We start from the raw sequence: 57,671 nt of genomic DNA, 5'->3' as shown, positions 1-57,671 counted from the left end.
TTGGTGACCTTGATATTTCACTGCTTGGTATGTCGTTACTTGAGCGTTTCAAAGGTTTCAGGATTGATAAGGATTTATTGATCTTGAATTATTAGACTTCCTGCATAACTTGCTTCTAAGGGCAATTTGTACGTCGATCCTAATCCCTCATCCCTCACGTATGTCTATGGCGGCAAGTGCTTCCGTGTATCCTTTAAATTCCTCTCTATAAACTGCTTTGGGAAGATGTCTATTTTTTACAAATTTCTCTTTATTAAGAAATAGTTAAATTATTAACTATTTCTTGACTTTTATATCAAAAAGTGCTAACATGCCTTTTTTAAATAAAAGGGGTTTATGTATAAATCTAAATATGACGAAAACGATTTCAAAATCAATTTGTTTAATGCTATTTACAATGAAGATATTAAGAAAGTCAAAGAACTTGTCAATAATAAGATGGCTGTTTCTAATGAGTTTGCAGCAATACCACTAAATGAACACGATGATACACCTCTGCATATAGCTTCTATTCTAGGTAAGGAAAATATAGTTAAAATGCTACTTAAGGCAGGAGCTAATCCTAATTGTATGGATGATATAGGCTATACTCCTCTACGTATAGCTTGTAGTTTGGGCAATAAAAATATAGTTAACATACTTCTTAAGGCAGGGGCTAATCCTGATGACGTAAATTGTGAAGATGATTCTCATAAATTGGCAGAAGATGATTTTTATAAATTAGCAAAAGAATGTAGAAACGGAAAGTTTAGTAGTATTGATAAATTTTCATTTGAAAAATTAATAGAATTTATAGATTGGAAAGCATCAATAAAACTTTTGGATACTAATTATAATATTGATGTTGTTAAACTTCATCTACAAGATGCTCGTAATTTGAAAAGTTTTTTAGAAACCGGTAAAAAAGAGCTAACAGAAGAGCAAAAAGAAAAATTAGAGCAAAAGTTAGATAAACTAAATGATATGATTATCCCTTCTCTTAGGGATAAAACGCTATTGAAATATAAAGAAATATACAATGATGATAACAATGAAGAATATCAAATATTAAAAGAGAAACTTAAAGTTTTGCCTGAGATAGTACAAACAGAGCTTAATGAGATGTTGGGGATAGATACATCTTATTGTGATGATATTTTGTGAATAAATATGGATACCAAATCGTCATGAGCTAAGCAACTAAAGACGTTGTTGCGTGGAGCAGTTTCACCTCTGTCACCCCGTGGCTTGACCACGGGATGACACAGTGGATTTTCCCGATCTATGCAACAATACCATGCGGGAATGACATAAGAGCCGTGTTAAAACGGCATTTTAAAGCCTGGTGGTAAGCTCATACCGTTTAAAGCTCCTGAAAAGAATTTTGAGAATCTTCATCACATTTTTGTTTAATATCGTTAAAGGCAACTTTAATTAAGTCCTCAAGCATTTCTTTTTCTTCTGCTTTTAATAAAGATTCATCAATTGAAATCTTTTCAACTTCGCCTTTACCGGTTGCAATAACCTCAACAAGTCCACCGCCGGCTTTACCGGTATATCTTGCATTTGCCATTTGCTCTTGAGCTTCTTGCATTTTCTTTTGCATTGATTGGGCTTGCTTTAAAAACTGATTAAAATTTACCATAATTCTATCCTATATATTTTTTAGCTTTTAAGTAAAATATCCGAAATTGTTATATTTGGGAAATGTTTTTTAATTAAACCAAAATCGTTACTTTCTTCAATCTTACCGATTAACTGATTCTTTAAGGTTTGCTTGTTCTGCTCTTTTATTATTACTATCTCAAACTTTTCACTAGTAAAAGCAGCTAACAAATCTTCTATTTGTTTTTTTATTTTGCTTGTAACTTCAAGACTTACGAACTCTAATCTATTATTACTGAGATTTTTAAGTTCCGTATGATTGAGCAGGAAATAATATATATCTATCTCATTATTTTTATATAGATATTCAAGAAAATCTACAATTTCAAATTTTTTTTTTATTTCCGGATTAATTGATTGATTTAAATTTTGATTATTATCGTCGAAATCTGCAAGTAAGGGTAGCGACGTCGAATATATAGATTTTATAACTAACATTTCCGTTTCTGTTAGTTGGTTATAGGAAATTTTTATTTCCCCTACTCCCTTATTATATATTTGCCATAAGATTGATAAGTGCGGCAAGCTGGTTTTATCTAATATGCTTTTAGTTTTATCATTAAATGATTCATATATAGGCAAACTATAATTAGGTAACATTTTTACTTTATTAAGATAAGCAATAAAATCTGCTACCGATTCTATAAAAATCTCAAGATTAACCGAGGAACCATAAAGTTTATTTATTAAATTTATAGCTTTTTCCGTCTCTCTGTGGATAATACATTCGACAAATTCTATTATAAACGAACTATCGACAAGCCCAAGCATTTGATTAATTACTTGAGGACTAATTATATTGTCAGATTTCGCCGACATACTAGCTGCTTGATCTAAAATAGATACTGCATCACGTGCTGACCCTTCCGATTTGTAAGCTATAATTCTTAGTGCTTCTATATCGGTTTTTAAATTTTCTTTCTTAGTTATATATTCAAGTAGCTTAAAAATCTCTTCAAAACTCAACCGCCTTAAATCATAACGTTGACATCTTGAGATAATAGTTGCAGGTATCTTTTGTACTTCCGTCGTTGCAAAAATAAATATTATATGAGGCGGCGGTTCTTCCAAAGTCTTAAGAAGTGCATTAAATGCCCCTTTAGAGAGCATATGCACCTCATCAATGATGAAGATTTTATGTTTACCTTGTAGAGGTTTATACTCGGCGGATTCTATAATTCTACGTATGTCATCTACGCTAGTTTTACTTGCCGCATCAATTTCGATTATATCAGGGTGATTATGATTATTAAAGCTGATACAATTTGTACATTCTTCACATGTTTTAATAGTCGTATTTTCAGTAATTAAAGCAGAACAATTTACGGTTTTGGCAATAATTCGGGCGGAGGTAGTTTTACCGACTCCTCTAATACCTGTTAAAAGATAGCCTCCGGCGAGCCTATCGTTTAAAATAGTATAGCTTAAAACTTTGACTAATACCTCTTGGCCCTGAAGCTCGGCAAAGTTATTAGGACGATATTTCCTTGCAAAAGGAATATACTGATTAGATGAATTTATATCGGTCACGATTGTTATAAGACTTTTTATGTCATACCTCGTCAGGTATCGTTGCGTGGATCAATTTTACCGTTGTCATCCCGCGACTTGATCGCGGGATCCAAAAAAATAACTTATAATAGTAGTAATTTTAGTATTTTTACTGGATACCGTGGTCAAGCCACGGTATGACAGTGAATCGAAGTAAATGCTAGTAATGACCCACCGAATCCCACTCCGGCTGCTTCCTTTCAGACCTGACCGACTAAACAGGTACAATGCCCACTACTAGCGTAATTAACATAACCTGTTTATTTTCAAGAAACAATATATTTTTTTTCTATTTCCGATTTTGTTAATCTTTCAGGCGGACCGAATATTTCAGGGTTTTTTAATTTAAACAAATCATCGGAAAATTTTTGTACTTTAGCTATTTTATCAAAAGTAATAGTGACTATATTGTTATCTTCAAATATTTTTAATGCTTCAATTTGTTTAGTAGCTTTATTAAAAGTAATTTCACTACGTTTTTCTGTTAGAGTATGATAGATAGTAATTTTAGAAATATTCCCTTCATTAACTACCGATTCAAAAACAAAATCCTTGTCAAAATGCTCATTATCTTCTAATAAAAAATTAAATGTATTTTTGCTTCTATTAATACGGCTTACTTGTTCCATATCATAATCATACATCGATACGAAATTTTTAGTACCTATTATGACTAAAGGGAAAGGTGGATAATAATTACATCTAAAATTATAAGGTTTGTGGATTAGTAATTTTCCTTTAACTATTTTACCGTACAAATCTTCTTGAGTAAAATCTATCACAACCGACTTTATAGTACGTAGATAGGTTTTTAGCTCCGAAATAGCTGTTTTATCACCTGCCCCAAATGCTAAGTTTGAATTCACAAAAAGATAAGTAATGATTAGAAAAAATATTTTTTTCATTTTCGTTGTTTTATATTAAATTATGTTTAAAATACCTTATGTATTCAGTTAATGCAAAATATAATTAGTATTTATGAAAATCGTTGCTTTAAAAGAAAAAGCCAAGCATGAGACACGAGCCGCTATAACGCCTGAAGTAGCAGGATTGCTAGTCAAAAAAGGCTATGCGGTTACGGTAGAAAAAGATATAGGGCTTCATGCCGGTTTTCTTGATGAAGAATATGTCGCTCTAGGTGCTAAAATATCTTCGGTACCACTCGAAATTATTTCTGATGCAGATATTATATTAAAGGTGCAACCTTCATCCGTTACGGATAAATATAGCGAGCTTGAATTTGCAAAAAAAGGAGCAATTATTGTAGGATTATTGTCGCCTTATTTAAATCATGAATATATAAAAGCAGCAGCTAAAAAAAATCTTACGACTTTTGCTATGGAGTTTGTGCCGAGAATTACTAAAGCTCAAAATATGGACGCTTTATCTTCTCAAAGTAATTTAGTTGGTTATAGAGCGGTAATTGAAGCAAGCTATCATTACACAAGGGCTTTTCCTATGATGATGACGGCAGCAGGGACGATTTCACCATGTAAAACTTTGGTACTTGGTATCGGTGTTGCCGGTCTTCAAGCTATTGCAACGGCAAAAAGACTTGGTAGCATTGTTGCAGGATATGATGTAAGAGCTGCTACCAAAGAGCAGGTGGAAAGCTTAGGAGCTAAATTTGTATCACCGGAACTACAGGAAGATTTACAAGATAAATCAGGCTATGCTCAAGAGAGTTCAGAAGATTACAAAGCTAAACAAGAAGAGTTTTTAGCAAAAATTATTAAAGGATATGATATAGTTATTACTACTGCACAAATTCCCAGAAAAAAAGCACCTCTGCTTGTTACGGAAAAAATGCTAGAATTTATGAAGCATGGCTCAGTGATTGTTGATATAGCAACCTCTACAGGAGGAAATGTGGAAGGGTCAGAACCGGATAAGATCGTTACTAAGCATGGAGTTACCATAATAGGCTTCTCAAATCTTGCTACTAAAATTGCTACCGACAGCTCAAAATTATATGCTAAGAATTTGTATAATTTTCTAACCTATGCATTGCAAGACGGTAAGTTTAGTATGGATGATGAATTAGTACGTGATATGTTGATTACTAAAGACGGAAAAATTGTGAGTGAGAAAATTAATGTCATTCCCGCATAGGTATTGTTGCGTGGATATTGAAGGTCGTCATTGCGAGGAAATTGCATAGCAATTGACGAAGCAATCCAGTAAAAAATTCTGTAAATCAGAATTTTTTTAATTATTTTACTGGATTGCCACGCAGTCTACGACGACCTTCAATATCCACGCAACAATACCTATGCGGGAATGACATCGATCCTTAAGTTGACACTCATGTGCGAAAGCAGGAATGACATAATAAGAGAGAAATATGAATCAATTACCAATAATGGCTAAACAGGCAGCTGAAATTGCCCATAATGCCCAAGAATTATCAGACAAATTAAAAGATTTGGTAATAGATACTAGTTGGCAAACAAACACAAGTACTATAGACCCGCTAGTATTTGCTATAACTATTTTTGTATTAGCTTCTTTTGTGGGCTATTATGTTGTGTGGAAAGTAACGCCTGCACTCCATACTCCGCTTATGTCTATTACTAACGCTATTTCAGGTATTATAGTTCTTAGTTCTATGATTGCCGCAAGTAGCTCTGCTTTTGGGTTTTCCGGTCTACTGGGGTATTTTGCAACGCTGCTGGCTTCTATAAATATCTTTGGCGGATTTATAGTAACAAAAAGAATGCTCGAGATGTTTAAAAAGAAATAACTATTGTTATACTCACGTCGTCATTGCAAGTGGGAGTTGTTGCGTGGATCAATTTCACCTCTGTCACCCCCGTGGCTTAACCACGGGGGTGACAGAGGTGAAATTGATCCACGCAACAATGCTTTGCGAGGAGCGAAGCGACGTGTCAACCTTGTTAAGCCTCCCGAGATTGCTTCGTCAAAATTTTCAATATCTATAGTTATTAGGCAAAAAAATCAAATTAAAGTTCTAGTTCTTTATATTCAACTGTAACTACTTCGTATGATTTCGACCCTTTCGGTGTTGTAACTTCTACAAAATCACCTACCGATTTTCCAATCAAAGCTTTTGCTATAGGAGAAGCGATTGAAACTCTTTTTCTAGTTATATCGGCTTCATATTCTCCTACAATAATATATGTTACTTCTTCTTCAGTATCGTCGTCGATCAAAGTAACCGTAGCCCCGAATTTTATGTTATCTCCCGATAATTTGCCAATATCAATAATTTCCGCTCTTGCCGTCATATCTTCAAGCTCTTTAATACGCCCTTCTATAAATGCTTGTTTCTCACGTGCTGCTTCATATTCCGCATTCTCGGATAAATCGCCGTGTTCTCGTGCTTCGGCTATATCTTCACTAATTTTTTTACGCTCTACATGTTTTAAATGTTTAAGCTCGTGTTCTAATTTTTCAAAACCTTTAGCGGTGATAGGAAATTTTGTATTCATAATTATATTGTATAGATTTAGTAATTTTAGTATACTATTTTCAATAATATAGATTTCAGTAAGTATATTTGTAATAGTTAAATTTGTCAAATAAGCCTTTTTAATTATTTGGCATTGCCTAAATATCGTCATTGCGAGTGGGCATTGTTGTGTGGATTGGTGAAACCCACTGTGTCACCCCGTGACTTAATCACGGGGTCCAGAAATATAATTTAAAACTAAATAATTTTAGTATTTTTTACTGGATCCCGCGATCAAGTCGCGGGATGACAGCGAGAACTAGGTCCACGCAACAATACTTTCTCGCAATGACGTAGGCATTGTTTTTCACATATCTAAAAACATATTAATGATTCTATGGAAATTAAAGATTTTGACTTTGAGAAAAAGCGTAAAATTTTCCACCTATCGGCTATAATATTTCCGCTGCTTTATTTATTTATTCCAAGAACCGCTATTACGTTATTATTATTTATAATAACGGCTATTACATTATATTTAGATGTGTCACGTCATAATAATGCAAAAATTAGCGAATTTGTAACTAGATTTTTTTCAAAAGTTATAAGGCTCGAAGAAAATAACAGTTCTTTTGCTTTAAGTGGCATTAGCTTTATGATGCTCGGTTTTTTCTTAACTGCTCTTCTTTTCCCTAAAAATTTAGTGATTTGTTCGTGGTTGATTTTAATTATTTCAGATTGTTTAGCGGCTCTTGTCGGCGTTAAAATAGGAAATAGCTTAAGTAACGGTAAATCGTTATCAGGTTCTGTTACTTTCTTAGCTTCTGCAATTTTTATAAGTATATTAGTGTATTTCTATTTAGGGTACAATACGAGTTTTATTATTATCATTATAAGTTGTATAGGGGCTACAGCAGCTGAATTTTATTCAAAAGATTTAAGAATTAACGATAATTTATCTATACCGCTTTCTTATTGTCTTTCTACAGCTATTCTTTCTTATATACTATAAAATATGAGAGTTACACCGGAATTTTATGAGTTCTTAAGAAACCGTATTAACATATCTGATGTAGTGCGGCAAAAAGTAGCTTTAACTAGAAAATCCGGTAACTATGTAGGTTTATGTCCTTTCCATCAAGAAAAGACCCCATCTTTTACAGTTAGTGATAGTAAGAGATTTTTCTATTGTTTTGGTTGTAAAGCAGCCGGTGACGTTATAAAATTTACTTCTAATATTAGCGGTTTATCTTATAATGAGTCTGCTATAAAGCTTGCAACCGATTACGGTATAGAGATACCGAAATTAACTGCGAAACAGAAAGAATTTTATGAAGAATCCGATGAAATTCTAAATATTTTAGAACTCGCCAATAAATTTTTTAGAACGCAGTTAACGCCTGAAATATTAAATTATTTACACCGAAGAAATATTACCGAGACAACAATAAAAGAATTTTCCATAGGCTTTGCACCGAAGAATAATAAATTTGAAAAGTTTTTTCACGATAAAAATATAGATATTATAAAGCTTGGTAAAGCAGGGCTAATCGGCAAGCGAGAAAACGGTGAAATATATAATTTATTTTCTAACCGTATTACCATTCCAATTAGAAATATTTACAATAAAATCGTAGGCTTTGGCGGTAGAGTGCTAGGGGAGGGGCTGCCTAAATACTTAAATTCACCTGAAACTACAGTATTTCAAAAAAGTGAAACTCTATACGGTGAGCATAAAGCGATAAGCAGTAGCTATAAAAAAAATCACTCGATTTTAGTAGAAGGTTATTTTGATGTTATAGCACTACATCAAGCAGGTTTTAGCGAAGCAGTTGCGAGTCTCGGTACTAGCGTTACCGAGAATCACTTACATAAATTATGGCGTGCCGGCGATGAAATTATATTATGTCTTGACGGAGATAATGCAGGCATAAAAGCTAGCATAAGAACTATTAACCTAGCATTACCGCTTATTAATAGTGAAAAGAAAATTTCTTTCATTAGGTTACTAAGCGGGCTTGATCCCGATGATGCAGTAAATAAAAACGGTGCTGATTTTTTTGCAAAGCTTATAGATAAAAGAATAAGTCTATCAGAAATGATTTGGCATATTGAGTATAGCGGTAAGAGTTTTAAAACTGCGGAAGAAAAAGCTAATTTAGAGAAAAATTTAAAAGATTACTGCAATAAAATATCGGATAGTAATTTAAGAGCGAGCTATTACAGGTTTTTTAAAGATCAAATATGGCAAAATTTAGTCACAAAACAGAAGAAGGTTATAACTAAAAGCTCAAATTTGGCTCCTATAGTTTCAAGTCACAGCTATTCAGAGCTTGAGATGTTAGAACATGCTTTTTGTGCTTTGTTGGTTAAATTTCCTATAATACTTGAAGAAAAAGATATTAAAGATTTCATCTTAAATTTAAATTTTAATAATAAATCGCTTGAAGAATTCCGTAATTGGTATTTAAACGAGATTATAGATAATAACGTAGAAGCAAGTGAAATTACTGCAATTGTGGAAAAAACTAGCTTTTTTGATATTTTTTTATTATTATCAAAAACGGATAATTTGTTTTTAGATATCTCATTTAATAAAAATAATATCAGACTGGATTTATTATGGCAGTGGCTACATAAGAAATATTATCTAATAAATTTACAACAAGAATACGCTATTACCATAAACAGTACAGACAATCACGACTTTGAAAAAATTTTATTATATAAAAAAGAAATTCTGAAGATTGCAAATGAACTTCAAGTTTTAAACGAATCTTTTATTAATCACACGATAACTTAATTATTTCAAACTTCTTTTAAAAGAAAAAAGCATATAGGTATTTAATGAGCAATAGCAATATAGACAATGATCTAGATAAAATAGATAGTTTACTTAAAAAAGCTAAATCTAAAAAGATACCGGTCACTTATGATGATATAAACAAAGCTCTTCCTCTTAATAAAAATCCTTCAATAAGACAATTAGAGGAAGCTATATTAAAATTTTCCGATGCGGGAGTAGATATTTTAGAATCTAACGAAGATGATGAAATTAAGCTTGATATCGGAATGGATGAAGAATTTAAGCTATCTATCAATGTTGATAATGAACCTGAGGATGAGGTAGAAGAAGAAAATATAGGTACTACCGATGATCCTGTAAGATTATATCTTAAGGATATGGGGGGAGTCGATCTTTTAACTCGTGAAAACGAAGTAGAAATAGCAAAAAGGATTGAGGAAGGACGTAAAACAATGACTGCTTCCTTATGTAAAAGCCCTATTGCTATGCGTTGTTTTATAGTATGGTATGAAGATTTAGTTAATGAAAAAATGTTACTACGTGATCTGATAGATTTAGAAGCTAACATGTTACATGACGAAACACCCGAAAATGATGAAGAACATAGTAGTGATACCGAAGGAGAAGAGCATGAGGATAATCACTTATCTATGTCTAGAGTAGAAACGCAGATATTACCTAATATCATAGAGCGTATGAATAAGATTTCTTTTATCTGCGAAGAACTACTCATTGAAGCTAAAAAATGTTATGAGAAATCTTTTGAGCCGAAAGTTTTACAAAATAGCAAAAAATATAATAATAATTTGGAATTATTAATAAATGAAGTTTCGGAAATACATTTTAATTCTAAAAGAACAGAAGAAATTTTAGGTAAGATGTATGGAATAAATCGTGATTTAATTAATAAAGAAACAACCTTTTTAAAACTTGCTGAAAAATACGGAGTAACTCGCCAAAATTTCCTCGATGAATATATAGGATCGGTTATCAATGCAGCATGGAAAGAAAAAATGCTGAAAAATAAAAAAGTCGTTTGGAAAGAGTTAATTACTAAAGAATCAGATTATATAGATCAAATGATTGCCGAATTATCGGTTATAGAATCTAATACCGGTCTTTTAGTTAATGATTTTAAAAAACTAGTGAATACTATACAAAAAAGTGAGAGACAAACGCTACAAGCAAAAAAAGATATGATAGAGGCGAATTTACGTTTAGTTATATCTATCGCTAAAAAATACGCTAATAGGGGATTGCAGTTTTTAGATTTAATTCAAGAAGGTAATATAGGACTTATGAAAGCGGTGGATAAATTTGAATATCGCCGTGGTTATAAATTCTCTACCTATGCTACTTGGTGGATTAGACAAGCTATAACAAGAGCTATTGCAGATCAAGCAAGGACTATACGTATTCCTGTGCATATGATTGAAACAATTAATAAGATACTGCGTATTTCAAGACAAATGCTTAATGAACTCGGATACGAACCAACGGCAACGGAAATTGCTAACCGTCTTTCAATGCCGCTTGATAAAGTGCGTAAAGTCATGAAAATAGCTAAAGAACCTATAAGTCTTGAGAATCCCGTAGGTGATGATAGTGATGGAGGTCAATTAGGCGATTTTATCGAAGATAAGAATGCAGTAGCACCGATTGATGCGGCAATTCAGTCAAATTTACGAGAAGTTACCACTAGAGTACTTGCAACCCTTACACCTCGTGAAGAAAGAGTGCTTAGAATGCGTTTCGGTATAGGTATGAATACTGACCATACATTAGAAGAAGTAGGGCAGCAATTTAAAGTAACTAGAGAACGTATAAGACAAATCGAGTCAAAAGCTTTAAGAAAGTTACAACATCCTATTAGATCCAAAAAGCTTAATAGCTTTAGAAGCGGAGGAAAGCGTGGTGACGGTAATCCATCGGATTTACTAGAAGCGTGATAACACTTATATTGTCATACCGCGACTTGATCGCGGTATCTCAGGATACGGTCTGTTATACAAGATCCTGTGGTCAAGCCACGGGATGACAATTGTAAAATCCAATCCCCTTTTATGTATCGATATAAGATCACCATTGAATATTTAGGTACGAATCTTGCAGGTTGGCAAAGGCAAGCAGGAGTAATGTCGGTACAGCAGATATTAGAAGAAGCGATTTATAAATTTTCCGGTGAACAGGTAATATTGTTTGGGTCAGGAAGAACGGATGCCGGTGTTCATGCTATAGGTCAAGTAGCACATTTTGATCTTTCAAAATATTTAGAACCTCACAAAATTATTACGGCTATCAACTATTTTGCAAGACCGTATGCTGTAGGAGTATGGAATTGTGAATTAGCCCCCAATAATTTTCATGCTAGGTTTTCAGCTACCTCTCGTCATTATATATATAGAATTATTAATAGACCTTATCCATCCGTAATTGATTTAAATAGAGCATGGTGGATTAGTTCACCTTTAGATATTCTAGCTATGCAAAAAGCTGCCGCTTATCTATTAGGCAAACATGATTTTACTTCATTTAGAGCTAGCTCATGTCAATCAAAATCACCGATTAAAACTTTAACTGAACTTAATATTATTAAAGAAGACGAAGAAATAAAATTATATCTTTCAGCCCCGTCATTTTTGCATCATATGGTACGTAATATTGTCGGTAGTTTAGTGCTTGTCGGTAAGAATGTTTGGCAGGCAGAGCAAATTAAAGATGTTCTAGAAGCCAAAGATAGAAAAGCCGCCGGTCCTACTGCTCCCGCCTCCGGTCTTTATTTTGTGAAAGCAGAGTATTAACAATCATAAATTTCGTCATACAATGCTTCCCTGCATAGGCATTATTACGTGGATACCACCTCGTCATTGCGAGGAAATTACGAAGTAATTGACGAAGCAATATCAGGATACTTGACGAGATTGCCACGCAGTCTACGACTGCTCGCAATGACAATCGGGTATCCCCACGTACAAAGTCCGCTCGTAATGACGTCCTAAATTAGTACACTACGACACTGTTAATAAACTATATAATTTTTCATGGATGTTAGTTAGCTTACCTATATCATTCCCACCGGCTTGAGCAAGGCTTGCTTGTCCACCTCCGCCGCTGCCGCCTAAGAATAAAGAAAGTTCTTTTGCAATTATACCTGCATTGTATTTGTCTGTTATAGCTTTACTCACCGCAACCGTAATAGATAATTTACCAATCCCCTCAGCAATATATACCACTATTAAATCTTCTAATTTTTTTGTTAAATTTTCGGCAGCCTGGCGTAATATTTTATTGTCTATATTTCCTACTTTTTTGTGTAATAGTTTTATTCCTGTTATTTGTTCAGCTTGTTTTTCAATTTGTTCTATACTTAAATCTAAACTAGCTAAATGAGTTTTTTCTAACTCTTTCTCAAGTTCTCTGTTACGCTCTAAAATATTATTAACTTTGGTAATAAGCTCATTTTTATTAGTCTTTAAACTGCTTTCTACCGATTTAAGTAAATTATCTTTTTCTCTCATTAATTTAATTACGAATTCACCGCAAACTGCTTCAATTCTGCGAACCCCTGCCGCTATAGCACTTTCGCTTGTGATTTTAAAGCAACCGATGTCACCGGTACGTCTGACATGTGTACCGCCGCATAATTCTAAAGAAGTCTCGCCCATCTTAACTACTCTTACTTCAGAGTCGTATTTCTCGCCAAACAGTGCCATAGCTCCTTGTTTGACTGCATCTTTAGTTGCCATTAATATAGTATTTACTTCATGATTATCTCTAATAATCTCATTTACTTTATTTTCGATTAAAGTGATTTCTTCATTAGTCACAGCTTTAGAATGGCTAATATCAAAGCGTAAATAAGTCGGAGCGACTAACGAACCTTTTTGTGTAACATGTTTACCAAGTACCTCGTGCAGTACTGCATGTAATATATGCGTTGCTGAGTGATGAATTCTTAAATTCTGCCTATATCTTATGTCTATACTAAAATTAGCATTCTCGCCTACGTTAATCTGCCCCTTTTTCAAAATACATTTGTGGACTATAATAGAGCCTAAATATTTTAAAGTATCTATTACTTCTACTTCAGAATCTTTTGCAAATATTGTCCCAATGTCACCCATCTGACCGCCGGACTCACCGTAAAAAGGTGTTTGGTTGCTGATTAGCAGAAATTGCGTATCTATCTCTTTTATATCATTAACTAAATTATTATCTTTAATTAATGCAATTATTTTACATTCTGCTTCATTAAGCGTATATCCTAAAAACTCCGTACTACCATGCTGCTCTTTGATATCAAACCATAGTTGATCGGTTTTGGACTCACCGGAGCCAAGCCAAGATTTTCTAGCACGTTCTTTTTGCATAAGCATTTGCTCTTCAAACCCTTTGTGATCAACGGAAATATCACGGTTTTTTAGAATATCTTCGGTTAAATCAAGCGGAAATCCGTAAGTATCGTATAGTTTAAACGCTACTTCTCCTGATAATTCATTACCTTTTGTTAGCGTTTCTGTTTCTTCGGTAAGAAGCTTTAGACCACGTTCTAATGTGGCTTTAAATCTAATTTCTTCTTGTTCTAAGATACTGCTTATAAAGCTTTCTGCTCTTTTAAGTTCAGGATAAACATTCCCCATTAAATCAACAAGTTTTGGCAGTAATTTATACATTAACGGCTCTTTGCTACCTAGCATATGAGCATGCCTCATGGATCTTCGCATAATGCGGCGAAGTACGTAACTACGCCCCTCATTTGAAGGGATAACGCCGTCAGCTATTAAAAAGCTACTTGCTCGTAAGTGGTCGGCAATAACTCGGTAAGAAAATTTAGCTTCTCCCTCTACTTTCACTTTTACTATATTTTCGGTAAAATTAATTATTTCCTGAAATAAATCTATGTCATAATTATTGTTAACATGCTGTAATACTGCCGTCATACGCTCAAGACCCATACCGGTATCGATAGATTTTTGCGGTAACTCTATTCTAGTATCTTTATCGATTTGTTCATATTGCATAAATACCATATTCCAAATCTCGATAAATCTGTCACCGTCTTCGTCCTTAGTGCCAGGTAGCCCGCCGTATATTTGTTCTCCGTGGTCATAAAAAATTTCAGAGCAAGGACCGCAAGGACCAGTATCGCCCATAGACCAAAAATTATCGTTTGTTTTAATCCTTATTATGCGATCATCCCCAAATCCTGCTATTTTTTTCCAGTAAGAAGCTGCTTCGTCATCGGTATGATAAATTGTTGCATAAAGCTTGTCTTTTGGGAGTTCAAATTCTTTAGTCAATAAATTCCAAGCGTAATATATGGCTTGTTCTTTAAAATAGTCACCGAATGAAAAATTACCTAGCATTTCAAAAAATGTGTGATGTCTTGCAGTATAACCGACATTCTCAAGGTCGTTATGTTTACCGCCGGCTCTAAGAGATTTCTGACTAGTTACCGCTTTGTTATAAGGTCTTTTTTCTTGTCCGGTAAAAACATTTTTAAATTGTACCATTCCGGAATTAACAAACATTAAGCTAGGGTCATTGTGTGGAATTAACGAGCTAGCCGGTACATGTGTATGATTATTTGCTTTAAAGTAAGTTATAAATTTACTTCTAACTTCTTCGGTGGTAAATTTAGTCATGGTAAAATATATTATTTAATGTTATGTCATTCCGGGGTGGATCATTTTTCGTCATTGCGAGGAAAATTACGCAGTAATTAACGAAGTAATCTCGTGCCAAAGTCCTGAGATTGCCACGCTCCTTATCAGTCGCTCGCAATGACGGTTCGGTATCCATGCAGAAATGACGTCCAGTATAGTAAAATACACTGAATTATGATTAAAATAAATTTATTTATGAAAAATATTTTTGATTCGATCAAATTATATTTTGTTCAATTTGCTACAAAATTAAAAATATTTTCTTTCAAAAGAAAAAAGATTGTGGTGTTACTAGGTAATAAAGGTGTATTTCTTAGTACTTTTCTCGATAATAAATTATTAGATAAATTATTTATCCCTACTCAGGAACAGATAGACTTAAATCCTTATAAAAACTTTTTTAGTAAATTTCCAAAAAGCGATATTTATTTTTTACTTGACGGCAGCGAATGTAAAACACGGCACGATCAAATACCTATATTACAGTCAATAGTTAAACTTGATCCTATTGAACAATTTATTGAAGGTTATTTTGATAAAGAAGACATTATAGCACATTGTGTTTACGAAATTACTACTATCCCAAGTGAAATTTGGTCGACTTTAATTATGTCGTGTCCATTTGAAACACCTTTAAGTGATATAATTTCATGCATTATAGATAAAAGATCGCTTGATTTAAAAGGAATTTACTTTTTAACGTTAGAGCTAAAAGTTATTATAAATAAAATAGTGCAGAATATAGAAAATGATAAATATAACGATTATTTTCAAATTTGTGTATATGCATCACAAGCTAGCGGTATAAAATTTATTATCAAACATAAAAATAATATAATAACAATTAGAAATCTTGAGTATCCATTTGATAAAACAACCGGCTATGTTCAAGGTATTATAGAACAAGAAATTAATGATTGTTTGATATTATTTAAAAACTATATAAGTAATCTTGACCAAAGAGCCTGTATAATTCTTATAGTAGATGAAGAGTTAAAATCTTTATTAGAATCAACAAATTTTGAAGATCGCCCTGTAATCTTTATACCGGTTGATAATATACTAAATAAGCAAACTCTAGAAAAAGAAAGATTTATAGATACGAATATTAGTAGGCTGTTTCTAGAATATAAGAGTTTTCCCGCTTATAATAATAATTTAAAATCAATAAAAAAACTAGTTACTATAAAGGATCTGACATTTAAATTATATAGTGCATTACTTATAATATTAATATTAGTGGTCGGTATTATCAAATATAATACAAAACAGAATTACAAAGACATAAACTCTATTAATGAAAAATATTATGCAACAAATCAAGAATATGATAGTATAAAATATAAATATCCTTATATTAAAAATACTACTAGCCTAGCTGATTTATATGTAATAGAAAAATTACTAGAAGCACCGGTGCCACTGCCGTTTGATTTACTTAAAAGGCTAATAATTACTTTAAATCCGGCTTTTAAATTAGAAGAAATTAAATGGGAATTAACAAATATAGATGATATTTTGTTAGTTTCTAAGAGGCAATTAATAATCAAATTAATACTTAAATATCATACTAATAATCTATCGGTAGATGAATCTCTAAAGATGCTAGATGATCATATGCAAAACGTAAAAAATAAATTATCTAATTTGCAGATAGATTATGTTATATATAAGGATAAAATACTTGATATATTCGGTAAGATAGTAATTCCTTTATCGGTTAATATAGTTGATGATAAGACATAACAACTGTGTCATTACTGCAAGGATACCAAGTCGTCATTGCGAGGAAATTACGTAAGTAATTGACGAAGCAATCTCAGGATATTTGATGAGATTGCCACGCTCCTTTCAGTCGCTCGCAATGACGAAAAAACTGCTCTACACTAATAAAGTAAGGTAAGCACAAAATGTTTGAAAAATATATTATGTATTTAAAGAATCTTATATTCTTTCAATTTATTATATATTTCTTCTTTATTTCCTTAACTATCTGGATAATAAAAAATTTCCAGCAAGAATACAGTAAATCTATTCTTGATAAACAAGTTTCACAAGAAAATCTAACAGAGGAAGTTTTAAAGCTTTATTCTGTCATTAACTCTAAAGAAAAAATATTAGAATCTTACAAAAAATATGTAGATTTAAGCGTGCCAAGTAGTGTGAGTTGCTTAAATTATCAAGAACTAATTCCTAAAATAAAAAGCTTAAGCAATAAATATGATTTAGTAGAACCTATAGATGTATCTATAAATTCAGTATTTTTTAAAAATAATGTTCAGGTGATTGAAGGAGAAGGTGAATCGATTCATGTAAATAATTATAGCATAAATATAAAATATGCATGTGCAGATTTTTTGACTTTTCTAAAAATATTCTCTGAAATTTATTCTTATATGCCTCCTAATACTCTTATATCTTTTGTACGAGTACGTAATGAAGAAGTGTTAACGCCTAAGAATATCTATAAACTTTCAGTAAATCACGCTCCTAATCTTATTTATGCTAAATTGATATTATATATCAGAGAATTAGCCTCAAAATAAATTACTAAAATGAATAATGCAATAGTACTTAATAACGTAAATACTAATTTATTTAAAAAAGATATTGTTAATAATTTTGTCAATAATCTTACAAAATCTACTTGCTCTACTATTGCAAATATGCTTGCTATAGATTATACGCTAAGGCTTAATTCTAAACCGGAAGCTGAAAAATATATTAATAAATGTATTTCTAGACTCAAAAATTATTTAGGTATGTGGGTTATTAACGATGATAATTTTTCCGTAGCATTAGAGTTATTTGTAATAATGATTACTTCTGAAGACGAAAATGAGCAAAATAAGAATAATATTTTAGAGCAATCACAAGATATAATAGCAGAAAATCTTGTAGAAGTTTATTTTGGAGATGAAAAAATAAATAGTACCGAAAAAGAAAAAATTAAAAATATATTTAAAACTCTTTTAAAAGAGAAGAATTTTGACAAAATAATAAATTATGCGGAATCTCACAAAAAATTATTTAAGGCTTCTATAATGTATGCAATGAAGAAATATAATAATATTGATGAAGCAACCATCTATATAAAGAAAGAATTTAATAAAATATTAGAGATGTCTTTAGCATTTACACAAAAAAGTAATATATTTAAACAAGCAACCGGAAAAATCGCCGGTGCTGTTTGTGCTTTATTAGTCGGAGCAATTAGTGTTGCGACTGCGGGAGCGGCTTTTTCTATCATAGTTGTACCGGCATCAATTTTTGCCGTCAGATATGCACCTGAACTTGGTGAAAAAATTGGAGGATTAATTTTAAATAATGATAATGCAATAAAATTAGAACAAAGCAATATAGATAAGTTTATGAAAACATTACAAAATGATAAAGAAAGTCTTCTATCTCAAGAAAAAACAAAAAACATCAAAAAAAATATTAAAGTTTCTCCTTCTCAAATAAATGCTAAATTAACTAAGAAAGTGGTTAATGAAAAACATAGATAGGGTTTTGTTGTATAAATCGATTTTTCCACTGTCACCCCGTGACTTAATCACGGGGTCCAGCTTAAAATACTAATAATTATTAGTATTTTAAATTGCTTTTCTGGATACCGTGGACAAGCCACGGTATGATAGCGAGTGCATTTTCTGAGCCATGCAACAAAGCCATAAAGCTATTTTTTACTTGAGAATATAAAATATTACTCTTATTATTATCTTTTTTAAAATCAATAAAATAACTTAATGAGAAAAGTAATAATATCCGGCATGATCGGCAACGCTTTAGAATGGTATGATTATGCATTATATGCTCAATTTGCTTATATTATAGGGCAGCATTTTTTTCCGGATTCAGAAATGCGAGAGACTTTAACTTTTGTGGTATTTGCTGCAGGCTTTGTAGTACGACCGCTCGGCGGTATTATTTTCGGTAATATCGGTGATAGATTCGGTAGACGTACTGCTTTGGTGATGGGTATTATAACTATGGCAATACCGACTGCCGGAATAGGTCTCTTACCAAGTTATAAAACTATTGGAATTGCCGCTCCTATTATTTTAACTATTATCAGACTCATACAAGGTTTTTCTTTAGGAGGGGAATTTAGCGGTTGTATTTCGTATATTGTAGAACATGCTTCGTTCGAGCAGCGAGGACTTGCGGGGAGTAGCTCATTCGTTAGTATGTGCGGCGGTATGCTGCTTGGACTTGGTACAGCAGCCGGTTTTTCTTATTTTATGCCTGCCGATATGCTATTTGAATGGGGTTGGAGGATACCTTTTATTGCCGGTTTATTTATTAGCTCCGTAGGTTTATATATTAGAAAAAACCTAGCAGAAAGTCCTATTTATAAAAAAGCTAACGAAACAGGACGTTTAGCACGTTTTCCTTTACGAGAAACATTAACAAAATACCCAAAAGAACTAGTTATCGCACTTGGTCTTTATATTACCGTAACTGCTCCTTTTTATACTTCTACGGTTTTTATCGGTAATTTTATGCAAACACTCGGTTATACTAATCAGCAAAGCACAATTGTTAGTAGTATAATATTAATCGTAATGATGATAGTATTTCCTATATCTGCGTATGTTTCGGATAAGGTGGGGCGGCGTCCTGTACTAATATGGGGGATTATCTTGTTAATTTTATCAGTCTATCCTATTTTTGTAGCCTTAGGATCGATGAATTTTACTTTAGCTATAATATCTCAAGTAATATTTGCCGGAGTTATTAGCATTTATATGGGACCTATCCCAACGGTTTTAGTAGAGATATTTCCGACTAGCATAAGATTTACCGGTGTTGCACTTTCATACAACCTTGCAGCTGCTATATTTGGCGGTACTGCTCCAATGTTAGCAATGATATTAACGAAAGTTACCGGAGACAATTATGCTATTGCATATTATTTAATTGCACTTGCCTTGTTATCTTCTATAATCCTAAAATTCTATAAAGAAACTTATAAAAAGAATTTGGTAAACTAGGTTCTGTGTATAAAATTTAAAATATTTTTGTGCGAAAATTAATAAGATTTTTGCAGGAATAGCAGTTCCTATTTCAAAAAAATCTTATAATTTGCAGTTAAAAAGAGCTAAAATAGATTAATTTAAATTTAATATACAGAACCTTATATGAGCGAAGTTTTTGAAGTACCAAACGGTGAAAGCAAGGTTTTACTCCATTGTTGTTGTGCTCCTTGTGTTGGCCCTTTAATGGAAAAAATGATCGATACCGGCATTAAGTTTACACTTTTTTTCTACAATCCTAATATTCATCCTAAAAAAGAATATGAGCTTCGTAAAAACGAAAATATTAAGTTTGCCGAGAAACATAATATAGAATTTATCGATGCGGATTACGATCCACAAAATTGGTTTAGAAGAGCTAAAGGGATGGAGTTTGAGCCTGAACGAGGTAAACGCTGCACAATGTGTTTTGATATGCGTTTCGAGCGTACGGCTTTATATGCTTATGAAAACGGCTTTAAGGTTATAACTAGCTCGCTTGGTATTTCTAGATGGAAAGATATGAACCAAATTAATGAATCAGGAACTAGGGCTGCGTCTCATTATGAAGGGGTGACCTATTGGACTTATAATTGGCGTAAAGACGGCGGTGCTAGCAGAATGTACGAAATTGCCAAAGAAGAGAACTTTTATAAACAAGAATTTTGCGGCTGTGTTTATTCTTTCCGTGATACTAACGATTGGCGAGTAGCAAACAATCGCCCTAAGATCGAGATCGGCAAGGAGTATTATTAAGATTTCTGTGTTATGTGTCATACCGCGACTTGATCGCGGTATCCATTTAAATATACAAATAATTTATATTGATTTTATTAGATACTGCGATCAAGTCGCGGTATGACAATGCATTTTTTATGAAAAAACTATCATTTCAGCAAATTATACTAGCTTTGCAAAATTACTGGCAGGATTACGGTTGTGCAATATTGCAGCCTTACGATGCCCATGTCGGAGCCGGTACGTTTCACCCTGCAACTGTGCTTCGCTGCCTTGGTACCAAACCTTGGTCTGTTACATATGTTCAGCCATCAAGAAGACCAGGGGATAGCAGGTATGGCATGCATCCTAATAGAATGCAACATTATTATCAATTTCAGGTTATCTTAAAACCCTCGCCGGATAATATTCAAGAGCTATATCTTAAAAGTTTAGAATGTTTAGGCATAGATTTAAAAATTCATGATATCAGATTTGTTGAAGATGATTGGGAGTCGCCAACCTTAGGTGCTGCCGGGCTTGGCTGGGAAGTATGGTGTAACGGTATGGAAGTATCGCAATTTACTTATATGCAGCAAATCGGCGGTATTGAATGCCGTCCCGTTGCCGGTGAAATCACTTATGGACTCGAGAGGCTTGCTTTATATATTCAAGGTGTTGATGAAGTAAAAGAGCTTGATTGGAACGGGCAAGTAGGCGAAAAAGCTTTAAAATACGGTGAAGTGGATTTCGAAGCTGAACGGCAATTTTCAAAATATAATTTAGAGCTTGCCGATAGTGAAATGTTACTGCGACATTTCAAGGATAGCGAAGAACAGTGTGAGAGATTAATTAAAGCTAATTTACCTATGCCGGCTTATGATGAATGCCTTAAGGCAAGTCATGCATTTAATCAACTAAATGCATTAGGTGTGATTAGTGTAACTGAGCGTGCTTCTTATGTTTTAAGAGTACGTCATTTAGCTAGAATTTGTTGTATAAAATGGTTGGAGTTAAGTGGTGAGTGAATTATTATTAGAGTTATTTAGTGAAGAAATACCTGCATTAATGCAAAAAAATGCTGAAGAGGGTTATTTAAACATATTCACGAAAATTTTTGAAGAAAACGAAATATTTGCAAAAGTACAAGTATTTGCAGGGCCTCGTAGAATAACGTTGCATGCTACTCACTTGCCGAAAGTAACGTTATCAAAAGAACTCGAGATTAAAGGGCCTAGCACGGAAGCACCGGAAGCTGCTATTAACGGTTTTTGTAAAGCTCATAATGTTAGTAAATTAGAGCTTTCTACTAAATTAATTAATAATCAGCTATATTATTTCTTTGTCAAAAAAACAGAAGAAAGAGAAATAAAAGAGATTTTGCCGGAGATTATTATAGAGGCTATTAATAAATATAGCTGGGCAAAATCGATGTTTTGGGGCAATTACAAAATAAAATGGATTAGACCGTTACGAAATATTTTATGTATATTTGACGGTGAAGTACTACCACTGCAATTTGGGCATTTAACCGCTAATAATATTACGTACGGGCATCGTCTTACTGATAATAAAAAATTAGAAGTAACAGATTTTGAAGATTATAGAAATAAGCTTTTAGAAAATCATGTTATTTTAGAGAGAACAAAGAGAGAAGAAGTAATTAAAACCGGTTTACTGGAACGGGCAAATTCTCATAATCTAAACATAAAAGAAGATAATCGTTTAATCGAAGAAGTAGCAGGGCTTAGTGAATTTCCCATTGTGTTACTTGGAAAAATCCCACAAAAATTTTTAGAGTTACCTAAAGAAGTACTTATTTCTTCGATGCGTACGCATCAGAAATATTTTTGTTTATTTGATAAAACAGGAAATTTCGCACCGTATTTTCTCTTTGTCAGTAATGGTAGATTTGCAAATGCTGACCTCGTTATTAAAGGTAACGAAAAAGTACTATCTGCACGTCTTTCGGATGCTTTATATTTTTATAAGCAGGATATAGCTAAAACTTTAGAATCAAGATTAGGCAAATTAGAAGCTGTAACATTTCATGCAGAACTTGGTAATTTAAGAGAAAAAGTGGAGCGTATAACTAAAATTTGTAAGCATATAGCTCCAAATAATAAAGATTTAATTACGGCAGCGAAACTTTGCAAAAGTGACCTTGTTTCCGAGATGGTCGGAGAATTTCCTGAGTTGCAAGGTATTATGGGTTATTATTATGCAAAGCATGAAGGGTTAAATGAAGAAGTAGCCACAGCAATTAAAGACCATTATAAACCTCAAGGACTTAATGATAATGTACCGAGCGGAAATGCTGCTTTGCTTGCTTTAGCCGATAAGCTAGATAGTTTAGTAGGTTTGATGATAGCAGGCGAAGCTCCGACAGGCTCAGGTGATCCATATGCCTTAAGACGTCAAGCTCTTGGTATAATAAGAATAATACTTGAGAATAAATTAGAATTACATTTAAATAGCTTAATTAATTTTTCTATAAACTTATATAAAGATTCATCTGATAAAAATAAGGATTTAATAATATCTTTCTTTGAAGAAAGAGTAAAATTTTACTTTAAAAATGACTATGATATTGCGTTAATTAATGCAGTTCTTGATTTAAATTTAGTGGATACAAAATTTAAGCTTGATGCGTTAAAAGAATTTTTAATAGAAGATGCAGGAAGGCAATTATTAAACGCTTACAGACGAGCTAGCAATATAATTGATGGTCAGAAAATTACCGGCTTAGTTGATGCAAGTCTCTTTATTACACAACCTGAAAAAGAATTATTTGAAGTAATCCAAAAAATTTCTCCGCAAATTATAGATAGTATAGCTGATAAAGATTATAAGAGAGCCTTAAATTTATTATCATCTCTATTAACTCCGATTACTAGCTTTTTTGATAATGTACTCGTTAATGACTCTGATTCAAAGATCGCTCAAAATCGTTTATCGTTATTACAAAATACTTGTGAATTATTCCATAAAATAGCTAAGTTTAACCGCTTATGATCAAACTTTCCTATGTCATTCCCGCAAAAGCGGGAATGACATAAATAAGCCATGCAACAACGCCGCTTTTAGCTAGGAATGACATCAAGAAGCAGATATAACAAAACCAAAATAACTAAATTAATGATCAGTAAAGCCGTTGAATATATAAAATCAGGTAAAGTGGTTGTTTTGCCAACTGAAACAGTCTATGGGATTGGAGCGGATGCTACAAATAATGAGGCATGTTTAAAGATTTTTCAGTTCAAAAATCGTCCTGCTATTAACCCGCTTATCGTGCATGTCGCATCCATAGAGCAAGCAAAAGAAATAGGGGAGTTTAACGATTTAGCTACAAAAATAGCAGAAAAATTTTGGCCTGGACCGTTATCTATAGTTGTCCCTTTAAAAGTGAATGCAAATATTGCTCCTAGCGTAACGGTAGGGCTTAATACAATAGCGATTCGAATGCCGTCTTATCCACTAGCATTAGAGCTTATCAGACAATCAGGCTTACCTATAGCTGCCCCAAGTGCTAACCCCTCAAACTATATTAGTCCGACTAACGTCGAGCATGTTACAAAACATTTTTCAGAAAACGCAGAAATCTTTATTTTAGCACCTGAAATTTATCAATCTGAATATGGGCTAGAGTCAACGATAATCGATACAACAACTGTTACTCCTACTATTCTTAGAGAAGGGTTTATAACTGCTGAAATTTTAGAAGAAGTACTAGGGGTAAAAGTTTTAAAAGCATCAGAGACAAGTACTATAAAAGCTCCGGGAATGCTTGCTAAACACTATTCACCAAAAGTACCGGTTAGGCTAAATGCTATAAATTTAGAGGATAAAGAAATCGGATTAAATTTTGGCAATAGTAATCTTACGGGAAAATTTTCGTTAAATTTAAGTGCCAAAGGTAATCTTATAGAAGCTGCTGCAAATCTTTATGCTTATTTAAGAATTCTTGACGATTATGCTGCAGCTCATGATGTAAGCAGTATAGCAGTTGCTCCGATACCTCAAGTGAATATAGGGGCTGCAATTAATGATCGCCTAAAACGTGCTGCAAAATCATAAATTTCGGCGTTCTATTCGCCTTAATAGCTTTTTTATGATATTTGGTCATTACATAGTTATCGTGCGGTTTTAAATAATCATTTTTATTTATAATTTCAAAATTACCGTTCTGCTGTATTAACTCTATTGCTTCATAAAAATAATTTTCGATATTGGAAGCAAATACTAAATTACCGTTGTCTTTTAGCTTATCTTGTGAAACCTTAAGTCGTTCTTTATTGAAAATACGTTTCTTTTTTTGTTTATTTTTTATCCATGGATCAGGAAATAAAATATAAATTCCATCAAGGCTATTACTTGGTATCTCATTTAATATTAAATCCAAATTATTAGGGAATAATAAAAAATTCGTGATATTATGTTCACCCGCAAGTTTTAAAACATTTACAACTCCGTTTAAATATACCTCTACCCCAATAAAAAGTGCATTAGGATTCATTTTAGCTTGATTAATGAAATGCTCACCATACCAAAGCCTATCTCAAGAAATACTTTACGTTTTTCATTTACAAGCTTTTCTTTAGAAAATAAATATTTTGGTAGTTCGTTATCTAATAAATTCTGTTGCACTCCTGACAAGTTTTTACCGATGCGTCTTGCGTATGACCTATTCAAATTGATAGGAGAAAATAATATTACCCTACTGTAACCTTGTAGGTCCCTGTAAACATTTTCAATATTATAACCCTGATCTAAGAAAATTTGAGTTACCGCTTCTTCCTGTTTAAACCCTATTTCTAATATAATCTTACCGTTTGGTTTTAAGAATTGTTTGGCATTTCCGGCGATTGTTTTATAACACTGTAAGCCGTCTTCTTCAGCAAATAAAGCAATAGACGGTTCATAATTGATTGTTTCAATTGCGATCTCTGATTTTTCGCTGTGAGATATATAGGGTGGGTTGCTAACTATAAGATCAAATTTTTGCTTTCCTAGATTTTCAAACCAATCACTATGAATAACTTGCAAACGATCCATTACCTCATATTTTGCCGCATTACTTTTGATAATTTCTATAGCATCAAGACTTATATCGGTCGCAATTACATTAGCATTCGGTAACTCACATAATAGGCTTATAGCAATACAGCCGCTACCTGTCCCAAGTTCTAGGATTTTTGTGTATTCGTCATTGCGAGAAGACGCCATAGGCGTCGACGAAGCAATCTCAGGCAAAATCCCTGAGATTGCCACGCTCCTTTCAGTCGCTCGCAATGACGGTTTGAGTAACCCTAGAACTATTCTCACCAAAACTTCAGTATCGCTTCTTGGAATTAATACATGTTTATTAACAATAAATTCACGTGAGTAAAATTCTTTAACACCTGTAATATACGCTATCGGTTCATGCTTTAATCTTCTCTCTAACAGTTTTTCAAAAGCTTCTATCTCGGCTTCATTTAACTGCTCATCAAGATTAATAAGCAAATACTCAATAGGTTTATTTATAACATGCCGTAGTAAAATTCGTGCTTCTAATTGCGGCGAACTAATACCGATTTTATTTAATTTATCTGTAGCATTACTAAGAATTTGCTTTATAGAACATTGCATGGAAAGTTTTATTTTCTGCCAAAATTTTTCATTTCTAAAATCTCATCTACACTACCTAACGGTACTCGTTTTTTAAGTTCGGTAAATTCACTAAATATGTTAGAAGATTTATTATCAGTTATAATCTCCCCATATCCCTTGGCAGCTCACAAGAAAATTCCATAATCTCATTACTAGTCGGATGAGTAAAACTTAAATACCAAGAATGTAGGGCTTGACGCTTAAAATCAATTAATTTTGCTTTTAGTTCAGGGGGAGAATGAGCAATTTTTCGGTCGTTATTGCCATAAGTTTGATCGCCGACTACCGAATGTTTTAAATGGCTTAGCTGTACTCTAATTTGATGAGTTCTGCCCGTACTAAGCTTGCACTCTACCATACTAATAGTACCGCTGTAAAACAATTCTAGAGTCTTGTAATGCGTAACGGCTTCTTTACCGCCATATTTTAATATGGTCATTTTTTGACGATCGCTTCGGCTACGACCGATATTATTCTTAATGACTCCTTCTAGCGGATTAATTACTCCCCACACTAACGCTTTATATTTCCGTATTACCTGTCTTTGCTCTATCTGATTTGCAAGCAACATATGTGCTTTATTATTTTTAGCAACTACCATCAAACCGGTAGTGTCCTTATCTAAACGATGTACTATCCCGGGTCTTTCTGATGAACCGATATCCGATAAATTCTTCGTATGATAAAGTAATGCATTAACAAGTGTATCATCATGATGCCCTGCTCCAGGATGTACCGTCATACCTGCAGCTTTGTTAATTACTATCAAATCATCATCTTCGTAAATTATATTAAGTGCTATATTTGCTGCTGCAATTTTTAGCTCTTCAGGTTCTTTAAAAGAAAATAATATAACATCATTCTCCTTGACCAAAACATCAGGATCAGAAATAATTACATCATTAACTTGTACGCAAGAACTTTTAATAGATTTTTGAATTTGGTTTCTAGAAACATTTTCAAGAAGTTGTGATAAAGCTTTATCAAGTCTTATATTATTTAGTTCGTTCGGTACATTATATGCTAACATATGTTATTTTAAGATAATGAATAATACGCTTAAATGGTTAAGTGCAATCGGTGTTGAATATTATTGCCATGAACATCCACCGAAATTAAAAGTGAGTAATAATACCAAGCTAACTGAAAAGCCACAAGTAAAACTTATGCCTACAAAAGAAACTGCATTCAATATGAATAGAAATCTTTCCAAATTTAAAGGAGACACGGAACACAGAACCACAGCGTACACAAGCGTACGTGAGGATTCGAGTACCGGATCGACGTATAAATTACCTCTAGAAGTAGAGTTTGGGAAGATTTCTAATGATAAAGTTCATGATAATATAACCCTAGCAAGATCTCTTGCCGATAAAGCTAATAATATCGAAGAACTAAAAGAATCTCTACTAAATTTTAATGGTTGTGAACTTAAGAAATTTGCTACTAATACGGTTTTCGGTGACGGTAATTTGGAAGCTAAAATTATGTTAATAGGCGAAGCCCCGGGAAGTATCGAAGATTTAAAAGGCATACCTTTTTGCGGTGAAAGTGGCAATTTACTTGATAATATGCTGCACGCTATCGGAATTTCACGAAAAAATAACGCTTATATTACGAATACGGTATTTTGGCGTCCTCCTGCTAATAGACAACCGACACTCGAAGAAGTCGATATTTGTAGACCTTTCGTTGAGAAGCATATCGCTCTTATTAACCCGAAGCTAATTATTCTAGTCGGTAGCACGGCTGCAACTAGCTTACTTGGAAAAAATTCAGGTATTACTAAAATTAGACAAGAATATTATTTTTATACCAATAAATATCTATCCGCTCCTATTCAAACTACGGCAATCTTCCACCCTGCCTATCTATTACGCCAACCTATGCAAAAACGAACCTCTTGGTATGATTTACTCAAGATTAAGGAGTATTTAGTAAATAATAGACTTCTTGCATAACTTGTACATTAATCTCGTACTCACAGTTTCACGTACTTTTTAAAATAATTTTCTACTGGACAATTAGTTGTATATATGCGACAATGTAATCGTCTCTAGTTAAGCTTAATATGCAAAAAACTAAACAAATACAATTTTTTATAACAGAAAATGGTAAATCTTATATTAAAGATTGGTTAGAAAAATTAGATATCGAGACGCATAGTAGAATTCTTAATAGATTAGTTCGCTTAGAATATGGAATTTATGGTGATTACAAACAGATAAAAGGAAGGCTATATGAGCTTAGGTTTTTCTTTGGCAAAGGTTATAGAATATATTTTACTGAAAAAGATAATAAAATTATTCTGCTATTAAATGCAGGTAATAAAGATACTCAAGGCAAAGATATTAAAAAAGCCTTAGAAATAATAGAAGAAGTTTATAAACGAAATTGAGGGTGTTATATGGAAAAGTTTACAGATTATTTAAAAGAAAAATTACAAAATGAGGAAATATTAGTAGGATATATTAATGAAGCGTTAGAGCAATATTTTGTGGATCATAATAAGGAGCTATTTTTGGCTACTTTAAAAGAAACCATTATAGCAAAAGGAGGTATAGCAAAAATCTCTAAAGAAGCTCATATAAATAGACAACATATATATAGAATGTTATCTAGCAAAGGTAATCCAAGTTTCGACAATATAGGATCTTTATTAAACGCTTTAGGTTTGCAGTTGAAAGTAGAAGCATGTGCGTTTTAAATTTTCATTAACCTTGCAAGTTGAGTAAGATATCAAAGAAAATTTTTAAATCCTAATAAATCATAATTCATTTCTAATTTCATTAAATTAGGGTTATACTTACTGATGTATAAAAATAAGGTATATCCATATGACCAATGAAAATAATAATGATTCAGAATTTGCCGAATTAAAAATCAGAGGAAAAATATTTAAATTACCGATACTTAAAGCAAGTATCGGTGAGGATGTAATCGATATAAGTAGGGTATCTGCAGAAGCCGATTGCTTTACTTACGACCCGGGCTTTATGTCTACTGCTTCTTGTCAGTCTACTATCACCTATATAGACGGTGATAAAGGAATCTTGCGGCATCGAGGATATGATATTAAAGATTTAGCTGAAAAAAGTGATTTTTTAGAAGTAGCATATTTACTGATTTATGGGGAACTACCAAGTAGCGAGCAGTATAATAATTTCACTAAACAGGTTGCTCATCATTCATTAGTGAATGAAAGATTACATTATTTATTTCAAACCTTTTGTAGCTCTTCTCATCCTATGGCTATTATGCTTGCGGCTGTCGGTTCTCTTTCGGCATTTTATCCTGATTTATTGAATTTTAAGGAAGCAGACTACGAACTTACTGCTATTAGAATGATTGCTAAGATACCTACTATCGCCGCAATGTCTTATAAATATTCTATAGGGCAACCGTTTATTTATCCTGATAATTCGTTAGATTTTACCGAAAATTTTCTGCATATGATGTTTACAACGCATTGTACGAAATATAAAGTAAATCCAATAATAAAAAATGCTCTTAATAAGATATTTATCCTACATGCAGACCATGAGCAGAATGCTTCTACCTCAACAGTTCGAATTGCCGGTTCATCCGGAGCTAACCCTTTTGCTTGTATTAGCACGGGTATTGCCTCACTTTGGGGACCTGCTCACGGCGGGGCTAATGAAGCGGTAATAAATATGCTTAAAGAAATCGGTAGTTCTGAGAATATCCCTAAATATATAGCTAAAGCTAAGGATAAAAATGATCCGTTTAGGTTAATGGGTTTCGGTCATCGTGTATATAAAAACTATGACCCGCGTGCCGCAGTACTTAAAGAAACGTGCAAAGAAGTATTAAAGGAACTCGGACAGTTAGAAAATAATCCGCTTTTACAAATAGCAATAGAACTTGAAGCTATCGCTCTTAAAGATGAATATTTTATTGAGAGAAAATTATATCCAAATGTTGATTTTTATTCAGGTATTATCTATAAAGCTATGGGTATACCGTCGCAAATGTTCACGGTACTTTTTGCAATAGCACGAACCGTAGGCTGGATGGCACAATGGAAAGAAATGCACGAAGACCCTGAACAAAAAATCAGTAGACCAAGACAGCTTTACACCGGTTATGCACATAGAGAGTATAAGGGTATTCGGGAGAGGTAAACATTGTCGTCATTGCGAGCGACTGCAAGGAGCGTGGCAATCTCAAGAGATTTGATGAGATTGCCACGTCGCTTCGCTCCTCGCAATGACGTTGAAAATATAAATCATATGAATTTTATTGATGAAGTTAAAATATATATACAAGGTGGGAACGGCGGCAATGGTTGTGTTAGTTTCCATCGTGAGAAATTTATTGACAGAGGCGGACCGGACGGTGGTAACGGTGGACGTGGCGGTAGTGTTATTTTCAGGAGTAATCACCATCTTAATACGCTAGTAAATTATCGATATAAACAGCATTTTACCGCAGAAAACGGTGAAAGCGGTAAAGGTTCAAATAGAAGTGGTAAATCAGGAAAATCGTTAGTTCTTGATGTTCCCATCGGTACTCAAATCTTTTCCGAGGACGGCAATATATTATTGCATGACTTTACTGAAGATGACCAAAGCTTTGAAATAATTAAAGGAGGAAGTGGCGGTCTTGGTAACAGTCATTTCAAAACGTCGGTTAATCAAGCTCCAAGAAAGCGTACGGAAGGAGAAATTGCCGAAGAAATGTGGATTCATTTAAGCTTAAAACTTCTCTCTGATGTTGGGCTTGTGGGTCTTCCAAATGCCGGTAAATCTACTTTTTTATCGGTTGTAACGGCAGCCAAGCCTAAAATTGCCGATTATCCCTTTACTACTTTAGTGCCGAATCTTGGAGTGGTGTATGTTGATGACGAAGAGTTTGTTATAGCCGATATTCCTGGCTTGATCGAAGGAGCTCATCAAGGTCACGGACTTGGCGATAAATTCTTAAAGCATATAGAAAGATGTAATGTATTAATACATTTAATAGACGGCTCTAGTAATGATGTAGTTGCAGATTATAATACGGTACGTCTTGAGCTTGAATCATATTCCGATTATCTAAAAAATAAAATCGAAATCATATGTCTTAATAAATGTGATGTTCTTACCGATGAGGAAATACAAGAAAAAATAAATAAGTTACAGAAAGCTACTAATAAAGAAGTTTTTCCTATCTCTACCTACACTAATACCGGAGTAAATAAAATAGTTAAACTGGCTTTAAAGACTATAAAAATCAGGAGTAATACTGTTAGGTATTAGTTGCATGGATCGAAAAACCCGTTCAATGTCATACCGTGGCTTGACCACGGGATCCAGAAATACAATTTAAGACACTAATATTATTAATAGTAATCTTTAATGTCATCCCGCAACTTGATTGCGGGATCTCAGGATACAGCCTGTGACACAAGAGCCCGTGGTCAAGCCACGGACACAAAAAAAGCACTGTATTCCTGTTTTTGCAAGAATGAAAAAAACGGTAAACTTTAAATCAAAGTAATACGTTACTCTTCTGCCTCTAGATATTTCTCTAGCTCTTCCTTAGTATATTTCTTTTCTTTAAGCTTTATTTCGTTATTAAATATATATTGTACAACTTTATCTTCTAAGGCAGGACCTTTAAGTCCTTCAATTGCTCTAGGATTATTTTTATAAAAATCAAATATCATATTTTCCTGCCCAGGAAAATTACGTGCTTGTTGCATAATAACTTTTCTTAAATCATCAGGCTCTAATTGCAAATTTTTAGATTTTGCATATTCAGCAAGTAATAAGCCTATTCGCACACGGCGTAGGGCTAATTTATTATAATATTCTGTTATTTCTTTAGAGGATTTATCTTTTAATAATGATTCATCTTGGTCATTTTTATCGGTTTCGGACTTTAGAATATTTTTTTCTTGCTCTAATAAAGATTCCGGTACATCAAAATCTAACAATTTTTCTAACTTATCAAATAAGTTCATTTTCATTATAGTATTAATAGCTTCTTCCGACTCATTTTCTATTTGTTTAGTAAAATGTGTACGCAATTCTTCAAGACTATTACTTTGGAATTTTTTAGCAAACTCCTCATCAATAACGGTAGGTTCTGCAGTATGTACTGCTTTAATTTGTACTGCAAAATGAGCATCTTTACCTGCTAAATCTTTAGCATGGTAATTTTCAGGAAAAGTAACATTAACATCTACTTCACTACCTGTTTTAGAACCTATTAATTGTTTCTCAAAACCTGGAATAAGTGTATTACTACCTATTACTACCTTAAAATCATTTAATTTACCGCCTTCAAAAGCTTCATCCTTGAGGTATCCGATTGCATCAATAGTAACCTGATCTCCATCTTTTATTTTTGCTTTACTTTCTTTGGTATAGCTTTTTGTTAATGCGGCAAGTTTTTCTAGTTGTTCTTCAACATCTTTAGAGTTTACTTCTAATTTTGGACGATCTAGTGAGATTTTCTTTAAATCCGGAATAGTAATTTTAGGTAATAGCTCTATTTTTACGGTAAATTCTAAAGCTTTATCGGGTTCGTTTTGTAATTCTTCAATTTTGGGTCTACCGATTATATTTAGATTATGCTCTTTAATAACGTGATTTACCGAATGGTTAATTCTTCTTTCTATTATATCATTCCTGACGGAAGTACCGTATTTTTTCTTAACAATTGAAACCGGTACTTTACCGGCTCTAAAACCCGCTATTTTAACTTTTTTGGTTAAATCAAGTAATTCTTTTTGAATATCGTCATCTATCTCACTTAAAGGAGTAGAGATTCTTGCATGAAAATCCAATCCTTCGTTTTTTAATACGGTAATTCCCATTTTAATAATCCATTAATTCTGTACATAGTTTGCTAATCAAAATAAACTAAAGAGCTGAAATATGCAATAGTTTTTGTAAAATCCCATTAGGATTAGGCATTGTTGACTGTGAGTTTCGCAGGACTCACCTTTGCCGGCATATATAGTAAATCACCTTAAATTAAGTGCAATTTTTTAAAAATTAAAAAATTGCACTTAATTTAAGGTGATTTACTATAGTCGTATATTTTTGCAATCACTAACTATTTAGAGTTAGCACTTAACAGCAATTGAGCAATTTCCATAGCAGTAAGCTCCTGCTTCTTATAATTTTCAAGAGCTTTAATAATTTTCTTATGATTTTTAAGGGCTTTAATAATTTTGGATTTATCAAATGTCTTATCGGTATTATTAATATAACAATATTTAGCCCGATTTCCCTTTTTTATTATCGTAATGTTCGGTTCTATTTTTGGTATGGTTGTAGGTAATAGCGTCTTCATTTCATTTTTATACAAAAGTATAGCTATTTCTTTTGTGTTACTCATCTTGTTAACGCTAATTAATAGCTTATCGTTACTTGTTTGCACTTTTCTAGCAGACTCTTGAGAGTATGTTTCAACTATCCATACGGCTATTTGGGAAGCAGTAAATTCTTTTCCGGCATTAGTCTTAAGAAACTTAATAATTTTGGATTTAAGATCAAATGTCTCATAGCATTTATTATCATAATTAACTATGTTATTAATATTGTTAACATAACAATATCTAAACCAGCGTCCTCTCTTGGTTATTTTAATTTTCGGTTCTATTTTTTGTATAGCGTTCAATAGCTTATTCAATTCATTTCTATAAATCATGATAATAATTTTTCTCTTTCTTACTTTGCTTTTAGCATTAAGTAATCGTTTATCATTGCTTGCTTCCTCTTTTTTCTTTGCTTCTTTAGGATAAGTATCAACTAGCCAAGTTGCTATTTTAGAAGCAGTAAACTCTTTGCCAGCATGAGTTTTAAGGAGTTTAATAATTGCAGTTTTGCGGTCAAAAAAAGACATATTTGGTAATTATATTAAGTTAAAATTCATATTACTTATATTTTTTAGACATTGCTAAATAAAGATGGATATTGTCATGAGCTAAGCGACTAGCCGTAGTCGATTTTGTAGAAATACTTTTTTCTTTTTTGTTATTGCTCGTTTGTTCTTTATCTGAGTTAGCTTTAAAAGCTCAATAATTACAGCTTTACATTGAATATTTCATGGAAAAATAAATTATAAATTCTTCAAAGTAAACAAATTAATTATATAGAAATAAGGTATTTATGGGGGTAAACCTTTATTTTTTAAAAAGAATTTAAATGGTTATATCTTAGTCTTTTTTTAGGGCATACTTCAATAAACTAGATGATTTAGGAGCAAAAGAAAGTAAATAAATTTGGTATAAGATTTGTGGCATTGTTAACCAAAGATGGATATCGTCATGAGCTAAACGACTGAAAGCATTGTTACGTGGATATTATGTCATTCCTAGCTAGAAGCGGGAATCCAGAGAAATAACCTTAATATTGCTAAATATTATTGATAAAATAAACCTAAAAAAACAAGTTTTTTATAGGTTTTTACTTCCTTCCCGCTTCCGTGGGAATGACGTTAAGAGAATTTTTTACTAGACTGCTTCATCAATTACTTCGTAATTTTCCTCGCAATGACATTAAGCAATAAGGTTCAAACGTACTTCTTCGTTAAGTTCTTTAGCAGAAGATAATTCTATATCAAGTTCGGCAAATATCTGCACTAAGGCTATAGATAAATCATTGATCATTTTATCGGTATGGGCAGGGGTTGGGATGATTCGGAGGCGTTCCGTACCTCTCGGTACGGTTGGAAAATTGATATGTTGAACGTAAATACCGTATTCATTAAGGAGCATATTTGAGGTTTTCGCCGCTTTAATCGGATCACCAATAATTATCGGCACTATATGACTTTCATTTTTCAAATAAGGTATATTAAAACGTTCAAAAGAATTTTTAAGTTTTGTAACTACTTCTTGATGTTTTATTCGTTCTTCATTTGATTCTTTGAGATGTCTAATACTATGCGTTGCAGCGGTAGAAATTACCGGCGGCAATGAAGTAGTGAAAATAAACCCTGGAGCGGTTAGTCTTATAGCGTCGACTAAATTATGGTTGCTAGTGATATAACCGCCGATAGTGCCGTATGCTTTGGCAAGTGTACCTTGAATAATATTGATTTGATCACTACAATTAAGAAGTTCGGCAATACCGCCACCCTGTTTACCGTATAAACCGACCGTATGAACTTCATCGATAAAGGTTAAAGCATTATATTTTTTGGCTAAGTTGATTATATCTTTGATAGGTGAGAAGAAACCGTCCATAGAGTAAGCCGATTCAAAAACAATAATTTTCGGTCTATTAATATCGACTGATTGTAAAAGCTCTTCTAGATGCTTAACGTCTAAATGTCTATATATATATTTCTCGGCTCTTGAACTTGTAATCCCTGCAATTATTGATGCATGATTTAGCTCATCGGAGAAAAATACTATATCTGGCATGATTTTAGCAAGACTTGCAAGCGTTGTATCATTTGCAACAAAACCGGATGTAAAAACTAAAGCTGCTTGCTTTTTGTGTAAATTTGCAAGTTCTTTTTCAAGCTCAAGAATGGCGATATTATTACCGCCGATATTGCGAGTTCCGCCTGATCCAACACCGTATTTTAGCAAGGCATCTATAGAAGCTTGCATTACTTTTGCATGTTTACTCATACCCAAATAGTCATTAATACACCACATAACTATTTGTTTATTAGCGTGTTCTGCAAAAGGAAAATTATCGGCTTGTCTTTTTAAGGCCTTAAATTCTCGATATCTTCCTTCGCTTTTGATCTTATCTATATGTTTGCTAAATATAGTATTGTAATAAAACATTAGAACTATTGATTGTTAGAAATTTTTTATGTGAATTGTAAAACGTACTGTATCATCCCGTGGCTCGACCACGGGATCCATAAAAACAATAAAAAATACTAGTATTTCTACTGGATCCCGCGATCAAGTCGCGGGATGACAACGGATTGCAACCATTCTACATTAAAATTAAAAAAGTTTAAAGTTATAATATGGCTTTTTGTACAATATCGTTTAATCTCTTTGAAAATGCCCCTGTATCAGCAACCGGTTCACCCTCTAAAATACAGGCTTGATCAAATATTAGATTAACCAATTCTTCATTATTTTTATTATTTGCTTTTAGGTCATTAAAGATTTTCTCTATGATTTTATTTTTAGGGTTTAGCTCTAAATTTTTAGCTGAGGCATTAGCTATTTGTTTCTGTTCAATCAAAAATCTCTCCATACGAATATCCATAGCAGCGTCGCTAACGGCAAGACAAGCAGGGCTTGAAGTAAGTTTTTTAGAGATCTTAACTTCTTTTACTAATTCCCCGAGTGTCTCTTTAAAATAATCGGTTAGCAATTTATATTCATCATCAGATTTTTTACTATCTGTATTTTTCTTCTCAGATTGTGAAGTGGTTTGCTCTACATCGATATCGCTTCTAGTAGCAGATTTAATAGCATGTCCTTTATATTCGCTATTAACATTTACCCAAAAATCATCCACTGTATCAGTAAAAAGTAATACATCGATATTTTTACTTAACAACCCTTCGATTTGTGGGCTTGAAAGTAATTTATCGGGGTTATCACCGCTTAAATAATATATAGTATTCTGCCCTTCTTTAAAATTCGCTATATATTCGTCAAGGCTGATCATTTTATTATGCAAGGCACTTCTGAATATACATACCTCTAATAATTTTTCATGATCGGTAGTGGCCTCACATAAACCCTCTTTTAAAGCACCGCCGAAATTAGCCCAAAACTTATTATATTCTTCAGGTGATTCCTCTTTCTTTTTTCTAAGCTCGCCAAGCACTCTTTTTGTAATAGCATTTTTGATTTTCTCAAGCACGCTATTATGCTGCAGTGATTCACGGCTAATATTTAGTGGTAAATCTTCTGAATCAACTACACCTCGTAAAAACCTCAAATATGACGGGATTAAATCTATATTTTCATCAGATATAAATACTCTTTTTATATATAATTTTACTCGCCTTTTGCGATCAGGGTGAAATAAGTCAAATGTTTTGCTCGATGGGATGAAAAGTAGGTTAGTAAATTCTATAGCTCCCTCGTTTTTATTATGCATCGTTATCCAAGGGTCATCAACGGCATAAGATAAGCTTTTGTAGAATTCTTTATATTGTTCTTCCGTAATTTCTGATTTCGGTCTTGTCCATAATGCAGAAGCTGAATTAAGCTGGATTTCATTATTACCGGCTTCATCAAAGAAATATATCGGTACTGCTATGTGATCGGAATAGCTTTTAATGATGTGTTTTAATCTAAAATGATCAAGGAATGTATCTTCTTCCTTTTTGATATGTAAAACGATTTCCGTGCCTCTTGTGAACTCTTTATCTGAATCTGAGACAATATATTCACCAAGCCCGTCTGATTCCCAAACATGAACTTTATCCTCACCAGCTTTTCTTGAGGTTACAGTCACTTTATCGGCTACCATAAAGCTTGAATAAAATCCAACACCAAATTGACCGATTAGCATATTATCCTTTTTAGAATCACCGGAGAGGCTTTTAAGAAAATTTGCCGTACCCGATCTTGCAATAGTACCGAGATTTTCGATTAAATCCTCTTTATTCATGCCTATGCCGTTATCACGGATAATGATTTGTCTGTTATCTTTATCGACTTTAACCGTAATTTTAAAATTGCTATCACCTGCTACTAATGCACTATTACTTTGAGATAAATAACGTAATTTATCGCAAGCATCCGAAGCATTGGAAATTAACTCCCTCATAAAAATCTCTTTATTACTATAAAGAGAGTGAATCATTAAATTTAAAATCTTGCCAACCTCGGCATCAAACTTTTTCTTTTCTTGTGTCATACTAAACCAATTTATAAATTCTTGTTTTTAGCTTTGTTACTAGGTCAGTTTTTTTGTCATTGCGAGGAAAAACTGTAAGTTTTGACGAAGCAATCTCGTGCTATAGTCCTGAGATTGCTACGCTCCTTTTAGTCGCTTGCAATGACGATTTTGGTATCTTGTAACAAAACTTTATTTATTTAATATAGGAATTAATAATCAAATTTAAATAGTCTTCATTAATATTTTTTATCAATATCGTTTTTAAGCTATGAGTATGACCTTTAATAATTTCGATATTACTACGTGATAATTTCCATTCTTTTGCTAAATAATTTATGATTTCTTCATTAGCTTTACCTTGCTCCGGTACTGCTTTTATAGATAATTTTAGATATGGGATATTATTAAATAGTTATAAAATCGCTAATTAGATTCCGGTTAGAATTAGGTTTTACTTTAAGACTAAGTAAAGCCTGATTTGAAGAAGAATTGTAATTGTAGAATTTATCCATGAATATCTTTTATCACATTTGCTTATTATTTTTAATAAAAAAAAATCCTTGAAAAACTTTGCTTAAACTGATATAAAGTTTACTGTAAATGTTTAGCACCCTTAGCTCAGCTGGATAGAGCAACAGATTTCTAATCTGTGGGTCAGAGGTTCGAATCCTTTAGGGTGCGCCATTCTTCGATTTCCGACACTTTTATAAAGCTATCAAACGGCGGATACAGCATAAAATCAAGCTTTTTGCCGTTTAACTGGAATATTAAGTGTCTTTCACCAAATCTCTAAACTAAGCAGCTTTTCTCTTTCTTCTAAATAGTAAATTTATCACCTTATAAAAAGGAATATTAATAATTTAATTAAAAATATTTCTCAAGTTTATTAATATAAGCTTTAATTTCTTTTGTGTTAACTAATATAGGATTATCAAAATGCCAAATTCTTCAACTCAAGGTAAATTTGGACAACATGAAATTAACAGTAAACTAGAAAAGTTTTTTAAAGAACATAAATTAACATTAAAGAACCCAGATATACTAAAAGACTTTAGTGTTCTTATAGCCGATTCATCTAATAACCATGATATCACAAGTATAGCTCCATATGTAGACACAATGGAGAATTTGCTAAACTCAATACCGAATCATTACCACAAAACAGAATTCTTAGATTATGTAACGAATATAGTACCAGATCATAAATATGAAAATTTGCTTAATGGAGCTAATAATGGATTAAAAGAAGAAATAATTATTAATATCCTCAAAGAACTATCATCAGACCACTCTGATGTAATGCTTAATTTAAAACTGAGTAATAACGAAAAAGAGTTTAAAGAAAAATTAGACAAGATTATTAATACTTATGAAAAAGGGAAGGAAAATCCTGAAAACAAAAAAGCAATTTCTCAAGAAATCAAAAAAGAATTAGAGAATCTAGATACATGGTGCAAAGAAACAGTTAAAAAAGATAATTCGCATGTTTTTAAAAATATTGGACAAGTTATAAAACATAGTTTTAAAGCTTTGGCTAACATAGGAAATAAAGAAGCTTTCAAAAAAGAACAGAAAGAAGTTAGGTATTTATATGGAGGCTATAACACATGCTAATAAAAATACTAAACAAACACTAGAACACATAAGGGCTACTATTAACAAACATAAATCTCCCCTTCCTCATTCTATTACTACTCCCAAGAATATATTGCGGGAAAGCAAGCGAGGATCTGTAGGAAGGTAAATAATAATTACTCGAAGCTGGTAAATGTGTCGATAATCGTCCACTAGGGTGTGTGTCATTAACCGAAAACCAACAAGCCGCCTTAATCTCATTTATCTTTAATTTTGGTAGCGGGAAGTTTCAAGCATCAACCTTGCCGCAGAAGCTTAACCGAGTTGAATATTTAGCGGCTGTCGATGAACTGCCAAGATGGATATACGCTAAAGGCGGTGTTAAGCTGCAAGGTTTAGCGACACGTCGGCAACATTATTATTTCCCTCTAATCCTCTATATATTAATAGATTACCTGAATCAATCCTAATTTATTTATAGTCCCTTTGGTGGTTAAAACCTCCATCTTCCAGATGGAAAAGCTTTAGCTTGCCATGTGCGCCATGATGCGTTAGCATCACAAGCACCATGAGTTCAATACGTCAGGAAATTACGTACTGTTTACTATAGTCGCTATTATACAGTGTGGTAGACATTGTGTGTGCAAGGAAGTTACTGTAGGTCTAATAGTGGTAATGTAACGATTATATGATTAATAGGCATATTGGTACACATGAGCCAGACATGATTTTGCACAACGGGTCGCATAAGCTTTAGCTTCATATGCGACTTCTAGTCGCTATAAAACAAACTTTCATCTTTCAGATGAAAGTGGTTGATTCATACTTTTAGTTAAATTTCTATTGCTTTCTTAAAGCTCCTTATTATGATTTAAGCTCGTTTTTAACAAAATATTAAGATTTATAGAATTTAATAAGGATAAAGATATGAAAGAACTAATAGAATTTCTAGAAAAACGAGGTTTGAAATGGGAAGCCGATAGTTTAAGAAAGGGTGGCACAACTCTTTCTCTTTCTTATAACAACATAGGCGATACAACATTAAAGACAATTAACGGATATCTGCAAAGAAATAAAACTATAGCCGAGAAAAAAGCAGAAAGCTTAAATGCAGAGGGTAATAATTTATGCAGTCAAGAAAAGTATGATGAAGCTATAGAAAAATATAAAGCAGCAATAAAAATCAAGAAAGGACTTGATGGATACTCATATAGGGCAGACAATTTATATGAAAAAAATAAAACAAATGCAGAAAAGGAATATAAAGAACAACAAAAACAAGTACTTTCTGCAAAAAATATTAATATTGTAGACGATAATTTAACTAAATGGAAAAAATTAGTAATAGATATAAAAGAAAAAAATCAAGTAGACACGCAAAACCTAATAAAACATATAAATCAGGATGAATTAAATAATTTTGATGAATAAAAGGTAATACTATATTAATTTCTGCTTTAGAAAAGGGCTTAGAAGTAGTTTATGAGCTGCTTATTAATACGTCCAACACAGCTATTAATAATAGAGAGATATTAGAAACCGTCCGTGGTGGCTTAGAAAAAGTTTGTGAATTACTTATTAATAGAATGTCCATTACAGCTATTAATCATGTTAATAATAACGGCTATACGGCTTTGACTTGGGCTGTTGCTAATGGTTATGAAAGGGTTTGCGAATTGCTTATACCTAAAATGTCTAATGAGGCTATTAATCAGGTTACTAATAATGGTGAAACAGCTTTAAGTATAGCTACAAATAAAGGTTTTAAAAATGTATGTGACTTATTGCATAAAATAGATGGTTTTCAAAAGTTGGTTGATGGGATAAATGATAAAGTAGCTACTAATATTGCGATAAATGTTAAAGATAAAGCTATAATAAAAGACACTATAGAGAATATAGTAAACAACATTAAAGTCCTTAATAATATAACCGATATAGACAAAATAACTGCTAGTATGCAAAAGCTCATAGTTGATAAATCTACAAAATTTAAAATTATGACTATAGAAAACCAGCTTAACGAAATAATTGATAATCACAATATAAACGATGATGTTAGCATGTTAAGTGGTGATAATACTTTTGTACCTGCTGCCGGTTAATAATAAAATGCAAAAAATATTTATCAATTAAGCAGACATCACTGGAGAAGGGGCAAAAGATTTTGTCGGATAATTTCCACTTTCTTTCTCCAATTTTTTAAAATGAAATATACCAAATCCAATACTTGTTGGAATCATAATAATTAATACTCCCCAGTTTCCAAAGGTTTTTATTAAATGAGGAAAACCAAAAGAGCTAATAACATACATACAAGCAGCTGATAAAGCATATGTAAATGTTACGGAAGTAAAGCGTTTAAAGATTGGAAAATGTCTAAAACAATTTGGTACAGCCGGCATAACATTAAGGGCAAAAGCCATGATAAGTGATTGAATAATAAATATTTGATTTGGATTAGAAGCTTTATTTAATAAATATGGACATAGTAATATTGTAATAGTAAAGATACCTAATAATGCTTTTAGAATTTTTAAAGGATATATCTTATAACTTAATGCTGCTACTATTATTATACTTATAAGTTCTATTATAGATAATTTGAAATTTTGTTTTATAACTTGTTCAGGAGTACAGTTAAATTTGGTTACAAGAATATCGCCACAATAAATATATGCAAAATAAAAACATACAGGCCATGCACAATATAAATAGAGCTATTGCTGTGTTTTATTAATTTTTTCTTTCCAAATAGGATTATTTTCTAATACTTTTATATCTCTATTAGCTTTTTCAAAAGTTTTAAGTAATTTAAGCTTTGCATTAGCAAATTCAGGAGTTTCTCGTAATGCGGTTCTTGCTAATGTTCCTACAACAGCAATAATTGCACCGATACCAAATGCATAACGCCAATTAAAGCCATAAGAAGTAACAATAGTAGCAACTCCTAGAGCTGCGAAAGTTCCTACAGTAGCGAAAACCGTAGCTAAGGCTACAATAGGATATTGTATTGGAGGCTTAGTAAACTCGGTTAAATAAACTTCTGTTCCTATTACCTCTCCCATTGAGGACATACCTTGCTACATAATATTATTATAATAGAAGCTGTTATACCAATTGTAAGTAGGAAGTAATGCCATTACTATAACGTACGGGAATATGAGTATGAAGCGAAAGCAACTCAGTACCGCGAAATGCTTGACGATGCCCGTACCTATGATAAATCCACAAAAGATTATAATTTAGGCTCAGCTCATTTTATAACGACTAGCGGTTATAAAGCCTTACTTGGAGCTTATAAAGCTTTAAATCCTGAGAAAATACAGATAAAAATTAGACCATTTTATAGGTGGCTTAGATGAGATTTATAAGCAATCCTTTTCAGTACGTAATTTAACTAACTCAAATAAATTACCGCCTGCAGAACAGTTAAAAAAATTTTTAGAAGAAACTACGGATAAAATATATGATAAACTGCAAAAAACCGGAGAGGCATATTTATAATATTCTAATGCTCCACTAATACAGGATTACATGCAAATGTTATAAAATATTCTAAAGAAAACGGAAAAAATTATCGTATTATATATAATGCCGGTGCTGGGGTAAGAGCAGATAATTCAAAGCTAAATCAAACACCAAAAGATCAATTATCTAAAATAAATGAAACAATAGAAGCAAGAAGTAAAGCAAAATTCAGCTCAATTAAATATGAACTCAAAAATCAAACAGATAAAAAAGTAAAAGATAGTATATTATCTATAAATGAAATAGAAGCAATAAAAGCTCATATAACGAAATCAACAGATTCAAATCGGAACAACTTATTAATCTAAAAGTTGATTCAAGAAGAACAGTTACTGGACAAACTTTAGGGAATTGTAGCAGCAGGTCAATAAGAGAAGCTTTAAGAGACAATGTACCGGATTCAGAATTTCGTGAAATATATGATTTTATTACACAAAATCAAGTATCTCAAATAATATCAAACTTAGAAAGCGAACAAAAAAATTTAGCAAATATCTTAAATATACCTTTAATAAAAGAACAAAGTATCTCAAATACAACTCATCAAAATCAATTTCAAAAAGATATTGCCAATTCAGCTACTAATTATTTTGATACTTTTTTTATAATGAAGGGCATAACCAAGCACAAAAGAAAAGTTATTTAATAAAGTTGCTGAAGAATCTAATTTAAAGTATGTCAAGATTGATCTAGTAGATTTTTTATCTACCGTGTTTCCCTATAAGGACACTGATTTACCTATTACCGAGGATCAAAGCCTGTCATAAACCATATTCAAACTTGTTTTGAAGAGCACGAAATAGCTCCCTCAAAAAAAGTTTTAGAAAATTATAGATTATATAAATCTAACAAAGAACAAATCATTAAAGAGCTATCAGAAAAATGCTTAAATGATAAAGATGTAAATATACTTATCAAAGCACAAATACAAGCAAAAATAGAAAACCGTCCGGCTATAGATATTTTCCGGCAAATGAAACAAAGTAATACTAACCCTAAACCGCTAGAGTTATCAGAAGAACATAAGAAATTGGATGATGTCATAAAAGATATGGCACAAAAATACAAAATGACCGGAAGCAAAAGCATCCGAAGAAATCACTCAAGTAGTTAAAGACCATAGTGAAAACAAATATAAAAGTTCAAAAATTAGTAGATGAGTTTACGCAGCAAGCTCTAGATATTTTTGGAGAGAATAAATTAATAGATTCACCTATAATTGAAACAAAAAACGAGCATATTAATATACCGCTCCCGAATGTAGAAAAACAAGAAACTACTAACTAACTTGGATACAATACACTCAAAAAATTCGCTTGTATCAAGCTTTTTGAATGACGCTGTACTTAAAGAAGAAAAACAAAATTTAGTAAATGAACTAATAACTGAAGCTAATAAAAATCCACCTGATAGTATGAAAGTGGTAGACGATAAAAAACAAGAAGTTAAAACCGATAATATATTCAATAAAAATTCAGAACCTAAAAAACAAACGATCCAAAATAAATTTTATAAATATTTAAGTAAATTAACGGGAAAATTGGGATTAAAATCCATAAGTAATTATTTTAAAGAATTAATTAAAGATCCAAATCTTAAGCAAAATATCAATTTAGAAAAAGAAGCAAAGTTAATAGCAGACAAACATCGACTAACAAAATATATGGAACTTAGCGATAATAAAAATAATAATGCAGTATTTAGCGATAAAAAAACATCAAAGAATATTACTCAATTATAGATTCATTTTACCGTCAATTCAGGTATTGCCTATAAAAAATTGACTCAAGGTTTCGATGTCATTCCTGCGAGGCATTGGCTTTGTTGCATGGCTCGGTTTTTTCGTCATTACGAGGAAATTTACGAAGTAATTGACGAAGCAATCTCAGGAGTTTGTTATTATTTCATGAGATTGCCACGCAGCCTATGGCTGCTCGCAATGACGACTCGGTATCCAAACAACAATGCCTCGCGGGAATGACACAGAAAGCCGAGCAACAACCCCGCTATTTACTATATCCTTTTAAAATCTCAAAATCTTGCCCTTGGAGAAAAAACTTTTCCGGTAATGTAATTTTTGCTACAAAATTCTTTACATCTTCGCTTTGTAAATAGATCGTAGCTTTAGCATTACTCTGATCCCCGTTATTAGTGCGGGTTGCAAGCAAGGTTACTATCTGCAGTAATTCTTCATGATTTTGTGGGTAAAGCTGTAGTTCGAATTGTTTATTATTAATTGCATCCTCAATTGATAAAAAGCTTTTTGCCGTTAGTTTTATTCCTCCTTCATCTTTGATTATATCACAATTAACGACTACCAAACTTTTAACGTCAAGTAAATGTACATAATCTTTTAAGACTTCTTCGCTAAAAATACTAAGCTCAAAGATATTCTCAGGATCGGAAAGCACGAGTGTAACGAATCTACCTCTTGCTGACATACGAGAATCCTTTTTTTGTATTACACCGGCAAGATTTACTCGGTTAGTACCTTCAGGTAAGTTATTATGTAAATCCGCAATATTTAAAATATTTAAACGACTAAATATTTCTTGATACTGCATAAGAGGATGATTAGATATAAATAAACCCATAGCCTCAAATTCGTAAAAAGCTAAGGTATTTTTATCGGCATAATCACTTGATACTAAAATAGTTGGACTTAAAGTAGAAACTTTAATTAAACTAAATTGATTAGATTCCTGCTCTTCGTGATATGAAGTTGAATAAGAAAGCAATTTTGAAATACTTGAAAATAATTGCAATCTATTATCATGTAACTCATCAAAACAGCCTGATTTAATTAAATTTTCCAATAATTTACTGTTAATAGATTTTGGGGGTAATCTTTCAATAAAATCAGTAATTGATTTAAACATTCCTCTTGCTTTTCGCTCATCCGTTACTAACTTACCGAAATTCGGCGTGACTCCCTTAATAGCACCTAAGGCAAAGATTATTGCATTTTCTTCTTTGTCATATCCAATACCTTCTATGTCATTCCTGCGAAAGCGGGAATCCATTTTCATACTTTTATGATTCAGAGCAGTTTCTACCTTTTCTGGATCCCCGCTTTCGCAGGAATGACATAGAGAACCTTGGAGATGACAAGTCGCAGCTCGCGGGATGACAGTGTCCGAAGACTTTACGCTAAAATATCCTTCAGAAATATTAATATTAGGTGCAATAATTTTTATGCCGTTATCTTTTGCTTCTTGCAGAAATAAATTAATTTTATCATGATTATTTAATTCAAGATTTAAGCATGCTACTAAAAATTCAGCAGGATAATTAGCTTTAAGATATGCAGTTTGGTATGAAATAACACCGTAAGCCGCAGCATGTGCCTTATTAAAACCGTATCCGGCAAATTTAGCCACGGTTGCAAAAATGGATTTAGCTTGAGATTCCGAAATATTATTAGCAATTGCTCCTTTAACAAAAATTTCTTCCTGCTCCTCCATTTCTTTTTTTATCTTCTTACCCATTGCTCTACGAAGTAAATCGGCAGCTCCTAACGTATAACCTGCAAGAACCTGAGCAATTCTTTGTACCTGCTCCTGATATATCACCACTCCGTAAGTTTCTTCTAAGATTGGCTTCAATAGCTCATGTAAATAATCAGGCTGTTGTAATTTATGCTTACAAGCTATATAGGTAGGGATATTTTCCATAGGACCGGGACGGTATAACGCACCAAGAGCTATCAAATCATGTATAGAATCAGGTTTAAGGCGTCTAAGTGCATCTTTCATCCCGATACTTTCAAATTGGAAAACGCCGACTCCTTTACCTTTACACAACATTTGATAAGTCTTATTATCATCAAACGTCATATTGTTAAAATCCACTTCTATCCCTTGCTCTTTAAGCAGTTTCTTACAATCGGTAATAACCGTTAGGGTTTGTAGCCCTAAAAAATCAAATTTAATTAAACCGGCAATTTCAGAATATTTCATAGAATAACCGACTACCAGCATATCGGAATTAGCATCTTTGTATACCGGTACTATATCGACTAAATCAGTACCTGCTATTACGATTCCTGCGGCATGAGTTGAGGAATGCCTATGTAACCCCTCAAGAATTAACGAAGTATCAAGCACTAGCTTAATTAACTCCGCCTCACCCTCTAAATTATACAGTCCATTACCTTTAGCGGCATTTGCAAGCTCCGGAACTTCACGTATTGCCTGTTCTAGGCTAACGGGATTAACTGCACTAAAAGGTACAAGTTCTGTTAGATAATCAGCGAATTTATAAGGTAAACTAAGAACACGAGCGACATCCTTAATTACAGCCTTTGCCTGCATCTTACCGAAAGTTATAATCTGTCCTACTCTATTATTACCGTATTTAGAGCGTACGTAATTAATTACTTCCTCACGCCTTTCTTGACAAAAATCAATATCAAAATCAGGCATTGAAATACGTTCAGGATTTAAAAATCTTTCAAATAATAAGCCAAATTTAATCGGATCGAGATCAGTAATAAGCAAGCTCCAAGCAACAACCGAACCTGCTCCCGAACCTCTACCTGGTCCGACTAAAATACCCTCTTTTTTACTCCATTTAATAAAATCGGATACAATCAAAAAATAACCGGCAAAATTCATATTACAGATAATATCCAGCTCATAATTAAGACGAGCAAAATATTCGGTTTTCAATTCTTCTTGATTCTCTAACGAAATATTTTCAGATTTAAACTTTGTAGCAAGCCTTGCAAGCAACCCTTCTTTTGCATCTTTTCTAATTAAATCCGTTTCACTAATATCTTTGGTGGCAAAATTAGGCAGCATCGGCGGGTTTGCATGTGCTGCAAAATAACAACGCTCTCTTAAATTCACGGTATTTTGGATGGCACTAGGTAGATCAGAAAAAAGCTCTATCATCTCATGCGGTGATCTAAAATAACAATTTTCGCTAACTGTTTTTCGATCCGGATATTCTTTAGTAACACCAGCTGATATACATAACAATACATCATGTGCATCATGCATGCTTTTTTCACTAAACAAAACTTTATTAGTAGCAACAAGCGGAATAGCAAGCTCGGCAGCAATTCTAATATAACTATCCTCAATAAACTGTTCTTCAGGTAGATCATGTCTCATAATCTCAAAATAAAAACGATCTCCTAAAATTTCCTGTAATTTACGTGCAAATAGCATCGCTTGCTCCTCGTTGCGAGCTAGCAAGCATTTCCCGACAATACCGTCGGTATAACAGCATAACGCTATTAATCCCTCTTGATATTCGATTAAATCTTCAAAATCAATGTGATCGCATATCTTACGATCATTCTTAGTAAAAGTAAGGCTTGATAGTTTGAGTAAATTTTTATAGCCGGTTTCATCTTTAGCTATAAGTAAAATTTGAGCAAAAATATCTCCAGCATCATTCAGCAAGCTTGATACAAGCGAATTTTTTGAGTCAAGCCTTTGCTCACGTACTTTTGTACGCTCCGCAGGCTTGCTCTTAAATTCATCTTGTCTGAAGCTTACTGAATTTAGCTGTATATTATATTTTATGTTGAGAATAACTCCGTGTATCGGCTGCAGTCCTTTTTTTACTGCATATAATGCAAACTCTAATGAGCCGAATAAATTTCCCTTATCTGCCAAACAAATAGCAGACATTTTATTCGATGAAGCAAGCTCTACTACCTTCTCGATCGTTAATGCACTTTCTAGAAAAGAATAAGAGCTTTGAGTTCTTAAATGAATAAATTCAGGTCGCATTTTAAATTAATGTTAAAGTTTTTATTGTATTCATGTCATTGTGTCACCCCGTGTCTTGATCACGGGGTCCAGAAAAAAATTTAAAAAGACTGGATCCTGCGATCAAGTCGCGGGATGACAATTACAAAGACTAAATTTTACTTCCGACTGCATAATATCTAAAACCGATTTTTTTCACTGCTTCATTATCTAGTATATTTCTAAGGTCAATGATTATCGGAGATTTTACTAAATCATAAATTTCTTGCCAATTAAGTTCTTTAAATTCTGACCATTCAGTTGCAATAACTATAATATCTACTGATTTACAAGCTTCAACTGCCGAATCTAAATATAGCAAATTTTTATGTTCCAAATTCTTTTTAGCATTTTCAAGACCGATAGGATCAAATGCTTTAACATATACATCTTTATTTAATAAGATCTTTACAATTTCGATGGCAGGACTTGCTCTAACATCATCTATTCCTGCTTTATATGTTAAGCCTAAAATTGCTATATTTTTACCTTTTAAATCTCCGTCTAACAAAGTAGCTATCTTATCTACCATATTACTTGGACGCTGCTTATTACTTTTAATTACTGCCTTAAGAATCTTACAATCGATACGATGATTTTCTACAAGATTATTTAATGCTAGAATATCTTTTGGAAAACACGAACCACCAAAACCCGGTCCTACATTTAAAAAATTTTGACCGATTCTTTGATCAAGTCCTACACCTTTAGATAAATCTTTAATATTACCGCCGATTTTTTCACATAAATCAGCCATTTCGTTAATAAAAGCAATTTTGGTAGCTAAAAAACTATTTGAAGCATATTTAATAAGTTCGCTCGTCACTAAATCGGTAACCACAAACTTTGCACCTTGTTCTATTAAAGGTGCATAAATTTTTCGTAATATTTCCTCTGATTCTTTATTATTTACACCGATAACTATACGATCAGGATATAAAAAATCTTCTACCGCACTGCCCTCTCTTAAAAACTCAGGATTAGAAGCAACATTAAATGAAAAGCCTTTTGATTTTAAATAAGCTATAATATTACTGCAACTATCAGGCGGAACAGTAGATTTTATGACTATTAAACAATCTTTATTTATATGCATAGAAACTTTATCAATAGCATCATAGACATATTTTAAATCTGCTTCTCCCGACTCTTTTGAAGGCGTGCCGACCGTAATAAATATTGCATCGGCATTTTGAAGTTCATTATTATAAATATTTGTAAATTTTAACCTATCAGATTCTAAAACTTGCTTAAGATACTCATCAAGTTTAGCTTCATAAATCGGTAATATTTGCTTATTTAATTTGGATATTTTAACCTCATCATTATCAAGACAAGTAACATTATGACCTAAATAGCCCATAATAATACCTGAGACTAATCCCACATATCCGCTACCGATAAATGTAATATTCATAATTTTTTGTGATTTTTATATTAAATTTTTAAATTATACGTTATATTCCAAGTGTATACCTCAAATAAATGAAGAGTAGTATAGACGAAGATCAACTTCAAAAAGAGCAAGGAATCCACAAGACGAGGAATGGAGCGTATACTTAATACGTGAGTACCGTAGTACTTGTAGGATGACGTAGCCAATTTTTGAAGTTGATCGAGTATATAAAGCTTTTATCATATTTCAATAGATTTACAAGCTCAAATGAATTTTATTAAAAAAACCTTTACTAGTATTTTTATAATTCTAATTTCATTATCTTTGGCTATAACTCTAACTGTTTATAGTGCAAATAAAGGACACTTAAATGAACCTTTGAAAAAAATAATTGAATTTTATTTAAGTAAAAATGATATAAAGGCTGTACTACATAATTTAGAATTTAAAGAAAACCGATTATCCATAGATAAAATTTCCTTAAGTCTTATAGATAATGCTAGAGGAGAAATTAACGATTTTAATCTTTTCTTTAATTTCAAAAATTTCTTTTCTAATTCATTAATAGAAGCTAATTTTAATATTGATAAAATTTCCGTAATCTCAAATAACGATGAAGAGATTATAAATACTTCAACGACCGGTGATTATTCGTTAAATATAATTAAAAAAGATTCCCTAACCGACATACGGTTAACTTCAATAAAAAGTGATATCTTAACCGATGAGCAAGGAGCGGGCTTACCGCTAGGAAATGCTTTATGCTCATATAAAACCACCTATTCTAAAGATAATCCAAAGACCGTTAATTGCAAACTTACCTTTGGGGATAAAGCTTTTTTATCACTAAACGGTATAATAACCGATAAAAATATCGACGCAAGTGCAGCTGCCGCAAATATGCCTTTAATAATTTATCAAACAGTCGAAAAAATTATTCCGGATAATCCTATAATCTCATATTTGCAAGAACATATAAAACAAGGTTACATCCAAAACGGAGAATTAAATATTAAATTAGATAAAAAATTTTTAAAAAAAAATATTTTAGTAGAAGATAATTTAAAAGCAAATTTACATATCTCGAATTTTGAATATAAATATCATAAAGATTTACCGCCTTTAACTAAAGTTGATACTAATATAATCATTTCAGGACCGGAAATAAAATTTCTAATTAATGAAGCATATAGCGGTAAAAGTGTCGTTTCAGACGGTATTATGACTTTCAAATGGGAAGGACCAGATAAATCGCAATTTGTTTTTAATGCTACTGCTAAAGGTGAAATTAACGACTTAATTGCCTTTGTTCCAAATGATGCATATCAAAATATTGATCTTAAAAAAATCAAAGGAACGGCAAATTCAATAATAGAGCTAATAATTCCTATTAGCCCAAATATCCCTAATAGCTATAATATTTTGTCGACATTAACAAATATCTCTTTTAACACCTTAGACAATAATATCCTATTACAAAATGGTGAAGCCAAAGGTAGCTTTAAAGACAATAAACTAAATATTAGCGGTAAAGGTAAAATTAATAATTATGCAAGCAGCTTTACTTATGATCATGATATATCGGATAAGAATAATGAGTGTTTACTTAAAATAAAAAGTAATATTGCGGCAAATAATCAAAGATTAGGAGTATTTAAATTAATTTCAGGCAGCACCGTTTTAAATTTTGAGTATAAAAAACAGCATAATAATGAGAGTTTTATTACCGTTAATTCTAATCTTGATAATTTAGAATTTTATATAGATAAAGTATCCATTCATAAAAAATTATATAAAAAAGCTAATTTATATTTATATACTAAATTAAATGATAAAAATTTCGATAGAAATATTGAATTTAACCTTTCAGGGCAGGATAATCTAAAAATTAACGGTAATGCCTTAATTAAGAAAAATATTTATAATATTAATCTAGCCTCTGTTAAACATAATCATACGGATTTAAAAGGAAAAATAATCATAGATAACCATAATCTTAATACGGAACTTTATGGAAGCGGATTAGATTTATCAAATGCTAATATGATGCAGTTTTTAGAAAAAGAGGGAGATTCTACACGTAATATTAATTTAAAAACTAATATATCAAAAATACTTTTAAAAAATAATATAATTCTAGGTAATCTTGATTTAGCAATTAAATGTGATAAAGTGCGGTGTTTCTCCGGTTTTCTAAATGCTAATATCGACAATAAAAAAGTTAAGATGTCGCTTACCGCTAAGGACACTTTTGAACAATGGCTAATTGAATCCGATAATGCCGGAGCATTGCTTAAGGGACTCGGAATGTATACCACTATGCAAAACGGTCAGATTAATATCAACTTAAATACAAAAAGATATGAAGTAAAAAAAGGTGAAATAGTGCCGATATTAGACGGCAAATTTTCTATAAAACATTTTACGGTAGTCGATACTCCTTTTTTAACACGCCTTGTTTCCTTTGTTTCATTGCCGGGTTTTCTTAGTTCAATAACTAATAATAAAAATATTTTATTTGAAGATATGACCGGTAAATTTAATTATAGAGGAAATATAATTACAATTTTTGATACGGAAGCACATGGACCGTTCTTTGATTTTACTATGAAAGGTAATATTGATACCAAGCAGCAATTAATTATGGTTAAAGGAAATGTTATTCCTTCTTTTTTCTTAATCAGCACTATTGTAACTAAAATACCGGTAGTCGGTAAAATATTTTCCAAAGTAGCCCCTTACTCCCTAAAAATGAAATATTAAGTAACTATTTAAAGCTATTAGATTTCATGTACAAAATTTTTAATCATTCCTTTATGTCATTCCTGCGAGGCATTATTGCGTGTGTACCTAATTGTCATTACGAGCGACTGAAAGCGTTGTTGCATGGCTCAAAAAACGTGTTCGGTGTCATACCGTGGCTTGACCACGGTATCCAGAAAACAACTAAAAATACTAATAATATTAGTATTTTTAACTGGATCCCGCTACAAGCTCGCGGGATGACAGAGGTAGAAGTGAGCCATGCAACAAAGCCACAACTGAAAGGAGTGTGGCAATCCAGAAAAAATAATAAAAAATTCTGTAAATCAGAATTTTTTACTGGATTGCTTCGTCGAAACTTACAGTTTCTCCTCGCAACGTTGAAGATCAATTCACGCAGGAATGACATAAATAACCATACATATTTAATCGGTATTTTACTTTTAGGCTTAATTTCCGGTCTTACGTTCAATTTAATTTTTTTTACAGTTCCATATCAATTATCCGAAGCAACATACACCACTGATATAATAGGTTCGATATCACTAGCTGCTTTTCCGTATTGCTTAAAGGTCATATGGTCACCTTTTATAGATAAATACTCTATACCTTTTTTATGTTCTAAATTCGGTCACAGACGTGGCTGGGCATTAGTAGCACAAATATGTTTAATCCTAGCAATGACGGGGTTCTTAAACATAAGCCCTTGTAATAATTTATATATTACTGCCGTTATCTTATTTATTATTTCATTCTGCAGTTCTACTCAAGATATTGTACTTGATGCATATAGAATTGAGAGACCTACATCGAAAGAAGAGCTTTCAATGGCTTTTACCTTTAGTAGCATAGGGTTTCGTTTAGGTATGTTACTTGGTAGCGTCGGTGCTTTATATTCATCAATTATTTTCGGCTGGAATACAGTATATAAATTTGCTCTATTCATTACTCTAATTGGACCTATAGTAATTTTGTGTATCAAAGAACCACAATCAAAAGAAATACGTCATACAACTACTAATTTAATAGGATTACAACAATATTTTGAAGTTATTAAAAAAAGTATTATCTCCTTAAAAAATAAACAGCAATATTTACTGCTAATTATATTGTTTATCTTTTTATATAAAGCTGCGGATTCTATACCTATGGCTATGAGTTCTCCTTTATTTCTAGATTTAAGTTTTACTACTCATGAAATTGCCGTTATTTACAAAGCTTACGGGTTACTAATCATGATCGTCGGGGGAGCTTTAGGCAGCGTTTTAGCTACAAAAATGGGTATATTTCATAGTGTCTTAATTGGTGGAGTTATTCAATTATTATCACCTCTTATGTTTATGATTCTTGCTACTATCGGCTATGATATAAAGACATTTATAATAACTGTTACAGTACAAAATTTTTGTGCAGGCTTTGCAGGAACTATTATCTCTATCTATTTTGCTAGCCTTTGCAATAGTGAATTTGTTGCCACACAATATTCTATTATTGCATCTTTTAGCTCTCTTAGCCGTATTATTCTAGCTAGCCTTGGCGGTATTTGTGCAAAATATCTTACTTGGCCTGTATTCTTTTTAGGTAATACTCTGTTTAGCATGTTATTTATACCGATATTTTATAAAATATATAGAAAGAAACTAGGCTTTGTGAATATTTCTAAAAAGATATGACAATTATTAAAAAAGGTTTATAATATATATATTTCTGCGAAATGAAGAGTCAGAATTTTTATGAAACTATATAGTTTTCAAGAACATTTATTAGAATTAAAAATAAGGCTTCTTAGAATATTTACTGCTTTTATAATTATATTTGCTATTTGCTATTATTTTAGCGACTATATTTATAGTTTTTTATTAAAACCACTTGCTAAGCTAAGCGGTGATACGGTACGAAATATAATTTATACAGGACTTACAGAAGCATTTTTTACCTATATTAAACTTGCAGCTTTTACTGCTTTTACTATTATTATACCTATAATTGCTTTGGAGTGTTATTTATTTATCAGTCCCGGGTTACACCGCCATGAAAAAAAAATTATCGCTTTTATTCTTTTTATGTCGCCTATTTTATTTTGGTGCGGTAGTATTTTTGTTTTTTACTTTGTAATGCCGAAAGCTTGGAATTTTTTTCTTAGTTTTGAAAAACGTGATATGATAGTACCGATAGTTTTGGAAGCAAGAATTAGCGAGTATCTAAATTTAGTTATTCATTTAATTATTGCTTTTGGAGTTGCTTTTCAACTACCGGTCGTGATAATAATATTAAATATACTAAAAATAGTTAAGGTACAAACACTTAAGCAAAAAAGACGCATTGCCGTGGTAATTAACTTTATTATTGCAGGAATATTAACACCTCCTGACATTTTAAGCCAGTTTGCTCTTGCAATACCGCTACTTTTATTATATGAAACTTCAATAATGATATGTAATTTTATAGAAAAACCGAGGACACTAAATGTTAAATATCAAATGGATTAGAGAAAATCAAGAATTATTCGATGAAAAGCTTAGCCAAAGATTTATTGAACCTATGTCTAGTAAAATTGCTATGCTCGACGGAGAGAAAAGAAAAATTACAAGTTTAATTCAAGAATTTCAGCATGCACGTAAGGTAAAATCAAAGATTTTAGGTAATATGGCCTCTAAAAGCGGCGAAGAGTTTGAAGGGTTACAAAGAGATGTCAAACATATAAATGAGAAATTGGAAGAACTCGAACAGGATCTAAATAATAATAACGAATTAAATGAACTATTAAATATGCTTCCTAATATTCCGGACGAAGAAGTACCTTACGGAATTGATGAAAGTATGAATAAATTAGTTCGTACTTACGGAGAGACAAATCCAAATGCTTTGAATAAGCAGCATTTTGAACTAGGTACAAAATTAAATTTAATGGATTTTGAACAAACTGCTAAAATTTCAGGAGCTAGATTTGTAACGTTAAAAGGTGATTTAGCAAAGCTAGAACGTGCTTTAATTAATTTTATGATTGATGTTCATACTAAAGAGTTTGACTTCTTTGAGATATCACCTCCGGTATTAGTTCGAGATAATGCTATGTATAATGCAGGACAACTACCTAAATTTGCCGAAGAGTCTTTTGCAACAACAAATGGTTACAGACTAATTCCAACCGCAGAAGTATCTTTAGTAAATATAGTCGCCGATACTATTATACCGAGAGAAAAATTACCGATGCGTTATGTTGCTTACACCCCGTGCTTTAGATCAGAAGCAGGTAGTAGCGGTAGAGATACAAGAGGTATGATTAGATTACATCAATTCGGTAAAGTAGAGCTTGTATCTATTACTACTCCGGAAGAGTCAAAAACCGAACATGAATATATAACTAATGCATCAGAGACTATTTTACAAAAACTGAATCTTCCTTATCGTGTTATGTTACTTTGCACCGGAGATATAGGGTTTGCGGCAAAAAAAACCTATGATATAGAAGTATGGCTTCCGGGACAAAAGCAATATCGCGAAATTGCTAGCTGTTCTAATTGTGGAGATTTTCAAGCACGTAGAATGAAAGCAAGATATAAGGAATTCGGCAGTAACGAAACTACCTTAGTTCATACTTTAAATGCTTCAGGATTACCTATCGGAAGAACTATGGTTGCAATACTTGAAAATTATCAGAATGAAGATGGATCAATAACTATACCTGATGTCTTGATAAATTACATGGGAGGGTTACAAAAAATCACTACATATAGTGAATAATTGTTTATTAAATATAAATAATAAGATAAAGTTTTATGGTATACTCGTTTAATTTGAAAAATTGGCATCGTCATGTAGGAAACGGCGTTGTGTGACTCTGTGTCATTCCGTGGCTTGACCACGGTATCCAATTACTAATAATAAAATGATTAGTATTGTTAAGTTATTTCTAGATCCCGCGATCAAGTCGCGGGATGATATCCCAAATGTTACATAGTATACAAAACGATAATTTAAATTCAGGTTATTTGTGTTTAGTGATTTACGAAAATTTGACAAAGATATATATAATTATAATGCTCCTAATTTTATACCTATAGCATGTCATTATAATGAAAATACTTTACTTACTAAAGACGGTAAATTACTACAAATTATCAAAATACACGGCATTAACTCAGAGAAAATAAGCGATAACATACAAAATTTACGTGAAATGGTTAGAGTTTCTATAAAAAAGAATATAACCGATTATGATTTTGCTTTTTGGCTACATACAATACGAGAAAAACAAAATTTAGACGATTCCACTCCTTACAAAAAATTATTACCGGCAAATATTCATGCACTATGGCAAAGAAAAAACCATTGGAATGATAAATTCGTTAATACTTTATATATATCTATAGTACATAATTCTGC

46 protein-coding genes, 1 tRNA gene, 1 other RNA gene and 8 pseudogenes (2 of these 56 cut by a window edge) are annotated in these 57,671 nt (G+C 32.3%); 37 read left to right on the top strand and 19 right to left on the bottom strand.

From position 1 onward, the window contains the following. Both REIP_RS02195 and REIP_RS13330 read left to right on the top strand, forming a co-directional pair. Positions 1-95, top strand: the 3' end of a protein-coding gene (locus tag REIP_RS02195; protein ID WP_008580673.1) for a TIGR02281 family clan AA aspartic protease. 601 nt of this gene lie to the left of the window's left edge; the window shows 95 of its 696 coding nt (coding positions 602-696); its start codon lies off the left edge, out of view; it ends in the stop codon at positions 93-95. 241 nt (positions 96-336) lie between these two features. Then, positions 337-633 (top strand): annotated as a pseudogene (locus REIP_RS13330) (ankyrin repeat domain-containing protein); the annotation flags it as partial. 668 nt (positions 634-1,301) lie between these two features. Here the strand turns inward: REIP_RS13330 and REIP_RS02180 are convergent. From REIP_RS02180 to REIP_RS02170, 4 genes and pseudogenes are all read right to left on the bottom strand, one after another. Continuing rightward, a pseudogene (locus REIP_RS02180) lies at positions 1,302-1,624 on the bottom strand (YbaB/EbfC family nucleoid-associated protein). 20 nt (positions 1,625-1,644) lie between these two features. Then, positions 1,645-3,174 carry a DNA polymerase III subunit gamma/tau gene (dnaX, locus tag REIP_RS02175; protein WP_045803715.1) on the bottom strand — a complete coding sequence of 510 codons (1,530 nt, stop codon included), beginning with the start codon at positions 3,172-3,174 and terminating at the stop codon, positions 1,645-1,647. A 174-nt stretch (positions 3,175-3,348) separates the two neighbouring features. Then, positions 3,349-3,440: signal recognition particle sRNA small type (gene ffs, locus REIP_RS09060), an RNA gene on the bottom strand. 21 nt (positions 3,441-3,461) lie between these two features. Next, positions 3,462-4,100: an outer-membrane lipoprotein carrier protein LolA gene (locus tag REIP_RS02170; RefSeq protein ID WP_045803714.1), complete on the bottom strand. Its 639-nt coding sequence runs from the start codon at positions 4,098-4,100 to the stop codon at positions 3,462-3,464. A gap of 73 nt (positions 4,101-4,173) precedes the next feature. Here REIP_RS02170 and REIP_RS02165 point away from each other — a divergent pair, with 73 nt between their 5' ends. From REIP_RS02165 to REIP_RS02155, 3 genes are all read left to right on the top strand, one after another. Then, positions 4,174-5,307 carry an NAD(P) transhydrogenase subunit alpha gene (locus REIP_RS02165; RefSeq protein WP_045803713.1) on the top strand — a complete coding sequence of 378 codons (1,134 nt, stop codon included), beginning with the start codon at positions 4,174-4,176 and terminating at the stop codon, positions 5,305-5,307. Positions 5,308-5,539: 232 nt separating this feature from the next. Then, entirely contained in the window at positions 5,540-5,938 is a 399-nt protein-coding gene (locus REIP_RS02160; RefSeq protein ID WP_045803712.1) for an NAD(P) transhydrogenase subunit alpha, read from the top strand. 43 nt (positions 5,939-5,981) lie between these two features. Then, the gene (locus tag REIP_RS02155; protein WP_156147395.1) at positions 5,982-6,137 is read left to right on the top strand and encodes a hypothetical protein; all 156 of its coding nucleotides are present in this window, start codon (positions 5,982-5,984) and stop codon (positions 6,135-6,137) included. Positions 6,138-6,158: 21 nt separating this feature from the next. Here the strand turns inward: REIP_RS02155 and greA are convergent, their stop codons facing one another. Continuing rightward, complete coding sequence (gene greA, locus REIP_RS02150; protein ID WP_037213737.1) at positions 6,159-6,647, bottom strand: transcription elongation factor GreA; 489 nt, start codon at positions 6,645-6,647, stop codon at positions 6,159-6,161. A gap of 357 nt (positions 6,648-7,004) precedes the next feature. Here greA and REIP_RS02145 point away from each other — a divergent pair, with 357 nt between their 5' ends. From REIP_RS02145 to truA, 4 genes are all read left to right on the top strand, one after another. Continuing rightward, positions 7,005-7,619, top strand: coding sequence for a diacylglycerol/polyprenol kinase family protein (locus REIP_RS02145; RefSeq protein WP_045803710.1), 615 nt, complete (start codon positions 7,005-7,007; stop codon positions 7,617-7,619). 3 nt (positions 7,620-7,622) lie between these two features. Next, positions 7,623-9,410: a DNA primase gene (gene dnaG, locus REIP_RS02140; RefSeq protein ID WP_045803709.1), complete on the top strand. Its 1,788-nt coding sequence runs from the start codon at positions 7,623-7,625 to the stop codon at positions 9,408-9,410. Between the two features lie 44 nt (positions 9,411-9,454). Then, entirely contained in the window at positions 9,455-11,362 is a 1,908-nt protein-coding gene (gene rpoD / locus REIP_RS02135) for an RNA polymerase sigma factor RpoD (protein WP_045803708.1), read from the top strand. Positions 11,363-11,476: 114 nt separating this feature from the next. Then, positions 11,477-12,214 carry a tRNA pseudouridine(38-40) synthase TruA gene (truA, locus tag REIP_RS02130; RefSeq protein WP_045803707.1) on the top strand — a complete coding sequence of 246 codons (738 nt, stop codon included), beginning with the start codon at positions 11,477-11,479 and terminating at the stop codon, positions 12,212-12,214. Positions 12,215-12,421: 207 nt separating this feature from the next. Here the strand turns inward: truA and alaS are convergent, their stop codons facing one another. Next, entirely contained in the window at positions 12,422-15,058 is a 2,637-nt protein-coding gene (gene alaS / locus REIP_RS02125; protein ID WP_045803706.1) for an alanine--tRNA ligase, read from the bottom strand. A 195-nt stretch (positions 15,059-15,253) separates the two neighbouring features. On the opposite strand from alaS, the gene REIP_RS02120 reads away from it, so the two are divergent. The 8 genes from REIP_RS02120 to REIP_RS02085 all read left to right on the top strand — a co-directional run bounded on the left by REIP_RS02120 (position 15,254) and on the right by REIP_RS02085 (position 24,891). Further along, positions 15,254-16,825 carry a hypothetical protein gene (locus REIP_RS02120; protein ID WP_045803705.1) on the top strand — a complete coding sequence of 524 codons (1,572 nt, stop codon included), beginning with the start codon at positions 15,254-15,256 and terminating at the stop codon, positions 16,823-16,825. A gap of 164 nt (positions 16,826-16,989) precedes the next feature. Further along, the gene (locus REIP_RS02115) at positions 16,990-17,625 is read left to right on the top strand and encodes a hypothetical protein (protein WP_045803704.1); all 636 of its coding nucleotides are present in this window, start codon (positions 16,990-16,992) and stop codon (positions 17,623-17,625) included. 9 nt (positions 17,626-17,634) lie between these two features. Then, the gene (locus REIP_RS02110; protein WP_045803703.1) at positions 17,635-18,588 is read left to right on the top strand and encodes an RP853 family protein; all 954 of its coding nucleotides are present in this window, start codon (positions 17,635-17,637) and stop codon (positions 18,586-18,588) included. A gap of 240 nt (positions 18,589-18,828) precedes the next feature. Next, positions 18,829-20,076, top strand: coding sequence for a metabolite/H+ symporter (locus tag REIP_RS02105; protein ID WP_045803702.1), 1,248 nt, complete (start codon positions 18,829-18,831; stop codon positions 20,074-20,076). Between the two features lie 147 nt (positions 20,077-20,223). Next, positions 20,224-20,853: an epoxyqueuosine reductase QueH gene (locus REIP_RS02100; RefSeq protein WP_045803701.1), complete on the top strand. Its 630-nt coding sequence runs from the start codon at positions 20,224-20,226 to the stop codon at positions 20,851-20,853. Between the two features lie 119 nt (positions 20,854-20,972). Next, on the top strand, positions 20,973-21,842 hold the full coding sequence (locus REIP_RS02095) for a glycine--tRNA ligase subunit alpha (protein ID WP_045803700.1): 870 nt from the start codon (positions 20,973-20,975) through the stop codon (positions 21,840-21,842). Continuing rightward, positions 21,835-23,829: a glycine--tRNA ligase subunit beta gene (gene glyS, locus REIP_RS02090; protein WP_045803699.1), complete on the top strand. Its 1,995-nt coding sequence runs from the start codon at positions 21,835-21,837 to the stop codon at positions 23,827-23,829. The genes REIP_RS02095 and glyS overlap by 8 nt, the downstream gene beginning before the upstream one ends. Before the next feature lie 78 nt (positions 23,830-23,907). Next, positions 23,908-24,891, top strand: coding sequence for an L-threonylcarbamoyladenylate synthase (locus tag REIP_RS02085; RefSeq protein WP_269429003.1), 984 nt, complete (start codon positions 23,908-23,910; stop codon positions 24,889-24,891). On the opposite strand, the pseudogene trmB reads toward REIP_RS02085, so the two are convergent. From trmB to REIP_RS02075, 3 genes and pseudogenes are all read right to left on the bottom strand, one after another. Continuing rightward, positions 24,857-26,445: pseudogene (trmB, locus tag REIP_RS02080) on the bottom strand (bifunctional peptide chain release factor N(5)-glutamine methyltransferase PrmC/tRNA (guanosine(46)-N7)-methyltransferase TrmB). The gene REIP_RS02085 and the pseudogene trmB sit on opposite strands and share 35 nt — an antisense overlap. Positions 26,446-26,453: 8 nt before the next feature. Continuing rightward, positions 26,454-26,549: pseudogene (locus REIP_RS13325) on the bottom strand (type II toxin-antitoxin system prevent-host-death family antitoxin); the annotation flags it as partial. A 14-nt stretch (positions 26,550-26,563) separates the two neighbouring features. Next, the gene (locus tag REIP_RS02075) at positions 26,564-27,496 is read right to left on the bottom strand and encodes an RluA family pseudouridine synthase (RefSeq protein ID WP_045803698.1); all 933 of its coding nucleotides are present in this window, start codon (positions 27,494-27,496) and stop codon (positions 26,564-26,566) included. Between the two features lie 16 nt (positions 27,497-27,512). Here REIP_RS02075 and REIP_RS13320 point away from each other — a divergent pair. The 6 genes and pseudogenes from REIP_RS13320 to obgE all read left to right on the top strand — a co-directional run. Continuing rightward, positions 27,513-27,662, top strand: a pseudogene (locus REIP_RS13320) (uracil-DNA glycosylase); the annotation flags it as partial. Between the two features lie 129 nt (positions 27,663-27,791). Then, positions 27,792-28,427, top strand: a pseudogene (locus REIP_RS02070) (uracil-DNA glycosylase family protein); the annotation flags it as partial. Positions 28,428-28,537: 110 nt separating this feature from the next. Next, positions 28,538-28,864 (top strand): type II toxin-antitoxin system RelE/ParE family toxin, encoded by a 327-nt coding sequence (locus tag REIP_RS02065; RefSeq protein ID WP_045803696.1) that lies wholly within the window; start codon positions 28,538-28,540, stop codon positions 28,862-28,864. Positions 28,865-28,873: 9 nt separating this feature from the next. Then, on the top strand, positions 28,874-29,173 hold the full coding sequence (locus REIP_RS02060; protein WP_008580661.1) for a DNA-binding protein: 300 nt from the start codon (positions 28,874-28,876) through the stop codon (positions 29,171-29,173). A gap of 130 nt (positions 29,174-29,303) precedes the next feature. Then, positions 29,304-30,611, top strand: a complete 1,308-nt coding sequence (locus REIP_RS02055) for a citrate synthase (RefSeq protein ID WP_045803695.1) — start codon at positions 29,304-29,306, stop codon at positions 30,609-30,611. Positions 30,612-30,719: 108 nt separating this feature from the next. Further along, positions 30,720-31,727, top strand: a complete 1,008-nt coding sequence (obgE, locus tag REIP_RS02050) for a GTPase ObgE (protein ID WP_045804270.1) — start codon at positions 30,720-30,722, stop codon at positions 31,725-31,727. 28 nt (positions 31,728-31,755) lie between these two features. Here obgE and REIP_RS10695 read toward each other — a convergent pair whose 3' ends face one another. From REIP_RS10695 to REIP_RS09045, 6 genes and pseudogenes are all read right to left on the bottom strand, one after another. Beyond that, positions 31,756-31,914, bottom strand: coding sequence for a hypothetical protein (locus tag REIP_RS10695; RefSeq protein WP_156147394.1), 159 nt, complete (start codon positions 31,912-31,914; stop codon positions 31,756-31,758). Positions 31,915-31,972: 58 nt separating this feature from the next. Beyond that, positions 31,973-33,292, bottom strand: a complete 1,320-nt coding sequence (gene tig, locus REIP_RS02045; RefSeq protein ID WP_045803694.1) for a trigger factor — start codon at positions 33,290-33,292, stop codon at positions 31,973-31,975. Between the two features lie 242 nt (positions 33,293-33,534). Next, complete coding sequence (locus REIP_RS02040; RefSeq protein WP_045803693.1) at positions 33,535-34,326, bottom strand: hypothetical protein; 792 nt, start codon at positions 34,324-34,326, stop codon at positions 33,535-33,537. Between the two features lie 655 nt (positions 34,327-34,981). After that, positions 34,982-36,226, bottom strand: a complete 1,245-nt coding sequence (hemA, locus tag REIP_RS02035; protein WP_045803692.1) for a 5-aminolevulinate synthase — start codon at positions 36,224-36,226, stop codon at positions 34,982-34,984. Positions 36,227-36,410: 184 nt separating this feature from the next. Continuing rightward, on the bottom strand, positions 36,411-38,276 hold the full coding sequence (htpG, locus tag REIP_RS02030; protein WP_045803691.1) for a molecular chaperone HtpG: 1,866 nt from the start codon (positions 38,274-38,276) through the stop codon (positions 36,411-36,413). A 175-nt stretch (positions 38,277-38,451) separates the two neighbouring features. Continuing rightward, positions 38,452-38,770, bottom strand: a pseudogene (locus REIP_RS09045) (DUF167 domain-containing protein). 95 nt (positions 38,771-38,865) lie between these two features. Between REIP_RS09045 and REIP_RS02025 the strand changes: the two are divergent. The 5 genes from REIP_RS02025 (at position 38,866) to REIP_RS02000 (ending at position 41,938) form a co-directional block, all read left to right on the top strand. Further along, positions 38,866-38,942, top strand: a tRNA-Arg gene (locus REIP_RS02025). Positions 38,943-39,194: 252 nt separating this feature from the next. After that, positions 39,195-39,872 carry a hypothetical protein gene (locus tag REIP_RS12170; protein ID WP_231569170.1) on the top strand — a complete coding sequence of 226 codons (678 nt, stop codon included), beginning with the start codon at positions 39,195-39,197 and terminating at the stop codon, positions 39,870-39,872. Positions 39,873-40,054: 182 nt separating this feature from the next. Further along, entirely contained in the window at positions 40,055-40,303 is a 249-nt protein-coding gene (locus tag REIP_RS02010) for a lysozyme (protein WP_045803690.1), read from the top strand. Positions 40,304-40,760: 457 nt separating this feature from the next. Continuing rightward, on the top strand, positions 40,761-41,264 hold the full coding sequence (locus tag REIP_RS02005; protein ID WP_045803689.1) for a hypothetical protein: 504 nt from the start codon (positions 40,761-40,763) through the stop codon (positions 41,262-41,264). After that, positions 41,261-41,938, top strand: a complete 678-nt coding sequence (locus REIP_RS02000; protein ID WP_331385738.1) for an ankyrin repeat domain-containing protein — start codon at positions 41,261-41,263, stop codon at positions 41,936-41,938. The genes REIP_RS02005 and REIP_RS02000 overlap by 4 nt, the downstream gene beginning before the upstream one ends. 27 nt (positions 41,939-41,965) lie before the next feature. On the opposite strand, the gene REIP_RS01995 is transcribed toward REIP_RS02000, so the two are convergent. Both REIP_RS01995 and REIP_RS01990 read right to left on the bottom strand, forming a co-directional pair. Continuing rightward, a complete protein-coding gene (locus REIP_RS01995) occupies positions 41,966-42,259 on the bottom strand; it encodes a hypothetical protein (RefSeq protein WP_045803688.1) in 294 nt (97 codons plus the stop codon). Positions 42,260-42,553: 294 nt separating this feature from the next. Beyond that, a complete protein-coding gene (locus tag REIP_RS01990) occupies positions 42,554-42,901 on the bottom strand; it encodes an MFS transporter (protein WP_045803687.1) in 348 nt (115 codons plus the stop codon). Positions 42,902-43,030: 129 nt separating this feature from the next. On the opposite strand from REIP_RS01990, the gene REIP_RS12165 reads away from it, so the two are divergent. From REIP_RS12165 to REIP_RS13310, 4 genes and pseudogenes are all read left to right on the top strand, one after another. Further along, entirely contained in the window at positions 43,031-43,198 is a 168-nt protein-coding gene (locus tag REIP_RS12165; RefSeq protein ID WP_231569169.1) for a hypothetical protein, read from the top strand. After that, positions 43,182-43,445 (top strand): annotated as a pseudogene (locus tag REIP_RS12160) (hypothetical protein). The gene REIP_RS12165 and the pseudogene REIP_RS12160 overlap by 17 nt, the downstream one beginning before the upstream one ends. Before the next feature lie 1,041 nt (positions 43,446-44,486). Then, positions 44,487-44,651, top strand: a complete 165-nt coding sequence (locus REIP_RS10690) for a hypothetical protein (protein WP_156147392.1) — start codon at positions 44,487-44,489, stop codon at positions 44,649-44,651. 253 nt (positions 44,652-44,904) lie between these two features. Further along, complete coding sequence (locus REIP_RS13310) at positions 44,905-45,105, top strand: hypothetical protein (RefSeq protein WP_045804267.1); 201 nt, start codon at positions 44,905-44,907, stop codon at positions 45,103-45,105. 265 nt (positions 45,106-45,370) lie between these two features. Here the strand turns inward: REIP_RS13310 and dnaE are convergent, their stop codons facing one another. Both dnaE and REIP_RS01975 read right to left on the bottom strand, forming a co-directional pair. Continuing rightward, entirely contained in the window at positions 45,371-49,108 is a 3,738-nt protein-coding gene (gene dnaE / locus REIP_RS01980; protein WP_045803686.1) for a DNA polymerase III subunit alpha, read from the bottom strand. Positions 49,109-49,238: 130 nt separating this feature from the next. Continuing rightward, entirely contained in the window at positions 49,239-50,543 is a 1,305-nt protein-coding gene (locus tag REIP_RS01975; RefSeq protein ID WP_045803685.1) for a UDP-glucose dehydrogenase family protein, read from the bottom strand. 246 nt (positions 50,544-50,789) lie between these two features. Between REIP_RS01975 and REIP_RS01970 the strand changes: the two genes are divergently transcribed. From REIP_RS01970 to REIP_RS01950, 5 genes are all read left to right on the top strand, one after another. Continuing rightward, positions 50,790-53,285 (top strand): AsmA-like C-terminal region-containing protein, encoded by a 2,496-nt coding sequence (locus tag REIP_RS01970; RefSeq protein ID WP_045803684.1) that lies wholly within the window; start codon positions 50,790-50,792, stop codon positions 53,283-53,285. A gap of 26 nt (positions 53,286-53,311) precedes the next feature. Continuing rightward, positions 53,312-54,958 (top strand): MFS transporter, encoded by a 1,647-nt coding sequence (locus REIP_RS01965; RefSeq protein ID WP_197069184.1) that lies wholly within the window; start codon positions 53,312-53,314, stop codon positions 54,956-54,958. A 60-nt stretch (positions 54,959-55,018) separates the two neighbouring features. After that, on the top strand, positions 55,019-55,774 hold the full coding sequence (gene tatC / locus REIP_RS01960; protein ID WP_045803682.1) for a twin-arginine translocase subunit TatC: 756 nt from the start codon (positions 55,019-55,021) through the stop codon (positions 55,772-55,774). Next, complete coding sequence (gene serS, locus REIP_RS01955) at positions 55,752-57,029, top strand: serine--tRNA ligase (protein ID WP_045803681.1); 1,278 nt, start codon at positions 55,752-55,754, stop codon at positions 57,027-57,029. Before tatC ends, serS begins: the two co-directional genes overlap by 23 nt. A gap of 250 nt (positions 57,030-57,279) precedes the next feature. Beyond that, positions 57,280-57,671: the beginning of a VirB4 family type IV secretion/conjugal transfer ATPase gene (locus REIP_RS01950; RefSeq protein WP_045803680.1), read on the top strand. It continues 2,041 nt past the right edge of the window; the window shows 392 of its 2,433 coding nt (coding positions 1-392); it begins with the start codon at positions 57,280-57,282; the stop codon falls past the right edge of the window.

Source organism: Rickettsia endosymbiont of Ixodes pacificus (genome assembly GCF_000965155.1).
Taxonomy (GTDB): Bacteria; Pseudomonadota; Alphaproteobacteria; order Rickettsiales; family Rickettsiaceae; genus Rickettsia; species Rickettsia tamurae.
Note: the sequence above shows the minus strand (reverse complement) of the source record. Positions and strands in the feature narration are given on the sequence as shown.

What these genes read in the sequence shown, in the direction of transcription:
- REIP_RS02170 (WP_045803714.1), bottom strand. Translation starts at nt 4,100, where the DNA reads ATGAAAAAAATATTTTTTCTAATCATTACTTATCTTTTTGTGAATTCA.
- REIP_RS02165 (WP_045803713.1), top strand. Translation starts at nt 4,174, where the DNA reads ATGAAAATCGTTGCTTTAAAAGAAAAAGCCAAGCATGAGACACGAGCC.
- REIP_RS02160 (WP_045803712.1), top strand. Translation starts at nt 5,540, where the DNA reads ATGAATCAATTACCAATAATGGCTAAACAGGCAGCTGAAATTGCCCAT.
- greA (WP_037213737.1), bottom strand. Translation starts at nt 6,647, where the DNA reads ATGAATACAAAATTTCCTATCACCGCTAAAGGTTTTGAAAAATTAGAA.
- REIP_RS02145 (WP_045803710.1), top strand. Translation starts at nt 7,005, where the DNA reads ATGGAAATTAAAGATTTTGACTTTGAGAAAAAGCGTAAAATTTTCCAC.
- dnaG (WP_045803709.1), top strand. Translation starts at nt 7,623, where the DNA reads ATGAGAGTTACACCGGAATTTTATGAGTTCTTAAGAAACCGTATTAAC.
- rpoD (WP_045803708.1), top strand. Translation starts at nt 9,455, where the DNA reads ATGAGCAATAGCAATATAGACAATGATCTAGATAAAATAGATAGTTTA.
- truA (WP_045803707.1), top strand. Translation starts at nt 11,477, where the DNA reads ATGTATCGATATAAGATCACCATTGAATATTTAGGTACGAATCTTGCA.
- alaS (WP_045803706.1), bottom strand. Translation starts at nt 15,058, where the DNA reads ATGACTAAATTTACCACCGAAGAAGTTAGAAGTAAATTTATAACTTAC.
- REIP_RS02120 (WP_045803705.1), top strand. Translation starts at nt 15,254, where the DNA reads ATGATTAAAATAAATTTATTTATGAAAAATATTTTTGATTCGATCAAA.
- REIP_RS02115 (WP_045803704.1), top strand. Translation starts at nt 16,990, where the DNA reads ATGTTTGAAAAATATATTATGTATTTAAAGAATCTTATATTCTTTCAA.
- REIP_RS02110 (WP_045803703.1), top strand. Translation starts at nt 17,635, where the DNA reads ATGAATAATGCAATAGTACTTAATAACGTAAATACTAATTTATTTAAA.
- REIP_RS02105 (WP_045803702.1), top strand. Translation starts at nt 18,829, where the DNA reads ATGAGAAAAGTAATAATATCCGGCATGATCGGCAACGCTTTAGAATGG.
- REIP_RS02100 (WP_045803701.1), top strand. Translation starts at nt 20,224, where the DNA reads ATGAGCGAAGTTTTTGAAGTACCAAACGGTGAAAGCAAGGTTTTACTC.
- REIP_RS02095 (WP_045803700.1), top strand. Translation starts at nt 20,973, where the DNA reads ATGAAAAAACTATCATTTCAGCAAATTATACTAGCTTTGCAAAATTAC.
- REIP_RS02085 (WP_269429003.1), top strand. Translation starts at nt 23,908, where the DNA reads ATGACATCAAGAAGCAGATATAACAAAACCAAAATAACTAAATTAATG.
- REIP_RS02075 (WP_045803698.1), bottom strand. Translation starts at nt 27,496, where the DNA reads ATGTTAGCATATAATGTACCGAACGAACTAAATAATATAAGACTTGAT.
- REIP_RS02065 (WP_045803696.1), top strand. Translation starts at nt 28,538, where the DNA reads ATGCAAAAAACTAAACAAATACAATTTTTTATAACAGAAAATGGTAAA.
- REIP_RS02060 (WP_008580661.1), top strand. Translation starts at nt 28,874, where the DNA reads ATGGAAAAGTTTACAGATTATTTAAAAGAAAAATTACAAAATGAGGAA.
- REIP_RS02055 (WP_045803695.1), top strand. Translation starts at nt 29,304, where the DNA reads ATGACCAATGAAAATAATAATGATTCAGAATTTGCCGAATTAAAAATC.
- obgE (WP_045804270.1), top strand. Translation starts at nt 30,720, where the DNA reads ATGAATTTTATTGATGAAGTTAAAATATATATACAAGGTGGGAACGGC.
- tig (WP_045803694.1), bottom strand. Translation starts at nt 33,292, where the DNA reads ATGGGAATTACCGTATTAAAAAACGAAGGATTGGATTTTCATGCAAGA.
- REIP_RS02040 (WP_045803693.1), bottom strand. Translation starts at nt 34,326, where the DNA reads ATGTCTTTTTTTGACCGCAAAACTGCAATTATTAAACTCCTTAAAACT.
- hemA (WP_045803692.1), bottom strand. Translation starts at nt 36,226, where the DNA reads ATGTTTTATTACAATACTATATTTAGCAAACATATAGATAAGATCAAA.
- htpG (WP_045803691.1), bottom strand. Translation starts at nt 38,276, where the DNA reads ATGACACAAGAAAAGAAAAAGTTTGATGCCGAGGTTGGCAAGATTTTA.
- REIP_RS12170 (WP_231569170.1), top strand. Translation starts at nt 39,195, where the DNA reads ATGCCAAATTCTTCAACTCAAGGTAAATTTGGACAACATGAAATTAAC.
- REIP_RS02005 (WP_045803689.1), top strand. Translation starts at nt 40,761, where the DNA reads ATGAAAGAACTAATAGAATTTCTAGAAAAACGAGGTTTGAAATGGGAA.
- REIP_RS01995 (WP_045803688.1), bottom strand. Translation starts at nt 42,259, where the DNA reads ATGGCTTTTGCCCTTAATGTTATGCCGGCTGTACCAAATTGTTTTAGA.
- REIP_RS01990 (WP_045803687.1), bottom strand. Translation starts at nt 42,901, where the DNA reads ATGGGAGAGGTAATAGGAACAGAAGTTTATTTAACCGAGTTTACTAAG.
- REIP_RS12165 (WP_231569169.1), top strand. Translation starts at nt 43,031, where the DNA reads ATGCTTGACGATGCCCGTACCTATGATAAATCCACAAAAGATTATAAT.
- dnaE (WP_045803686.1), bottom strand. Translation starts at nt 49,108, where the DNA reads ATGCGACCTGAATTTATTCATTTAAGAACTCAAAGCTCTTATTCTTTT.
- REIP_RS01975 (WP_045803685.1), bottom strand. Translation starts at nt 50,543, where the DNA reads ATGAATATTACATTTATCGGTAGCGGATATGTGGGATTAGTCTCAGGT.
- REIP_RS01970 (WP_045803684.1), top strand. Translation starts at nt 50,790, where the DNA reads ATGAATTTTATTAAAAAAACCTTTACTAGTATTTTTATAATTCTAATT.
- REIP_RS01965 (WP_197069184.1), top strand. Translation starts at nt 53,312, where the DNA reads ATGTACAAAATTTTTAATCATTCCTTTATGTCATTCCTGCGAGGCATT.
- tatC (WP_045803682.1), top strand. Translation starts at nt 55,019, where the DNA reads ATGAAACTATATAGTTTTCAAGAACATTTATTAGAATTAAAAATAAGG.
- serS (WP_045803681.1), top strand. Translation starts at nt 55,752, where the DNA reads ATGTTAAATATCAAATGGATTAGAGAAAATCAAGAATTATTCGATGAA.